General features: G+C 64.5%; 49 protein-coding genes and 1 riboswitch (2 of these 50 running past the window's edge). Of the genes, 24 read left to right on the top strand and 25 right to left on the bottom strand.

What is annotated here, in order from left to right; all coding sequences use genetic code 11:
- Together ACFQU0_RS09020 and ACFQU0_RS09015 are read right to left on the bottom strand one after the other, a co-directional pair.
- Window positions 1–396, bottom strand: the 5' portion of a protein-coding gene (locus ACFQU0_RS09020; protein ID WP_382199925.1) for a DUF3597 domain-containing protein. Its footprint begins 9 nt before the window's first position; 396 of the gene's 405 nt are visible here — the first part of the coding sequence; its start codon is at window positions 394–396; its stop codon lies beyond the left edge, outside the window.
- Between the two features lie 107 nt (window positions 397–503).
- A complete protein-coding gene (locus tag ACFQU0_RS09015; protein ID WP_382199923.1) occupies window positions 504–1,295 on the bottom strand; it encodes an exodeoxyribonuclease III in 792 nt (263 codons plus the stop codon).
- A gap of 10 nt (window positions 1,296–1,305) precedes the next feature.
- Here ACFQU0_RS09015 and pyrE point away from each other — a divergent pair, with 10 nt between their 5' ends.
- Both pyrE and ACFQU0_RS09005 read left to right on the top strand, forming a co-directional pair.
- Window positions 1,306–2,004: an orotate phosphoribosyltransferase gene (gene pyrE / locus ACFQU0_RS09010; protein ID WP_382199921.1), complete on the top strand. Its 699-nt coding sequence runs from the start codon at window positions 1,306–1,308 to the stop codon at window positions 2,002–2,004.
- A 16-nt stretch (window positions 2,005–2,020) separates the two neighbouring features.
- Window positions 2,021–2,674 carry a DUF4124 domain-containing protein gene (locus ACFQU0_RS09005; RefSeq protein ID WP_382199919.1) on the top strand — a complete coding sequence of 218 codons (654 nt, stop codon included), beginning with the start codon at window positions 2,021–2,023 and terminating at the stop codon, window positions 2,672–2,674.
- A 22-nt stretch (window positions 2,675–2,696) separates the two neighbouring features.
- Here ACFQU0_RS09005 and gatB read toward each other — a convergent pair whose 3' ends face one another.
- The 3 genes from gatB to gatC are packed head-to-tail and all read right to left on the bottom strand — an operon-like array spanning window position 2,697 to window position 5,946.
- A complete protein-coding gene (gene gatB, locus ACFQU0_RS09000) occupies window positions 2,697–4,154 on the bottom strand; it encodes an Asp-tRNA(Asn)/Glu-tRNA(Gln) amidotransferase subunit GatB (protein ID WP_382199918.1) in 1,458 nt (485 codons plus the stop codon).
- Entirely contained in the window at window positions 4,151–5,650 is a 1,500-nt protein-coding gene (gatA, locus tag ACFQU0_RS08995; protein ID WP_382199916.1) for an Asp-tRNA(Asn)/Glu-tRNA(Gln) amidotransferase subunit GatA, read from the bottom strand. Before gatA ends, gatB begins: the two co-directional genes overlap by 4 nt.
- A complete protein-coding gene (gene gatC / locus ACFQU0_RS08990) occupies window positions 5,647–5,946 on the bottom strand; it encodes an Asp-tRNA(Asn)/Glu-tRNA(Gln) amidotransferase subunit GatC (RefSeq protein ID WP_382199915.1) in 300 nt (99 codons plus the stop codon). Before gatC ends, gatA begins: the two co-directional genes overlap by 4 nt.
- 253 nt (window positions 5,947–6,199) lie before the next feature.
- Between gatC and ACFQU0_RS08985 the strand changes: the two genes are divergently transcribed.
- From ACFQU0_RS08985 to mrdA, 4 genes are all read left to right on the top strand, one after another.
- The gene (locus ACFQU0_RS08985; protein WP_382199913.1) at window positions 6,200–7,246 is read left to right on the top strand and encodes a rod shape-determining protein; all 1,047 of its coding nucleotides are present in this window, start codon (window positions 6,200–6,202) and stop codon (window positions 7,244–7,246) included.
- Window positions 7,247–7,261: 15 nt separating this feature from the next.
- Entirely contained in the window at window positions 7,262–8,161 is a 900-nt protein-coding gene (gene mreC, locus ACFQU0_RS08980; RefSeq protein ID WP_382199911.1) for a rod shape-determining protein MreC, read from the top strand.
- On the top strand, window positions 8,158–8,688 hold the full coding sequence (gene mreD, locus ACFQU0_RS08975; RefSeq protein ID WP_382199909.1) for a rod shape-determining protein MreD: 531 nt from the start codon (window positions 8,158–8,160) through the stop codon (window positions 8,686–8,688). The genes mreC and mreD overlap by 4 nt, the downstream gene beginning before the upstream one ends.
- Window positions 8,689–8,797: 109 nt before the next feature.
- Window positions 8,798–10,750, top strand: a complete 1,953-nt coding sequence (gene mrdA, locus ACFQU0_RS08970) for a penicillin-binding protein 2 (RefSeq protein WP_382199907.1) — start codon at window positions 8,798–8,800, stop codon at window positions 10,748–10,750.
- Window positions 10,751–10,753: 3 nt separating this feature from the next.
- Here the strand turns inward: mrdA and ACFQU0_RS08965 are convergent, their stop codons facing one another.
- Window positions 10,754–11,749, bottom strand: coding sequence for a LacI family DNA-binding transcriptional regulator (locus tag ACFQU0_RS08965; RefSeq protein WP_382199905.1), 996 nt, complete (start codon window positions 11,747–11,749; stop codon window positions 10,754–10,756).
- Between the two features lie 136 nt (window positions 11,750–11,885).
- On the opposite strand from ACFQU0_RS08965, the gene gudD reads away from it, so the two are divergent.
- The 5 genes from gudD to ACFQU0_RS08940 are packed head-to-tail and all read left to right on the top strand — an operon-like array spanning window position 11,886 to window position 18,568.
- A complete protein-coding gene (gudD, locus tag ACFQU0_RS08960; protein ID WP_382199903.1) occupies window positions 11,886–13,229 on the top strand; it encodes a glucarate dehydratase in 1,344 nt (447 codons plus the stop codon).
- A gap of 37 nt (window positions 13,230–13,266) precedes the next feature.
- Window positions 13,267–14,241 (top strand): TRAP transporter substrate-binding protein, encoded by a 975-nt coding sequence (locus tag ACFQU0_RS08955; RefSeq protein ID WP_382199902.1) that lies wholly within the window; start codon window positions 13,267–13,269, stop codon window positions 14,239–14,241.
- 60 nt (window positions 14,242–14,301) lie between these two features.
- Complete coding sequence (locus tag ACFQU0_RS08950) at window positions 14,302–14,832, top strand: TRAP transporter small permease (RefSeq protein ID WP_382199901.1); 531 nt, start codon at window positions 14,302–14,304, stop codon at window positions 14,830–14,832.
- Window positions 14,829–16,136 carry a TRAP transporter large permease gene (locus ACFQU0_RS08945; RefSeq protein ID WP_382199900.1) on the top strand — a complete coding sequence of 436 codons (1,308 nt, stop codon included), beginning with the start codon at window positions 14,829–14,831 and terminating at the stop codon, window positions 16,134–16,136. The genes ACFQU0_RS08950 and ACFQU0_RS08945 overlap by 4 nt, the downstream gene beginning before the upstream one ends.
- An 11-nt stretch (window positions 16,137–16,147) precedes the next feature.
- Window positions 16,148–18,568 (top strand): glycoside hydrolase family 31 protein, encoded by a 2,421-nt coding sequence (locus ACFQU0_RS08940; protein WP_382199898.1) that lies wholly within the window; start codon window positions 16,148–16,150, stop codon window positions 18,566–18,568.
- 9 nt (window positions 18,569–18,577) lie between these two features.
- Here the strand turns inward: ACFQU0_RS08940 and ACFQU0_RS08935 are convergent, their stop codons facing one another.
- Both ACFQU0_RS08935 and ACFQU0_RS08930 read right to left on the bottom strand, forming a co-directional pair.
- A complete protein-coding gene (locus tag ACFQU0_RS08935; protein WP_382199896.1) occupies window positions 18,578–19,336 on the bottom strand; it encodes a sulfite exporter TauE/SafE family protein in 759 nt (252 codons plus the stop codon).
- A 23-nt stretch (window positions 19,337–19,359) separates the two neighbouring features.
- Entirely contained in the window at window positions 19,360–20,295 is a 936-nt protein-coding gene (locus ACFQU0_RS08930) for a patatin-like phospholipase family protein (protein WP_382199894.1), read from the bottom strand.
- A gap of 62 nt (window positions 20,296–20,357) precedes the next feature.
- Between ACFQU0_RS08930 and ACFQU0_RS08925 the strand changes: the two genes are divergently transcribed.
- Window positions 20,358–21,407 (top strand): extracellular solute-binding protein, encoded by a 1,050-nt coding sequence (locus tag ACFQU0_RS08925; protein ID WP_382199892.1) that lies wholly within the window; start codon window positions 20,358–20,360, stop codon window positions 21,405–21,407.
- Between the two features lie 260 nt (window positions 21,408–21,667).
- Here the strand turns inward: ACFQU0_RS08925 and amt are convergent, their stop codons facing one another.
- The 3 genes from amt to ACFQU0_RS08910 all read right to left on the bottom strand — a co-directional run bounded on the left by amt (window position 21,668) and on the right by ACFQU0_RS08910 (window position 24,302).
- Window positions 21,668–23,203 (bottom strand): ammonium transporter, encoded by a 1,536-nt coding sequence (gene amt, locus ACFQU0_RS08920; protein ID WP_382199891.1) that lies wholly within the window; start codon window positions 23,201–23,203, stop codon window positions 21,668–21,670.
- 35 nt (window positions 23,204–23,238) lie between these two features.
- On the bottom strand, window positions 23,239–23,577 hold the full coding sequence (gene glnK, locus ACFQU0_RS08915; RefSeq protein ID WP_382199889.1) for a P-II family nitrogen regulator: 339 nt from the start codon (window positions 23,575–23,577) through the stop codon (window positions 23,239–23,241).
- 62 nt (window positions 23,578–23,639) lie between these two features.
- Window positions 23,640–24,302, bottom strand: coding sequence for a TorF family putative porin (locus ACFQU0_RS08910; RefSeq protein ID WP_382199887.1), 663 nt, complete (start codon window positions 24,300–24,302; stop codon window positions 23,640–23,642).
- 244 nt (window positions 24,303–24,546) lie between these two features.
- Here ACFQU0_RS08910 and ACFQU0_RS08905 point away from each other — a divergent pair, with 244 nt between their 5' ends.
- Together ACFQU0_RS08905 and ACFQU0_RS08900 are read left to right on the top strand one after the other, a co-directional pair.
- Entirely contained in the window at window positions 24,547–26,103 is a 1,557-nt protein-coding gene (locus ACFQU0_RS08905; protein WP_382199885.1) for a YifB family Mg chelatase-like AAA ATPase, read from the top strand.
- A gap of 129 nt (window positions 26,104–26,232) precedes the next feature.
- Window positions 26,233–28,728 (top strand): GspE/PulE family protein, encoded by a 2,496-nt coding sequence (locus ACFQU0_RS08900; protein WP_382199883.1) that lies wholly within the window; start codon window positions 26,233–26,235, stop codon window positions 28,726–28,728.
- Window positions 28,729–28,847: 119 nt separating this feature from the next.
- Here the strand turns inward: ACFQU0_RS08900 and metH are convergent, their stop codons facing one another.
- The 4 genes from metH to ACFQU0_RS08880 form a co-directional block, all read right to left on the bottom strand.
- Window positions 28,848–31,571, bottom strand: a complete 2,724-nt coding sequence (metH, locus tag ACFQU0_RS08895) for a methionine synthase (RefSeq protein ID WP_382199881.1) — start codon at window positions 31,569–31,571, stop codon at window positions 28,848–28,850.
- A gap of 23 nt (window positions 31,572–31,594) precedes the next feature.
- Window positions 31,595–31,662: riboswitch (S-adenosyl-L-homocysteine riboswitch) on the bottom strand.
- A 184-nt stretch (window positions 31,663–31,846) separates the two neighbouring features.
- Window positions 31,847–32,044 carry a hypothetical protein gene (locus ACFQU0_RS08890; RefSeq protein ID WP_382199997.1) on the bottom strand — a complete coding sequence of 66 codons (198 nt, stop codon included), beginning with the start codon at window positions 32,042–32,044 and terminating at the stop codon, window positions 31,847–31,849.
- Window positions 32,017–32,418 (bottom strand): RNA-directed DNA polymerase (Reverse transcriptase), encoded by a 402-nt coding sequence (locus ACFQU0_RS08885; RefSeq protein WP_382199880.1) that lies wholly within the window; start codon window positions 32,416–32,418, stop codon window positions 32,017–32,019. Before ACFQU0_RS08885 ends, ACFQU0_RS08890 begins: the two co-directional genes overlap by 28 nt.
- A 543-nt stretch (window positions 32,419–32,961) precedes the next feature.
- Window positions 32,962–33,948 carry a porin gene (locus tag ACFQU0_RS08880; RefSeq protein WP_382199878.1) on the bottom strand — a complete coding sequence of 329 codons (987 nt, stop codon included), beginning with the start codon at window positions 33,946–33,948 and terminating at the stop codon, window positions 32,962–32,964.
- Window positions 33,949–34,308: 360 nt separating this feature from the next.
- Between ACFQU0_RS08880 and groES the strand changes: the two genes are divergently transcribed.
- Both groES and groL read left to right on the top strand, forming a co-directional pair.
- On the top strand, window positions 34,309–34,599 hold the full coding sequence (gene groES / locus ACFQU0_RS08875; protein WP_342130091.1) for a co-chaperone GroES: 291 nt from the start codon (window positions 34,309–34,311) through the stop codon (window positions 34,597–34,599).
- Between the two features lie 43 nt (window positions 34,600–34,642).
- A complete protein-coding gene (groL, locus tag ACFQU0_RS08870; protein ID WP_382199875.1) occupies window positions 34,643–36,292 on the top strand; it encodes a chaperonin GroEL in 1,650 nt (549 codons plus the stop codon).
- 185 nt (window positions 36,293–36,477) lie between these two features.
- Here groL and ACFQU0_RS08865 read toward each other — a convergent pair whose 3' ends face one another.
- Together ACFQU0_RS08865 and tal are read right to left on the bottom strand one after the other, a co-directional pair.
- Window positions 36,478–38,016 carry a methyl-accepting chemotaxis protein gene (locus ACFQU0_RS08865; RefSeq protein WP_382199873.1) on the bottom strand — a complete coding sequence of 513 codons (1,539 nt, stop codon included), beginning with the start codon at window positions 38,014–38,016 and terminating at the stop codon, window positions 36,478–36,480.
- Window positions 38,017–38,126: 110 nt separating this feature from the next.
- Window positions 38,127–39,074 carry a transaldolase gene (tal, locus tag ACFQU0_RS08860; RefSeq protein WP_382199872.1) on the bottom strand — a complete coding sequence of 316 codons (948 nt, stop codon included), beginning with the start codon at window positions 39,072–39,074 and terminating at the stop codon, window positions 38,127–38,129.
- Window positions 39,075–39,129: 55 nt separating this feature from the next.
- Here tal and ACFQU0_RS08855 point away from each other — a divergent pair, with 55 nt between their 5' ends.
- Window positions 39,130–39,978, top strand: a complete 849-nt coding sequence (locus ACFQU0_RS08855) for a MurR/RpiR family transcriptional regulator (RefSeq protein ID WP_382199870.1) — start codon at window positions 39,130–39,132, stop codon at window positions 39,976–39,978.
- 2 nt (window positions 39,979–39,980) lie between these two features.
- Here ACFQU0_RS08855 and ACFQU0_RS08850 read toward each other — a convergent pair whose 3' ends face one another.
- Entirely contained in the window at window positions 39,981–41,966 is a 1,986-nt protein-coding gene (locus tag ACFQU0_RS08850; RefSeq protein WP_382199868.1) for an SDR family oxidoreductase, read from the bottom strand.
- Between the two features lie 171 nt (window positions 41,967–42,137).
- Here ACFQU0_RS08850 and ACFQU0_RS08845 point away from each other — a divergent pair, with 171 nt between their 5' ends.
- From ACFQU0_RS08845 to ACFQU0_RS08830, 4 genes are all read left to right on the top strand, one after another.
- Window positions 42,138–42,785, top strand: coding sequence for a phasin family protein (locus tag ACFQU0_RS08845; protein ID WP_382199866.1), 648 nt, complete (start codon window positions 42,138–42,140; stop codon window positions 42,783–42,785).
- 112 nt (window positions 42,786–42,897) lie between these two features.
- Window positions 42,898–44,142, top strand: coding sequence for a patatin-like phospholipase family protein (locus ACFQU0_RS08840; RefSeq protein WP_382199864.1), 1,245 nt, complete (start codon window positions 42,898–42,900; stop codon window positions 44,140–44,142).
- Window positions 44,143–44,147: 5 nt separating this feature from the next.
- Window positions 44,148–44,807 carry a TetR/AcrR family transcriptional regulator gene (locus tag ACFQU0_RS08835; RefSeq protein WP_382199862.1) on the top strand — a complete coding sequence of 220 codons (660 nt, stop codon included), beginning with the start codon at window positions 44,148–44,150 and terminating at the stop codon, window positions 44,805–44,807.
- Window positions 44,808–44,830: 23 nt separating this feature from the next.
- On the top strand, window positions 44,831–45,607 hold the full coding sequence (locus ACFQU0_RS08830) for a tetratricopeptide repeat protein (RefSeq protein ID WP_382199860.1): 777 nt from the start codon (window positions 44,831–44,833) through the stop codon (window positions 45,605–45,607).
- A gap of 9 nt (window positions 45,608–45,616) precedes the next feature.
- On the opposite strand, the gene ACFQU0_RS08825 is transcribed toward ACFQU0_RS08830, so the two are convergent.
- Window positions 45,617–47,125 carry a wax ester/triacylglycerol synthase family O-acyltransferase gene (locus ACFQU0_RS08825; RefSeq protein WP_382199859.1) on the bottom strand — a complete coding sequence of 503 codons (1,509 nt, stop codon included), beginning with the start codon at window positions 47,123–47,125 and terminating at the stop codon, window positions 45,617–45,619.
- Between the two features lie 97 nt (window positions 47,126–47,222).
- On the opposite strand from ACFQU0_RS08825, the gene ACFQU0_RS08820 reads away from it, so the two are divergent.
- Window positions 47,223–47,477: an acyl-CoA-binding protein gene (locus ACFQU0_RS08820; RefSeq protein WP_382199857.1), complete on the top strand. Its 255-nt coding sequence runs from the start codon at window positions 47,223–47,225 to the stop codon at window positions 47,475–47,477.
- Between the two features lie 12 nt (window positions 47,478–47,489).
- Here ACFQU0_RS08820 and ACFQU0_RS08815 read toward each other — a convergent pair whose 3' ends face one another.
- The 4 genes from ACFQU0_RS08815 to ACFQU0_RS08800 are packed head-to-tail and all read right to left on the bottom strand — an operon-like array spanning window position 47,490 to window position 52,181.
- On the bottom strand, window positions 47,490–48,728 hold the full coding sequence (locus tag ACFQU0_RS08815; protein WP_382199855.1) for a CaiB/BaiF CoA transferase family protein: 1,239 nt from the start codon (window positions 48,726–48,728) through the stop codon (window positions 47,490–47,492).
- Window positions 48,725–49,048, bottom strand: coding sequence for a polyhydroxyalkanoic acid system family protein (locus ACFQU0_RS08810; protein ID WP_382199853.1), 324 nt, complete (start codon window positions 49,046–49,048; stop codon window positions 48,725–48,727). The genes ACFQU0_RS08815 and ACFQU0_RS08810 overlap by 4 nt, the downstream gene beginning before the upstream one ends.
- Window positions 49,049–49,057: 9 nt before the next feature.
- A complete protein-coding gene (locus ACFQU0_RS08805; RefSeq protein ID WP_382199851.1) occupies window positions 49,058–50,113 on the bottom strand; it encodes an aminopeptidase in 1,056 nt (351 codons plus the stop codon).
- Window position 50,114: 1 nt separating this feature from the next.
- Complete coding sequence (locus ACFQU0_RS08800) at window positions 50,115–52,181, bottom strand: molybdopterin-containing oxidoreductase family protein (RefSeq protein WP_382199849.1); 2,067 nt, start codon at window positions 52,179–52,181, stop codon at window positions 50,115–50,117.
- Between the two features lie 98 nt (window positions 52,182–52,279).
- Here ACFQU0_RS08800 and ACFQU0_RS08795 point away from each other — a divergent pair, with 98 nt between their 5' ends.
- Together ACFQU0_RS08795 and ACFQU0_RS08790 are read left to right on the top strand one after the other, a co-directional pair.
- Entirely contained in the window at window positions 52,280–53,488 is a 1,209-nt protein-coding gene (locus tag ACFQU0_RS08795; RefSeq protein WP_382199847.1) for a M20 aminoacylase family protein, read from the top strand.
- Between the two features lie 17 nt (window positions 53,489–53,505).
- On the top strand, window positions 53,506–54,603 hold the full coding sequence (locus ACFQU0_RS08790) for a M14 family metallopeptidase (protein ID WP_382199845.1): 1,098 nt from the start codon (window positions 53,506–53,508) through the stop codon (window positions 54,601–54,603).
- On the opposite strand, the gene ACFQU0_RS08785 is transcribed toward ACFQU0_RS08790, so the two are convergent.
- Together ACFQU0_RS08785 and ACFQU0_RS08780 are read right to left on the bottom strand one after the other, a co-directional pair.
- Window positions 54,600–55,364, bottom strand: coding sequence for a type III pantothenate kinase (locus tag ACFQU0_RS08785; protein WP_382199843.1), 765 nt, complete (start codon window positions 55,362–55,364; stop codon window positions 54,600–54,602). The genes ACFQU0_RS08790 and ACFQU0_RS08785 overlap by 4 nt on opposite strands.
- 45 nt (window positions 55,365–55,409) lie before the next feature.
- Window positions 55,410–55,639: the final stretch of an amidase gene (locus tag ACFQU0_RS08780; RefSeq protein ID WP_382199841.1), read on the bottom strand. It continues 1,192 nt past the right edge of the window; only the last 230 of its 1,422 coding nucleotides appear in the window; the start codon falls outside the window, past its right edge; its stop codon occupies window positions 55,410–55,412.

The following is a 55,639-nucleotide window of genomic DNA, read 5'->3' as shown; positions in this document are numbered from 1 at the left end:
CAGCTCGCGCGGCACGTTGCCGCCGTTGGCCGCGATGTGCCCCAGCACGTTCTTGTGCAGCCACATGTTCATCTGCGCCGAGTCGGCCATTTTGTCCACCGGGCAGTGCAGCTCCTCGGCCAGGGCTTTGCGCGCGGCCAGGCTGCTGTCCATGTCCAGCAGCTTGAGCAAATCCACAATGGAAGTGCGCCAGTTGAGCTTTTGTGGATTGGCGGCAGCGCGCTGTTCAAGCTGGGCCACCACGTCCACCATGGCAATGGCGTTGACCACGGGGGCCGCAGGCGCTGCCGCAGTGGGCGCCGCAGCGAGATCGGGCGCGAGTTCCGGCGCTGGCACAGGCACTGCGTTGGCCGAACCGATGCCCAGCTTTTCGAGAATGTTGCTGAAAAAACCCATGATGTGCTCCCAAAAGCGATCAGCTGACGAGGGCTGGCGGGAGTGCCTGTCCCTTCACCGATGACCTGATCACATCCTACGGCATTCAGGTGACAGAACGGCCCGCCTCACAGGCCAAACTCGTAAACGATGGTCAACGGCGCGTGGTCGGAAAACTTCTGCTCTTTGTAGATGTCGGCCTGGCGTGCATAGGCCGCCAAACCGGGCGATGCCAGGTGGTAGTCCAGCCGCCAGCCCACGTTCTTGGCGTAGGCCTGGCCCCGGTTGCTCCACCACGTGTAGCAGGCGTCGGTGGTGTCGGGGTGGAGCTGGCGGTAGACGTCCACCAGACCACCTGCGGTCAGGGTTTGGGTCATCCAGGCGCGCTCTTCCGGCAGGAAGCCGCTGTTTTTCTGGTTGCTTTTCCAGTTCTTGAGGTCTTGTTCCTTGTGGGCGATGTTGAGATCGCCGCACAAGATGAAGTCACGCTGGGCCTTCAGCCCCATCAGGTGCGGGTAGACCACGTCAAGGAAGCGGAACTTGGCGGCCTGCCGGTCTTCGCCCGAGGAACCGCTGGGAAAGTAGGCGCTGATGACACTGCGCTTTTGGCTGGGCGTGTCAAAACGCAGTTCGACGTAGCGGCCCTCGCCGTCGAATTCACCGCCGTCAAAACCCACGATGACATCGCTGGGCTCGTGCCGGCTGTAGACGGCCACACCCGAATAGCCCTTCTTCTCGGCAAAGTGGAAGTGTCCCTTGAGACCAGCCAGCGATTCAAAGCGGCCCGCCACATCCGGCGCTTGCGCCTTGAGCTCCTGCACACAAATACAATCGGGCGCGGTGGCGGCCACCCAGTCTTCCACGCCCTTGGTGGCGGCGGAGCGGATGCCGTTGAGATTGAGGCTGGTGAGTTTGAACAAGGAAAACCCCATGTTGGATTCGGGCACGCAAGACGAACTTGCGCAGGCGTTTGTGCAATTTTCGGTCGAATCGGGCGTGCTGCGCTTTGGCGAATTCAAGACCAAGGCGGGGCGGATGTCGCCTTACTTCTTCAACGCCGGCCTGTTCGACGACGGCGCCAAGCTGGGCCGGCTGGCGGCATTCTATGCAAAGCGCATCGTGGACAGCGGGATCGAATTCGACATGATCTTCGGCCCCGCCTACAAGGGCATTCCGCTGGGCGCAGCGGTGGCCATCGAGCTGGCGCGGCTGGGCCGCAACGTACCGTTTGCCTACAACCGCAAGGAAGCCAAGGACCACGGCGAAGGTGGCACCCTGGTGGGCGCGCCACTCAAAGGCCGGGTGCTGATCGTGGACGATGTGATGAGTGCGGGCACGGCCGCGCGCGAATCCATCGCGCTGATACGCGCGGCAGGTGCCACCGCCAGCGCGGTGGCGATTGCCTTGGACCGCCAGGAAATGGCCACCGAGATCGGTGCCGACGGTGTGCAACGCGACCTGGCCCACAGCGCTGTGCAATACGTGCGCAACACCCTGGGCCTGCAGGTGTGCGCCATTGCCCAATTGACCGACCTGCTGCAGTATCTGGAAACCCGCCAGAACGATCCCGAAGTGGCCCAGCACGGCGCCCGCGTGCGTGCCTACCGGGAACGCTACGGCGTCCAATAAACCCACCACACACACCATGCCCTCACAAGCCCGCGCGTCAGCCCGCTCAATCGCCTGCGCTCTGGCGCTGGCCTGGTGTTATGGGGGGCTGGCGCAAGCAGCCATCTTCACCTGTGTGGATGCCCAAGGAAGGCGCATCACCTCCGACCGCCCCATCGCGGCCTGCATGGACCGCGAACAGCGCGAGTTGTCCCCCAGTGGCAGCGTGCGGCGCGTGATTCCCCCCGAACCCACCGCAGAAGAACGCGCGGCACAGGACGCCAAACGCAAAGCCGACGCCGAGCGCGATGCCCGACTGAATGAGGAAAAACGCCGGGAACGCGCCCTGCTCTCGCGCTACCCCAACGAAGCGGCGCACCAGCGCGAACGGGTCAAGGCCCTGGAATCGGTGGACGCCGTGGAAGCAGCCATCCACCACCGCATCGAAGAACTGGTGAAGCAGCGCGCCAAGCTGAACGAGGAAATGGCCTTTTATGCCAAAGACCCAGCCAAGACGCCCCCGCTGCTCAAGCGCAATTTCAACGACAACGAAAACCTGGTCAGCGCCCAACAAAGCGCCTTGAAGCAGCAAGCCGAAGAACGCCAACGGGTGAGCGAACGGTTTGATGCGGAACTGGAGCAACTGCGCAAGCTCTGGGCGCAGTCTGCTGCGGGGCCAACCACCCGCTGAAGCACAGCGGGCGGCGGGTCCGTCAAAGCCCCAGCTTTTTCTTGATCAGCTCGTTGGCCTGGGCCGGGTTGGCCTTGCCCTTGCTCGCCTTCATGACCTGCCCCACCAGCGCGTTGAAGGCCTTGTCTTTGCCGGCGCGCACCTGGGCCACGTTGTCGGCGTTGGCGGCGATCACGTCTTCGACGATCTTCTCCAGCGCGCCGGCGTCGTTCATCTGCTTGAGACCCTTGGCCTCGATCACGGCGTCCACGGTCGAGGACGCATCGGCCCACAACACGTCCAGCACCTGCTTGCCCGCATTGTTGCTGATGGTGCCATCCGCGATGCGCCCCACCAGGACGGCCAATTGGGCAGCGCTCACGGGCGAGGCAGCGATGTCGCGCTCCTCGGCATTGAGGCGGCGCGAGAACTCGCCCATCAGCCAGTTGCTGACCAGCTTCGCCTGGCCGCTGGCTTTGGCAGCAGCTTCAAAAAACGCGGCCATGGCCGTGCTCTGCGTCAGCATGGTGGCGTCGTACTCGGGCAGGCCGTAGTCGCGCACAAAACGCTCGGCCATGGCGCGCGGCAGCTCGGGCATCTCGGCCTTGACGCGCTCCACCCAGTCGCGGCCAATCACCAGCGGCGGCAGGTCGGGGTCGGGGAAGTAGCGGTAATCGGCCGCGTCTTCCTTGGTACGCATGGCGCGGGTCTCGCCGGTGTCGGGGTCGAACAGCACGGTGGCCTGCTGGATGGCGTGACCGTCCTCGATCTGTTCGATCTGCCAGCGCACCTCGTAGTCGATGGCCTGCTGCATGAACTTGAAGGAATTCAGGTTCTTGATCTCGCGGCGTGTGCCCAGCGGCTGGCCCGGCTTGCGCACCGACACGTTGGCGTCGCAGCGGAAGCTGCCTTCCTGCATGTTGCCGTCGCAGATGCCGATCCAGGTGACGATCTTGTGCAGTTCCTTGGCGTAGGCAACGGCCTCGACGCTGGAGCGGATGTCGGGCTCGGTCACGATCTCCAGCAGCGGCGTGCCGGCGCGGTTGAGGTCGATGCCGCTCTGACCAATGAAGTCCTCGTGCAGCGATTTGCCCGCGTCTTCTTCGAGGTGGGCGCGCACCAGGCGGACGGTCTTTTTCTCCTCGCCCAGGAAAAAACTCACCTCGCCGCCCTGCACCACCGGGATCTCGAACTGGCTGATCTGGTAGCCCTTGGGCAGGTCGGGGTAGAAGTAGTTCTTGCGTGCGAACACGCTCTCTTCGGCGATGTGCGAACCCAGGGCCAGGCCCAGGCGGATGGCGCGTTCGACCGCGCCCTTGTTCATCACCGGCAGCGTGCCGGGCAAGGCCAGGTCCACCGCGCAGGCCTGGGTGTTGGGCTCGGCGCCGAAGGCGGTAGGCGCGCGGCTGAAAATTTTGCTCTGGGTGGAAAGCTGGGCGTGGGTCTCGAAGCCGATCACGACTTCGTAGCCGTGCACCAGCAGGGATGTCGTCTGGCTCATGCGAAGGCCTCGGGGGTGCGGGTGTGCCAATCGGTGGCTTGCTGGAAGGCGTGGGCCACGCCCAGCAGGCGCGACTCGTCGAAGTAGTTGCCCACGAGCTGCAAGCCCACGGGCATGTTGCCTGCACCAAAACCGGCGGGCACGCTCATACCGGGCAGACCGGCCAGGCTGGTGGACAGGGTGTAGATGTCGGCCAGGTAGTTGGCCACCGGGTCGTCGCTCTTCTCGCCAATCTTCCAAGCCACGGTGGGCGCCACCGGACCAGCAATCACGTCGCACTGGCTGAAGGCCTGCTGGAAGTCCTGCGCGATCAGGCGGCGGATCTGCTGGGCCTTGAGGTAGTAGGCGTCGTAGTAGCCGTGGCTCAGCACGTAGGTGCCGATCATGATGCGGCGCTGCACCTCGGGCCCAAAGCCCTCGCTGCGCGACTTCTTGTACATGTCGATCAGGTCGTCGTACTGCGCCGCGCGGTGGCCGAACTTGACGCCGTCGAAACGGCTCAGGTTGGAGCTGGCCTCGGCCGGTGCGATGACGTAATACACAGGGATGGACAGCTCGGTGCGCGGCAGGGCGATGTCCACCAAGGTAGCGCCGAGCTTTTCGTATTCGCTGAGCGCAGCGCGCACAGCGACCAGTACGTCGGGCGCGCAGCCAGCGCCGAAGAACTCCTTGGGCAAGCCAATGCGCAGGCCTTTGAGCGGCTGCGAGGCGGTGGCATCCGCAAGGGGTTTGAGCATGCCGGCACTGTAGTCCTCGGCAGGGCGGTCCAGGCTGGTGGAATCACGGTCAAGGTCTGGGCCAGCCATGGCGGTCAGCAAGGCGGCGCAATCGGCCGCGCTGCGGGCCATGGGGCCGGCCTGGTCCAAGCTGGAGGCGAAGGCCACCATGCCGTAGCGCGAGCAGCGCCCGTAGGTGGGCTTGATGCCGGTGATGCCACAGAAGGCGGCCGGTTGGCGGATGGAGCCGCCGGTGTCGGTGCCGGTGGCGGCGGGTGCCAAGCGCGCGGCCACCACGGCGGCCGAGCCGCCCGAGGAGCCGCCGGGAATGCGCGACACGTCCCAGGGGTTGTGGGCCGGGCCGTAGGCCGAGTTGTCGTTGCCCGAGCCCATGGCGAACTCGTCGCAGTTGAGCTTGCCCAGGGTCACCGCGCCGGCCTCGGCCAGCTGGCGCACCACGGTGGCGTCGAACGGGCTCTGGTAGCCCTCCAGCATCTTGCTGCCGGCGGTGGTGGGGAAATCGCGGGTGACGAAGATGTCCTTGTGGGCCAGCGGAACACCCAGCAGCGGCGTGCGTTCGCCAGCGGCGATGCGGGCATCGGCCGCGCGGGCCTGGGCCAGGGACGCGTCCTCGTTGAAGGCCAAATAGGCGCCCAGGCCGCTGTGCTGTTTGGCGCGCGCCAGCAAATGCTGCGCAGCTTCGACGGACGAGGTTTTTTTGTCTGCGATGGCGGTGGCCAGTTCGGCCACACCCATCTGATGGAGGTCGGGGGCGCTCATTCAATCACCTTGGGCACAAGGAACAGGCCGCGCTCGACGGCGGGGGCGCTTTTCTGGTTGGCTTCGCGTTGGTTGGGTTCGCTGGCGACGTCATCGCGCAGGCGCAGGGCCACGTGGTCGATGACGGCGGTGGGGTGGGCCAATGGCGCCACGCCGGTGGTGTCCACCGCATTCATCTGTTCGACGATGTCAAAAAAACCATTGAGCTGCGTGAGCATGCGCTCACTTTGATCGGGCGACAGCGAAAGCCGCGCCAGATTCGCGATACGCGAAATGTCGTTGAGTTGCAGGGACATGGGCAGAGCCGGCCTGGAAGCCGGATGTAAAAGTGCGTGAAATGGTCGCCAAATGGCGGCCTCCTTCACAGGCGATGCGTTATTATCCAGCGTTTGTCGGCAGAACCCGCCAAGATGTGCGTCAGATCGACACACAACGGCACATCGGGCCCGTTTTGCCCCACAGAACCTTTACGCACTCCCGCCGCACAACCCCTTTCTCCGGGGCGAGGTCCCAGCGAGCCGCCGGCCCGCCCCGACAGGACTATCCAACATGTTCGAAGTTTTCCGTCGGCATTTTTCGACCGACCTGGCCATTGACCTCGGCACGGCCAACACCCTGATTTATGTGCGTCACAAGGGCATCGTGCTGGACGAGCCCTCGGTCGTGTCCATCCGCCACGAAGGCGGCCCTCAGGGCAAAAAATCCATCCAGGCCGTGGGCCACGAGGCCAAGGCCATGCTGGGCAAGGTGCCCGGCAACATCGAGGCCATCCGCCCCATGAAAGACGGCGTGATCGCCGACTTCACGGTGACGGAGCAGATGCTCAAGCAGTTCATCAAGATGGTGCACCCGCGCTCCATGCTCAAGCCGAGCCCGCGCATCATCATCTGCGTGCCCTGCGGCTCCACCCAGGTCGAGCGCCGCGCCATCCGCGAAAGCGCCCTGGGCGCCGGTGCCTCCGAGGTCTACCTGATCGAAGAACCCATGGCCGCGGCCATCGGCGCTGGCCTGCCAGTGTCAGAAGCCTCCGGCTCGATGGTGGTGGACATCGGCGGTGGCACCACGGAAGTGGGCGTCATCTCGCTGGGCGGCATGGTCTACAAGGGCAGCGTGCGCGTGGGTGGCGACCGTTTCGACGAAGCCATCATCGCCTACATCCGCCGCAACTACGGCATGTTGATCGGAGAACCCACGGCCGAAGCCATCAAGAAGAGCATCGGCTCTGCCTTCCCCGGCTCCGAGGTCAAGGAAATGGAAGTCAAGGGCCGCAACCTCGCCGAAGGTGTGCCGCGCAGCTTCACCATCAGCAGCAACGAAATCCTCGAAGCGTTGACCGATCCGCTCAACAACATCGTCAGCGCCGTCAAGACCGCGCTGGAGCAGACCCCGCCCGAGCTGGGCGCCGACATCGCCGAGCGCGGCATGATGCTGACCGGTGGTGGCGCCATGTTGCGCGACCTCGACCGCCTGCTGGCCGAAGAAACCGGCCTGCCGGTGCTGGTGGCCGAAGACCCGCTGACCTGTGTGGTGCGCGGCTGCGGCATGGCGCTGGAGCGCATGGACCGCCTGGGCGGCAGCATCTTCACCAGCGAATAAGCGGGGTCCGAGGCCATGCCCCTGGGCACGCTGGACCGCACGCCACCGCCGTTCTTCAAGCAGGGCCCGTCGGCCCTGTCCAAACTCACCGTGCTCAGCGCGGTGGCCATTGCGCTGATGGTGGTGGACGCCCGATTCAAACTCGCCGAACCGGTGCGCAGCGGGGTCGCGACCGTCATCTACCCGCTGCAATGGCTGGTGATGCAGCCGGTCAAAGGCGCCAGCCTGGTGGCGGGTTACTTCACCAGCCTTCAGGCCGCGCAGAACAAACAGACCGAAGCCACCGAAGCCTTGGCTCGGCAGGCCATGCGGGCGGCGCAGGTGGAACTGCTGGCGCTGGAGAACCAGCGCCTGCGCGAATTGCTGGGCATTCAACAACGGCTGGCCACACCGTCGCAAGGCGCACAGGTGTTGTATGACGCAGGTGATCCCTACACCCGCAAAGTCATGATCGACCGTGGCACCGCCCAAGGCGTGGCGGCCGGTGCGCCGGTGCTGGATGGCCTCGGCGTGCTCGGTCAGGTGACCCGCGTCTACCCCCTGAACGCGGAAGTGACGCTGCTGACCGACCGCTCGCAAGCCATCTCGGTGATCAACACCCGTACCGGCGTGCGCAGCCTGGCCTATGGCATGCCCGGCACCGGGACCAGCGGGCTGGAGCTGCGCTTCATTGCCACCCACACCGACATCGAAGAAGGCGACCTCCTGAGCACCAGCGGGGTGGACGGCGTCTACCCCTCTGGCCTGCCGGTGGCCCGTGTCACCCGTGTGGAGCGTGAAACCAGCGCCGCCTTTGCCCACATCGAAGCCGAACCGGTGGCACACATGGATGCCGCCGTGCATGTGCTGGTGCTGCAACTGCCGCCCACCTCGCCCGAGCCGGGCGCAGCAGCCGCCAAGGGAGGCCGACCATGATCATGCGCCCCGGCCAACCGCTGCTGCTGCCGGCGAACCCACTGTTCATCTGGGGCAGCCTGCTGGCGGCCTTGGGCTTGAACATGATGCTCAACATGGGGGCCGCAGGCCGCGCGGCCTGGGTGCCCGATCTGCTGGCCCTGGCCCTGGTGTTCTGGAACGTGCACCAGCCCCTGCGCATCGGCGTGGGCGTGGCTTTTGCCTTTGGCTTGGCCATGGACGTGCACCTGGGCGCGCTCCTGGGCCAGCACGCCTTGGCCTACACGGCCATGAGCTTTCTGGCCGTCACCATGCACCGGCGGCTGCTGTGGTTCCCGGTGGGCGCGCAGACACTGCAGGTGTTGCCGCTGTTTGCCGCAGCACAGGTGTTGGAGTTGCTGGTGCGGCTGATGGCCGGGCACGGCTTGCCCGGCTGGTCCATCCTGCTGGGGCCCTTGCTGGAAACCCTGCTCTGGCCGCTGGCCAATGTGTTGTTGCTGGCACCCCAGCGACGCGCCCACGACCCCGACGACAACCGCCCGCTATGACGGACAGAGCCCCCACGCTCCGCCGCTGCGCGGGTCGCTGCCCCCCGAGGGGGCTGATTCGCCTTGGGGCGGCCCGGCGGCGAATCACACTCGCCATGGATCTTCGACCATGACCGAGCTGCGCAACGTCGAAGCCGAGCTCTCGCGCTTTCGCTTGCGGGTGCTGGTGGCCGGCTTGTTTGTGCTGCTGGCCTTTGGGCTGCTGGTTTCACGCATGGTGACGTTGCAGGTGCTGCGGCACGACCAGTTGTTGGCCCAGGCCGAGACCAACCGCACGGCGGTGCTGCCCGTGGTGCCCCACCGGGGTCAGATTCTGGACCGCAATGGCGTGGTGCTGGCCACCAACTACTCCGCCTACACACTGGAGATCACGCCCTCGCGGGTGCCCGATCTGGACGCCACGCTGGACGCGCTCGCCCAGGTGGTGGATATCCAGCCCCGTGATCGCAAGCGCTTCCAGCGCCTGCGTGAAGAATCCAAACGTTTCGACTCCCTGCCCATACGCACCCGCCTGACCGACGAGGAGGTGGCGCGCTTCACGGCGCAGCGCTACCGTTTTCCAGGGGTGGAGGTGCAGGCACGGTTGTTCCGCCAATACCCGCTGGGCGACCTGGCCAGCCATGTGGTGGGCTACATCGGCCGCATCAACCAGCGTGAAAAAGAAGCCATGGACGACTGGCCGGAAGAAGACCAGGCCAACTACCGTGGCACTGAATACATTGGCAAGCTGGGCATAGAACAGAGCTACGAACGCCAGTTGCACGGCCAGACCGGTTTTGAGCGTGTGGAGACGTCTGCCGGTGGGCGGGCGGTGCGCTCCTTGGCCAACACCCCGGCGCGGCCCGGGCAAACCGTGATCCTGTCGCTGGACATCAAGCTGCAAAAACTGGTGGAAGACATGTTCGGCCAGCGCCGTGGCGCGCTCGTCGCCATGGACCCGCGCAACGGCGAGGTGCTGGCCTTCGTGAGCAAGCCAACCTTCGATCCCAACCTGTTTGTCGAAGGCATCGACGTCGAGAACTGGCGCCTGCTCAACGAGTCGCTGGACAAACCCCTGCTCAACCGCGCCCTGCGCGGCACCTACCCGCCCGGTTCCACCTACAAACCCTTCATGGCCCTGGCCGCGCTGGAGACCGGCAAGCGCACCACGACCAGCATCACCCACGACCCCGGCTACTGGATGTTTGGCAACCACCGCTTCCGCAGCCACGGGGACCACGGCCTGGGTGCGGTGGACCTGCACCGCAGCATCGTCTCGTCCAGCAACGTGTACTACTACGCGCTGGCCAACGACATGGGTGTGGACATGATCCACGACTTCATGAAGCCCCTGGGCCTGGGGCAAATCACCGGCATCGACCTCAAAGGCGAGGTGCGTGGTGTCTTGCCCAGCCAAGCCTGGAAACGAGGCAACTACAAGAAGCCGGAACAGCAACGCTGGTACGCAGGCGAAACCATCTCGCTGGGCATTGGCCAGGGCTACAACAGCTTCACCATGCTGCAGCTCACACAGGCCATGTCGGTGTTGGCCAACCAGGGTGTCAAACACAAGCCCCGGTTGGCCGTGGCCACCGAAGACCCGGTGCTGCGCACGCGCATCCCGCTTCCAGCCGAGGCGCCCGAGAACCTGAACCACAAACCCGAGCACGTCGCGGCCGTGCTGCGCGCCATGGAAGGGGTGACCACCAACGGCACCTCGACCCGCGTGTTCGCCGGTGCGCCCTACCGCAGCGGTGGCAAAACCGGCACGGCGCAGGCCGTCACCATCGGCCAGAAAGACAAGTACGACGCGCGGCGCATGGAAGAACACCAGCGCGACCACTCGCTGTACCTGGCCTTTGCCCCCTTGGACAAGCCGCAGGTGGCGCTGGCCGTGGTGGTGGAAAACGCGGGTTTTGGCGCCGCACACGCCGCCCCCATGGCGCGCCGTGTGTTCGACTACCTGCTGCTGGGCCACTACCCCAGCGAAGAGGACATGGCGGCCGTGAGCAAAGGCCAGGCCGCCGCGCCGATCGGCAAACCGCGTCTGGCCAGCGACATCAGCCTGGGTCCGCAGCCCTGATGCTCAGGCGCTTGCACGCTCGACCAAGCTGAATCCAATATCGAGAATCGGCTGATCGACCGATCGCCCCTCTACGCGATCGACGATGTACTGCGCCGCCGTCTGACCGATGCGGGTGCCATCGATGCGTACCGTTGTGAGCGCGGGTTGCAAGCTGGCGGCGAAATCCAGATCGCCCAGCCCCACCACCGCGAGTTGGTCCGGCACGGCAAGTCCTCGCGTCTGCGCCTCAATCAGAACCCCGAGCGCCAACATATCTGAGGTGCAGAAAACAGCATCGGTGAGTGGGTGCGCGTCAAGCAAAGCCGCCAGTCCCGCACGTCCCTGCGCTAGCGTGGTGGGCGCGGGGACCAGATGCACGGGAGCCGACACGGCCCAGCCCAACAACTGAGCCATGTGCTTGAACCCTTTCGCACGCCGCTGTGCTCGCTCGTCGTCGCCACACAAAAGCGCCGGCACACGGTAACCCTTGCGATGCAGGTAGGCGCACACCGCTTCACCAATGCGCTCGTTGGAGAAGCCCACCAACATGTCCAGCGGCGAAGCAGTCAAATCCCAGGTCTCGACCACTGGAATGCCCGCAGACAACAAACGGCGGCGGCTGTTCGGTGAACGCAGGATACCGGTCAACACGATACCGTCGGGCCGCCGACGCAGAACGGCGTGCAGGAGTTCATCTTCGCCGTCGGGGCCGTAGCCTCCTTGGCCAATCATGAGCTGATAGCCGCGCTCGGCCAATGCCTGATTGAGCGCGCGCACCATCTCTTGAAACACCGGGCCGGTCAGGGTGGGCAACACGGCCGCCACCAGCCGCGCCCGCGCCGATCGCAGGCTGCCGGCGGTGGCATTGGGCACAAAACCGGTGTGCCGCACGACCTCCAGCACCCGCTCACGCATCGCTTGTGACACCCGATCGGGTTGGTTGATGGCCCGCGAAACCGTCATGGACGACACGCCGGCCAACCGCGCAATGTCATGAATAGTTAAGGCTTGCACCATGAGATAACGATATCACAGGCAGCTTGGCTTTGCCTCCATGAAATCTTTGACTTTTGATAGCGAACTTTCGGGTTATTACCTAGATTTCAATGGGGCATTTTTCGTTAATCTCTCAAATTGTTATCGATAACAAATTATGGGAACTTCCTCCAACTCAAACACCCCGACGGTCTCGTCCATGCGCATCATCCCGGTCGCCGGCCGGGACGGCATGCTGCTCAACCTCTCGGGCGCCCATGCGCCCTTTTTCACCCGCAACATCGTCATCGTCACCGACAACGCCGGGCACACCGGTCTGGGCGAGGTGCCCGGTGGCGAGAAGATCCGCCAGACGCTGGAGGACGCGCGGGCCGTGGTCGAAGGCCGGTCCATCGGTGCGCTGCAAGCCATCCTCAACGACATGCGCGTGCGCTTCGCCGACCGTGACAGCGGTGGCCGTGGCCTGCAGACCTTCGACCTGCGTACCACCATCCACGCCGTCACGGCCGTGGAGTCGGCCCTGCTGGACCTGATGGGCCAGCACCTGGGCGTGCCGGTGGCGGCCTTGTTGGGCGAGGGCCAGCAACGCGACGCGGTGTTGATGCTGGGCTACCTGTTCTTCGTGGGCGACCGCCTGAAAACGGACCTCCCCTACGCGAGCGAGCCCGACAACGCGGACGACTGGTGCCGCCTGCGCCACGAAACCGCGATGACCCCCGAGGCCATCGTGCGCCTGGCCGAGGCGGCGCAAAAACGCTACGGCTTCCAGGACTTCAAGCTCAAGGGCGGGGTGCTCGCGGGTGACGCCGAGGTCGAGGCCGTGACCGCTCTGCGCGCGCGTTTCCCCGAAGCCCGCGTCACCCTGGACCCCAATGGCGGCTGGCTGTTGAAAGACGCCATCCGGCTGGGCCAGAAGATGCGCGGCGTGGTGGCCTACGCTGAAGACCCGTGCGGCGCCGAAGACGGCTTCAGTGGTCGCGAGGTGATGGCCGAATTCCGCCGCGCCACCGGCCTGCCCACGGCCACCAACATGGTGGCCACCGACTGGCGCCAGATGGCCCATTCGCTGGCGCTGCAAAGTGTGGACATCCCGCTGGCCGACCCCCATTTTTGGACCATGGCGGGCAGCGTGCGCGTGGCGCAATCCTGCCGCGACTGGGGCCTGACCTGGGGCTCACACTCCAACAACCACTTCGACGTTTCGCTGGCCATGTTCACCCACGTGGGCGCGGCCGCGCCGGGCAAGGTCACGGCCATCGACACCCACTGGATCTGGCAGGACGGCCAGCGCCTGACCAAAGACCCGCTGAAGATCGAAGGTGGCTACGTAAAGGTGCCGAAGAGGCCCGGCCTGGGCATAGAGATCGACATGGCCGAGGTCGCGAAGGCCCACCAGCTCTACCAACAACATGGCCTGGGCGCGCGCGACGACGCCATGGCCATGCAGTACCTGATCCCGGGCTGGACGTTCGACCACAAACGGCCTTGCCTGGTGCGCTGAACCGATTTTTCACACGTCATCACAAGGAGGAGACCCCATGACACACACCACCCTGCGCCAACTGGCCTTGGCCGCTGCCGCTGCCCTCGTTTGCCATACTGCCAATGCTGCCGAGACATTGCGCCTGGCCCACGGCCTCAACGACACACACCCAGTACACAAGGCCATGGAGCGTTTTGCCGAACTGGCCAAACAAAAAACCAAGGGCGAGGTCGAGATCAAAATTTTCCCCAACGGTACCCTGGGTGGAGAACGTGAAACCCTGGAGCAGGTGCAGAACGGCGTGCTGGAGATGACCAAGGCCAGTGCCTCGCCGCTCGAAACCTTCGCGCCTGAGTACAAAGTCTTCAACCTGCCTTTCGTGTTCCGCGACAAAACACACTTCTTCAAAGTGTTGGACGGTCAAGTGGGTGCGAACATCCTGGCCTCCTCGCGTGCGCGTGGCTTCATCGGGCTGGCGTTCTATGACTCGGGTGCGCGCAGCTTCTACGCCAAGAAGCCCATCACCAGTCCTGACGACCTCAAGGGCATGAAAATCCGCGTGCAACAAAGCCCCACCACCATCAAGATGATTCAGGCCTTGGGCGCATCGCCCACGCCCATGCCCTGGGGGGAGGTCTACCCGGCCTTGCAGGCGGGCGTGGTGGACGGTGCGGAAAACAATGTGACGGCGCTGACCAGCGGCCGTCACGGTGAAGTCAGCAAGTTCTTCTCCGTCACGGAGCACCAGATGGTGCCGGACGTGCTGGTGATCTCCACCGCCAAGTGGGACTCGCTCAAGAAGCCGGTGCAGGACGCGCTGCGTGAAGCGGCCCAAGAGTCCTTTGTCTACCAGCGCCAGCTGTGGGCCGATGCCGAAAAAGCCGAGACCACAGCCGCAGAAAAGATGGGGGTGAAGTTCAACACCCCGTCCAAGGCCGCCTTTGTGACCAAGGTTCAACCCATGATGGACGCCGAGCGCAAGAACGCCAAGATTGCCGGACTGCTGGACCAGATCGAGGCCACCCGCTGACCTGACCACGAGACCCGCCGGTGGCCCTGCGGGTCTCTCGCCGCCACAGGAGAAAATCCCATGCTCAACACCTTGCGCACAGGCGTGGACCGACTGCTACAAGCCGCCCTCGTCTTGTGTTTCGCTGTTCTGTCATTTTGTGTGCTGTGGCAGGTCTTCACCCGCTACGTGCTCAACGACCCATCGACATTCACCGAAGAGGTGTCGCGTTTTGCTGTCATCTGGCTCAGCCTACTGGGCACTGCCTATGCCTGCGGGAAGCTTGAGCACATGGCCTATGACATGTGGGCAGCCAAGCTCAGCGGCCCTGCACTGCTGCGCCACATGCAGATGGTGGCCTTGATCGTGCTGCTGTTTGTCGTCGCCGTTTTCGTCTACGGCGGCGGTAAGCTGGTACTGCGTGCACATGAGGTCGAACAACTGTCGGCCACACTGGAGGTGCCCATGTCGTGGGTCTACGCCTGCATCCCACTGTCGGGCCTGTGCATGACTTTCTACCAGCTCGCCATCCTGATCGCCCCCGAGCGTTTCAAGGCTCCCGATGAGGTGAAGGACGCACTCGACCACGCCGAAAAGGAGATCGCCGCATGACCATAGCACTGCTTATTTTGGGCGTCGTCTTCACCGTTTTGCTGCTGATCGGCGTACCGGTCAGCTTCTGCATTGGCATCGGCACCCTGATCGCACTGTTGACGGTGACGCCCACCATTGACACGGCGCTGATCGTCTCGGCGCAGCGCATCGCCTCCAGTCTGGACAATTTCACCTTGGTCGCCATTCCATTGTTCATCCTGGCCGGCAGCCTCATGAACACCGGCGGGATCGCCCACCGACTGATTGACCTGGCCAAAGCGCTGGTGGGCTGGCTGCCTGGTTCGCTGGCCCACATCTCAGTAGTGGCCAATGCGCTGTTTGGCGCGATCTCCGGCTCCGCCGTGGCCAGCGCGGCCACCGTGGGCGCCACGCTGTCGCCATTGCAACGCAAGGCAGGCTACAACATGCCCATCTGCGCTGCAGCCAACGTGGCAGCCTCGCCCTGCGGCTTGTTGATCCCGCCTTCTGGCGCGCTCATCGTCTATTCATTGATTTCAGGCGGTACGCCCATCGATGTGTTGTTTGTGGCAGGTTATATCCCCGGCCTGATGATGGGCGGTGCCGTCATGTTGTGGCTGGCCGTGTTGGCCGCTCGGGGCGACTTGCCGCGCGACGTGCGTCGCTACGGGCTGGGGGAATCGGTGCAAATTTTTCTGCGCGCCCTGCCGGCACTGGCCATGATTTTTATCGTCATGGGTGGCATCGTCGGGGGCATTTTCACCGCCACCGAGGCCGCTGGGGTGGCCGCGTTCTACACCCTGCTGCTGAGCCTGGCCTACCGCAGCCTGAGTTTGGGCAACCTGCTCAAGGGCATGCTCAACGCCGCCGTGGGCACCGCCGTGGTGATGCTGATGGTGGGGGTGTCAATGACCATGTCGTGGCTACTGGCCAGCACCGGCTCGGTGCAGGCTCTGGGCAACGCCATCATTGAGTTGTCGTCCAACCCTTGGGTGTTGCTGTTGCTGCTCAACGTGTTGCTGTTGCTGTTGGGCACCTTCCTGGACATCACACCCGGCCTGCTGATCTTCACCCCCATTTTTCTGCCGGTGGCAGTCAAACTGGGCATCTCGCCGGTGCACTTCGGCATCATCATCACGTTCAACCTGTGCATAGGCTTGGCCACCCCACCAGTGGGCAGCACCTTGTTTGTGGCCGCACGCACCGCCAAGGTGCCGCTGGCCGCACTCACGCGGCCCCTGCTGCCCATGTTTGCTTTCCTCATCCTGGCCCTTGGGCTGGTCACTTTTATCCCCGCCTTGTCGCTCTGGCTGCCTGAACTGCTGCTGGGCAAAACCGGCTGAAATCATCCCTCATGCGGCTCGACCAACCTCCCGTCTTCTCGCTCCACGCCCACCACGGCAACCACCTCAAACTCAGCAGCCCCGAAGGCCACACAGCCCACGTCTTTGTGCTCGAAGACGACATCGTGAGGTTGATGGTGCTGCCGGGTGGTCACGTGCACATGCCACGCACCTGGGCCGTCGCGCCGGGGCTGACCGATCTCCCGCCTGAAGGCCGTGACCGTTTCGACCTCAGCGGCTTCGCGCTGCCCCGCTTTGAACTGGAACAGGCAGATGGCGAGCTGAGCGTCTGTACCCGACAGGTGCGCCTGCGTATCCGCCTGGCTGGCCTTCACTGCAGTTGGGACACCCGTTGCGACGATGGCTCATGGCAAACCGTGTTGCGTGATCGTGCCACCCAGGCCTACAACTTCGGCTGGTGGGACCAGCGTGTGTACCACTACGTGCAGCGCGAGCCAGGTGAGCGGTACTACGGCCTGGGCGAGCGTGCGGGCGAAGCCAACCGCGCAGGCCAGCGCTACCGCATGTGCAACCTCGACCCCATGGGCTACAGCGCACGCCACACGGACCCACTCTACAAGCACATTCCCTTCTATATCACCCGCAGCCAAGGCGAGGCCTGCGCCAGCCACGGCCTGTTCTACGACACACTGGCCGAATGTGTGTTCGACATGGGACGTGAGATGGACAACTACCACGGCCCCTACCGGCACTTCGTCGCCGAACACGGTGACCTGGATCTGTACTTCATTGCAGGTGCGCAGCCAGCCGATATCACGCGCCGCTACACCTGGCTGACCGGGCGGCCCGCCTTTGCGCCGCGTCATGCCCTGGGGTACTCGGGCTCCACCATGGGCTACACCGACGCGCCGGATGCGCACGCGCGCATGGACGACTTCCTGCAGCGCTGCGCCGAACACGACATCCCCTGCGACTCCTTCCACCTGTCCTCAGGCTACACCTCGATTGGGAAAAAGCGCTACGTCTTCCATTGGAACCGCGAAAAGTTTCCCGACCCCGCAGGCTTCGTGCAGCGCTGGCGCGATCACGGCGTGCAGCTGTGCGCCAACATCAAACCGGCGTTGCTGCGGGACCATCCGCGTTTTGCCGAAGCGTCCCAGGCCGGGCTGCTGGTGCAGGACCCGGACGGCCAGCCCACGGCCACACAGTTCTGGGACGACTCCGGCGCATACCTGGACTTCACCCAGCCCGCCACCATCACCTGGTGGAAGGCCTGCGTGACAGAAAGCCTGCTGGAGATGGGCGTAGCCGCCACTTGGAACGACAACAACGAGTACGAAATCTGGAGCGCCCAGGCACGCATCCATGGCTTCGGTCAGCCTCGCGCCGCACGCGAGGCGCGGCCCTTGCAAACGCTGCTGATGATGCAGGCCTCGCATTCGGCGCAGGCGGCGTTTTCGCCGGATGAGCGGCCATGGCTGGTGTCGCGCTCGGGCATGCCAGGCATGCAGCGCTATGTGCAGACTTGGTCGGGCGACAACCGCACCTCTTGGGAAACACTGCGCTACAACATACGCATGGGTCTGGGCCTGGCGATATCAGGCATCTCCCACACCGGACACGATGTCGGGGGGTTTTCCGGCCCAGCGCCCGATCCGGAGCTGTGGCTGCGATGGGTGCAGTTCGGCATATTCATGCCGCGTTTTTCTATCCACTCATGGAACGATGACGGCAGCGTCAACGAACCCTGGATGTACCCACAAACCACACCGGCAGTGCGTGGGCTGATGCAGTTTCGCTGCCGCCTGATGCCCTACCTCTACCACCTGCTGTGGCGCTACCACAGCGCCTATGAGCCAATGATCCGGCCAACCTGGCACGATTTTCCAGCCGACGCGCAATGCGACGAAGAGAACGATGACATGCTGTTGGGGCCAGACCTGCTGGTAGCAGCCGTGGTGGAGCCGGGACAGCGCGAGCGCCGCGTCTGGCTGCCGGGCCAAGGCGGCTGGTACGACTGGCGCAGCGGCGCGCTCCACACCGCCGGTCAGTGGATCACTTTGGCCGCCCCACTCGATGGACCCCCGCCTTTGTTGGCACGGGAGGGCTGCGCGATTCCACTCAACACGGCACAAGCGGGCTTTCGCCGCACCGAGGACGAGCGTGGTTTCCGAGTCTTTCCGTTTCAGCACATCGGTGATTTCGAATCATTCTGCTTCGAAGACGATGGCCTTAGCAACGCTGCTCTTGCTGGGCAACACGGTCACTGGCGGGTGCGGGTCAGCAGCCAAACACAATGCCTGCGCATCGAGGTCCATCGCCTTGGCCCACTGCCCCCCACACAACACACGCTGTCCCTGTGGCTACCGCCGGACGAAAACCGCCCCGTTGAACTGGTAGGGGCATGCCTGCAGAGCGAGCAACACGACACCGACCAGTGGCGCCGTTTGGACATCCGCGTTGTCCAATGATTGAAGCAATCAGCGCAGGTAGGCGTCAAACCCGGTCTTGAGGATGAGTGCGCTGACCACCACAATGAACACGCCGCGCACAAAACCCGCGCCGTGTTTGAGCGCCAGGCGTGTGCCGAGCACGCTGCCCAGCACATTGGCCACCGCCATCACCAACGCAAAGTGCCACCACACGTGGCCCTTCCACGCAAACAACATCAGGGCCGAGGCGTTGCTGGCGGTGTTGAGCAGTTTGGCCGATGCGCTGGCGTTCAAAAAGTCGTAGCCCAGCCAGCGCACAAACAGGAAGACGAAGAAGCTACCGGTGCCGGGGCCAAAAAAGCCGTCGTAGAAGCCGATGACCAGCCCCAGCGTGCTGGCCGCCAGGGCCTCGCGGGCACCCACAAAACGCGGCGTGTGGTGGCGCCCCAGTTCTTTTTTGAGCAGGGTGTAGATCAGCACCAGCACCAAAATCGCGGGCAGCACCTTGCGCAGGAACTCGGGCGATATGACCGTGACTGTCCAGGCCCCGGCAAGCGAGCCGGCAAAACACACGGCCACCGCGGGCAGCAAGGCGCGCCAGCGCAGGTCCACCCGGTTGGCGTATTGCCAGGTGGCCGCTGCGGTGCCCCACACCGAAGCGCCTTTGTTGGTACCAAACAGCGTGGCCGGATGAGCCGCAGGAAAGGTGGCGAACAGCGCTGGCACCAGCACCAGGCCGCCGCCTCCCACAATCGAATCCACAAAACCAGCCAGACCCGAGGCCAGCGTCACCACAATCCATTCCATGGGAAGGATTGTCGCACCCACTGTCACAGGGGCACGCGGCGCTCCAGCAGGGCCTTGAGGCGCGGCAAGGCGGCCGTCATGGCGGCACGCCCCGCTTCAATGGAACGCTGGCGCGACGCAAAGTCGGCGCTGCCGACGCCGGCCAGCGCGGGCCGAACCACCAGATCGGCGCTGCCCAGCTCCAGCCGGTTGATGCTCTGGCCCATGATGGCAAAGGTCTGCAGCAGCATGCGGAAGGTGTCGTTGGTGGGATTGCCCTCGGGCGCGCTGGAAATGTCCACCGCGATCACCAGCTCGGCCCCCATCTGACGCGCCTGGCGCACCGGCACGGGTGCCACCAGGCCACCGTCCACGTACTCGCGGCCACTGATGTCCACCGGCACGAACACCCCGGGCACGGCGCTGGAAGCGCGCACCGCCGTGCCGGTGTCGCCACGCCGGAAGACCACACCTTCGCCGCGCTGCAGTTCGGTGGCCACCACGCCCACGGGCAGCACCATCTGCTCCAGCAGCTTGCCTCCCACCTGCTGGTTCACGTAGCGCGCCAGCGCGTCGCCACGCAACATGCCACGGCTGAACAAGGGCAAGGTCCAGTCGGTGATGGCCGCCTCCTCCATCGACAAAGCGGCCCGCTCCAATTCCGCGCCGTTTTTACCACTGGCGTACAAGACCGCCACCAGGCTGCCCGCCGAGGTGCCGGCCACCATCGCAGGGCGAATGCCGTTGCGCTCCAGCACCTGGATGACCCCAATGTGCGCAAACCCACGTGCCGCGCCGCCTCCCAGGGCCAGGCCCACGCGCAGCGGCCGCGTGGGCGCAGGTTGCGTCACAGGCGCCGGTGTGGGCTCAGGTGGGGTGGGCGGCTGCGGCGGCGTGGTGCACGCCGCCAGCACCACCAGCCCCAGCAGCCCCAGCAGCATGCCCATACGCCACAGCCCATCCCGAACATTGATCTTCATTAAGAATGATTCGCGTTAGTGTTAATATGCCGCTGATTTTATCTGTCCACAGGAAAGTGATCATGCGTCTGAATGTCCGCCCCACCCTCGTGTTTGCTGCTGCGCTTGTGGCCCTGTCTGCGCCGGTGCTGGCGCAAGACAAAGTGCTCAACCTGTACTCGGCGCGTCATTACCAGACCGACGAGACGATGTACGAAGCCTTCACCAAGGCCACCGGCATCAAGATCAACCGCGTGGATGGCGATGACGCCGGCATTGTGAACCGACTCAAGGCCGAGGGCGCGTCTTCGCCGGCCGATGTGGTGCTGCTGGTGGATGCCGCCCGCATGGCGTCGGCCGACAGCCAGGGGCTGTTCCAGCCCATCCAGTCCAAAGTGCTGGACGACGCCATTCCCGCCCACCTGCGCGCTGCGCGCACGGCCGACGGCGTGACCTGGACCGGCTTCTCGACACGCGCCCGTGTGGTCGTTTACGACCCGCTGCGGGTCAAGGCCGCCGACGTGGCCACCTACGAGCAACTGGCCGACCCCAAGCTCAAGGGCCTGGTCTGCACCCGCGCCGGTTCGCACCCGTACAACCTGTCGCTGTTTGCCACCGTGGTCGAGCGTCTAGGCGACGCCCAGGGCGAAGCCTGGCTCAAGGGTTTGGTGGCCAACATGGCGCGCGACCCCAAAGGTGGCGACACCGACCAGGTCAAGGCCGTGGCCTCGGGTGAATGTGGGGTTGCAGTGACCAACTCCTACTACGTGGCGCGCCTGATCAAGTCCAGCAAACCCGAAGACCGCGCGGTGATGGAAAAAGTGCGCGTGGTCTTCCCCAACCAGGGCACCTCGGGCACCCACGTCAACATTGCAGGCGCTGCGGTGGCCAAACACGCCAAGAACCGCGCCAACGCCATCGCGTTCATGGAGTACCTGGCCAGCCCGTCGGCACAGGCCTACTTTGCCGACGGCAACAACGAGTTTCCAGTGGCCAAAGGCGTCAAGTCGGACAACCCCGCCATCAAGGCCATGGGCGGCGAGAACTTCAAAGGCGACAACGTTTCGCTCACCGTGGTGGCCAAGAACCTGCCCAAGGTGCAACAGATGCTGGATCGGGTCGGCTACAAGTAAAGACCACCCCGTTGCTTGCCCGCTTCGCGTGGCCGCATCCCCCTCAAGGGGCGACACCAGCCGTCCGGCAAAGCCGGCCCGGCGGTGTCCCCCGGCAATATCCTCCACAAAAAAAACCGGCCCATGCCGGTTTTTTTGTGGGTAAAACCAAGACGACAGAAAAAGACCCGACCGCTTGCGCTGGTCGGGCCAAACATCTTTTGGAGATGATCTCTCTGACGGCTCAGTGACGGCAGGCCCTCGCGGGCCCGCCGTGTGGTTCAACGGTTGTAGGCGGTTTCGCCGTGCGAGCGGATGTCCAGACCTTCGCGCTCGTCTTCCTCGCTGACACGCAGACCAATCACCATGTCAACGATCTTGTAGGCCACGAAGGACACCACGCCCGACCACACGATGGTGATCAGCACGCCCTTGAGCTGGATCCAGACTTGCGAAGCGATGGAGTAGTCGGCAGCAGTCACCATGGTGGCGGTGACCCAGTCGGCCACGAAGCCAGGGCCACCCAGTGCGGGGCTGTTGAACACGCCCGTCAGCAAGGCACCCACAATGCCGCCCACGCCGTGCACACCGAACACGTCCAGCGTGTCGTCGGCACCCAGCATGCGCTTGAGACCAGTCACACCCCACAGGCAGGCGAAGCCAGCGATGAAGCCGATCACCAGCGCGCCACCGATGCCCACGTTGCCGGCAGCCGGCGTGATGGCCACGAGGCCGGCCACGGCACCAGAGGCGGCACCCAGCATCGACGCCTTGCCCTTGTGCATGGCTTCACCCACGCACCAGGCCAGCACGGCGGCAGCGGTGGCGGCAAAGGTGTTGATGAAGGCCAGGGCGGCAAAGCCGTTGGCTTCCAGGGCGGAGCCGGCGTTGAAGCCAAACCAGCCCACCCACAGCAGCGAGGCGCCCACCATGGTCAGCGTCAGGCTGTGCGGGGCCATGGCTTCCTTGCCGTAGCCGATGCGCTTGCCCACCATGTAGGCACCCACCAGGCCGGCCACAGCGGCGTTGATGTGCACCACGGTGCCGCCGGCGAAGTCCAGCGCGCCGTGTTGCCAGATCAGGCCGGCCTTGCCGGTCATCTCGGCGGCCACTTCGGCCGAGCTGTAGGCGTCCGGGCCCATCCAGAACCACACCATGTGGGCAATCGGCAGGTAGCTGAAGGTGAACCAAATCACCATGAACAACAGCACGGCCGAGAACTTGATGCGCTCGGCAAAGGCGCCCACGATCAGCGCGCAGGTGATGCCGGCGAACGTGGCCTGGAAGGCCGCGAAGCTGATCTCAGGAATCACCACGCCCTTGCTGAAGGTCGCCGCGTTGGCAAATGTGCCCGCCGCGTTGTCCCAGATGCCGTTCATGAACAGCCGGTCAAAACCACCGATGAAGGCGTTGCCCTCGGTGAACGCGAGGCTGTAGCCATACACGAACCACAGCACCGAGATCAACGAGAAAGTGACCATGACTTGCATGAGCACCGACAGCATGTTCTTGCTGCGGACCAGGCCGCCGTAGAACAAGGCCAGGCCAGGCACCGTCATCAGGATGACGAGCAAGGTGGCGACCATCATCCAGGCGGTGTCACCCTTGTTGGGGACGGGCGCCGGAGCCGCTTCGGCGGCAGCGGGTGCCGCAGCGGCAGGCGCAGCGGCCGGTGCGGCGTCTGCGGCTGGCGCCGCCGGGGCGGCCGCAGCAGCAGGCGCCTCGGTGGCGGCAGGCGCAGCGGTCTGGGCCATGGCGGTGAACCCGCCGAAGGTCAGACTCAGGCCCAGGAACAGGCCAGTGATCAGTTTTTTCATGGGATGACTCTTTCTTCTGCGATGGGTTGCCGCTGTCAGAGCGCTTCTTTGCCGGTCTCGCCGGTGCGGATGCGCACGACCTGGTCCAGGCTGTAGACGAAGATCTTGCCGTCGCCGATCTTGCCGGTGCGCGCCGCACCTTCGATGGCTTCGATGACGCGATCGACCAGTTCGTCGGCAACCGCCGCTTCGATCTTGACCTTGGGCAGGAAGTCGACAACGTACTCGGCGCCGCGGTACAGCTCGGTGTGCCCTTTTTGACGGCCAAAGCCTTTGACTTCGGTGACGGTGATGCCCTGCACGCCGATGCCCGAAAGTGCTTCGCGCACTTCGTCCAGCTTGAAGGGTTTGATGATGGCGGTGACCAGTTTCATGGGGTTCCTCTCGATCGCGTTTCGGTCCGGCCCACCCCTGGCGGCGGTGGGTCGGCGGGTTATCACATGGCCTTGGCGAAGGTCACGACCAGGCGGTTCTTGTTGATGTCGCCGTAAGTGGCTTTTTTGTTGGCACCCACCAAAGCGCCCTTGACCGAGTAGCCGTCGCCCAGGTCGTAGCCCAGGCCAACGCTGTAGTCGGTGTAGTCGGTGCCGTTCTTGAAATCGGTGAAGCCGACACCCACGCTGGCGGTCAGGCCTTTGGCCACTTCCATCGAGTAGCTCAGGCTCAGGTAGCCGGCCTTGCTGCCACCGAAGTACATGTCGGACACGGTGCGGTAGTACTTGGCGCCAAAGCCGGCAAAGCTGACGCCAGCATAGATTTCATTGGTGTTGGCCATACCTGCACCGGGGTACATGTAACGCAGGAAACCGACGTCGTAACCCACACCAGCCACTTCGCCCTTGTAGCCACCGTAGATGTCGGTCTCCAGGCTGTTGCCCGGCAGCCAGTTGACGTTGGAGTTCCAGATACCCACATAGGCACCGCTGCTGTGCGCGTAGTCAAAACCGCCTTGCAGGGCGGGCTTGTTGGCGGTCTGGTCCTGGCCACGGAACTTGTAGCTGCTGTTGATCGACACGTTGGCCGACAGCTGGGCAGAGGCCAGCATGGGCGCAGCAGCCAGCGCAACGATGGCCAAGGACTTGAATGCAGAAATTTTCATGGAGGACTCCGGTGGTTGATGGAAGACGGGGCCTCTTAAGCAGGGACTGTGCCAAGCAATGTCAATTCGGTGCCCAAGCCCATGCCAGAGGCCTGTCCGCACGGTAGGATGCGCCCACATCTGCGCCAAAATGCGCCCGCCCCAGCGCTTACGCGCTTGGCGGCCAGCGTTTTCGCACCAACAACGTGCATTTCTGGGCCGGTACGCGCCGCCAGGGCAATGCACCAAATCAGGGAGTGGCGCCATGGGCTTGTCTTTGGTGCACAGCCGGGCCTTGGTGGGCCTGGACGCACGGCCGGTGCGTGTGGAGGTTCACCTGGCCAATGGCCTGCCCAGCTTCACGCTGGTGGGTTTGGCCGAAACCGAGGTGAAGGAGGCGCGCGAGCGTGTGCGCTCTGCCCTGCTCAACGCCGGGCTGGACTTCCCCTCCAACAAGAAGATCACCGTCAACCTCGCCCCCGCCGATCTGCCCAAGGACTCGGGCCGCTTTGACCTGCCGATCGCGCTGGGCCTGCTGGCCGCCAGCGGCCAGATCCAAACCGAGCGTCTGAACGGCTGGGAGTTTGCGGGTGAGTTGTCGCTGGGCGGCGAACTGCGGCCGGTCCGGGGCGCGCTGGCCATGGGCCTGGCCACCGGGGACCCACTCGGTGCCAGCCCCAACCGCTTGGTGCTCCCGCCCGGCAGCGCCGAAGAGGCGGCCATGGTGCCCAGCGCACAGGTCTACCGCGCACACCACCTGCTGGACGTGGTGCGCCAATTTCTGCCCGACGCTTCGCTGGAGTCCATCGCCAACGGCCCGGACGACGGCGCGGGTTGGTGCCGTGTGCGCAACGAGGCACCCACAGTGGGTCACCGCAGTGGCCGGCCCGACTTCGCGGATGTCAAGGGGCAGCCCCAAGCACGGCGGGCGCTGGAGATCGCTGCGGCAGGTGGACACAGCTTGCTGCTGGTGGGCCCACCGGGCAGTGGCAAGTCCATGCTGGCCCAGCGTTTCGCCGATCTGTTGCCCCCCATGACCGAGGCAGAAGCGCTGGAGGCCGCCGCAGTCGCGTCGCTGGCAGGGCGTTTCCAGCGTGAGACCTGGGGACAGCGCCCCGTGGCCGCCCCCCACCACACCGCCAGCGCCGTGGCGCTGGTGGGAGGCGGATCGCCACCACGCCCCGGCGAAATCTCCCTGGCGCACCAGGGTGTGCTGTTTCTCGATGAATTGCCCGAGTTCCCCCGCGCGGCCCTGGAAGCGCTGCGCGAACCCCTGGAAACCGGCCGGGTGCGCATCTCCAGGGCGGCGCATCAGACGGAGTTTCCTGCACGCTTCGTGCTCGTGGCGGCCATGAACCCGTGCCCGTGTGGCTACCTCGGCCATCCCCAACGCGCCTGCCGCTGCACGCCCGACCAGATTCACCGCTACCAGGGTCGCGTCAGCGGGCCACTGCTCGACCGCATCGACATGCACATCGAAGTGCCCGCCTTGCCCCCTGACGCCTTGCTGGCCCCCCAACAGGGGGAGACCACCGCCGAGGTGGGCACCCGGGTTCAGGCCGCTCGGGCGCTGGCACTGGCCAGACAGGGGCGCCCCAACCAGGCCCTGGACGGGGAGGCATTGGACACCCACGCCCAAGCCACACCCGAAGGCATGGCGCTGTTGCAGAAAATCGCCACCCGCCTGGCGTGGTCGGGGCGCAGCACCCACCGCACGCTGCGCGTTGCCCGCACCATCGCCGATCTGGCCGGCAGCCCACAGGTGGAGCCCGCACACATGGCCGAGGCGGCCCAGTACCGGCGGGCGTTGCGCAACCCGTAAATATGTGAGCACTTGTGACAATCACACCCTGGGTGGTGCCGATTCGCGCTTACCATAGGCGCCACCCGCCTGCCCACAGGGCTGTTCTGCTGTAGGGATGGCGACCTCACCCCATTGCACGCCATGTCCATGAGCCCGTCCGCAGCGCAAGAACCCACCCGCACCTCCACCGCACCGGCGGCATTTTTCTGGCCCACCCCACCCTATGCGAGCTACCGCGACGACACCGGTGCGGTGTCGGGCTGGCCTTGTTCGGTTGAAGGGGCCAACGGACAGACCCGCAATTGCCTGCTGATGACGGTGATCCCGGCCAACCGCGCGGCCTTGATCCAGGTGCCGCCCGCGCAAGTGAACATGCCACTGCGGTTTGCCATGTTCCGGCGCATCGTCTTGAAAACACCGCTGGCACCCAGCGGCCCAGCGGTGGACGCCGACGGTTTTGCCCAAAGCGAATTGCTGGACTACCGTCAGCGCCTGCACTACCGCGTGCATCTGGCGGATGGCAGCTCGGTCGAGGGCGAAACCGTGGGCCACGTGGAGAACGCCACCGGCCTGTTTCTGTTCCACCCGCTGGACGACCGCGACACGGTGGAACGGGTTTTTTACCCCCGCGAAGCCTACCGGGAGGTGCAGCTGGGCGAGTCCATTGGCCAGGTGCTGGTGGACAGCCAAGCGGTGACCAAGGAACAGGTGGAGCGTGCGGCCGCCGAACAGGAGAACCTGCGCAACCGCAAGCTGGGTGACTACCTGGTGATCAAGGAAATCGTCCAGCCCGAACAGCTGCTGCAGGCGCTGGACCAGCAGTCCAAGATGCCCATGGTGCGCATCGGCGAAGCCTTGACCGCGCTGGGACTGATTTCGGATGACCAACTCAAGGACGCGCTCGACAAGCAGAAAACCGAACGCACCGTGCCATTGGGGGAACTGCTGGTCAAAAGCGGGCTGCTGTCGCGTCAGGACCTGCAAACCGCGCTGGCGCGCAAGATGGGCTTCCCGCTGGTGGACGTGGCGGGCTTTCCCATCGAGGCCGATGCGCTGCGCAAGGTGCCGTTTGCCATGGCCAAGCGGCTCAAGGTGCTGCCGCTGCTGTGCCGCGACGGGGTGCTCATCGTCGCCGCCGAAGACCCATCCAAACGGGCGACCATTGAAGAGTTGGAGTTCACCACCCAGAACAAGGTGGTGGCGGCGCTGGCGGGCATTTCGCAGCTGGCGCAGGCCTTGCCTGCGGCCTACGGCAAGTTTGGGCTGGATGCGTCGAAAGTGCTGTCCATGCCTGGGCGCAACGACGAACAGGAGCCGGCCACGGCCGACAAGCTGCTGGAGTCGCTGGAACAACAGTCCGGTTTCGCCGAACTGGACAACGAGCCGCTGATCGAACAGTCGGACAACTCGCTGGTGCGCCTGATCAACACCATGATCATCGACGCCTGCAACCAACGCGCGTCCGACATCCACGTCGAAACCTACCCGACCAAACGCAAGGTGCGCATCCGCTTCCGCAAGGACGGGCATCTGGCCCCCTACATGGAGCTGCCCCACACCTACCGCGCGGCCCTGGTGGCGCGCATCAAAATCATGTGCGACCTCGACATCTCCGAGCGCCGCAAACCGCAGGACGGCAAGATCGAGTTCGCCAAGTTCTCCAGCCAGTACCCGGTGGAACTGCGTGTGGCCACCGTGCCCACCCAGGGCGGGGCCGAAGACGTCGTGATGCGCATCCTGGCCTCAGCCAAACCCCTGCCCATGCCCGACCTAGGCCTGAGCGCGCCCAACCTGGCACAGCTCAAGGACGCCGTGGAACGCCCCTACGGCATGGTGTTGTGTGTCGGCCCCACGGGTTCGGGCAAAACCACCACGCTGCACGCGGTGTTGCAGCACCTCAACACCCCGCGCCGCAAAATCTGGACGGCGGAAGACCCCATCGAAATCACCAATCCCGACCTGCGGCAGGTGCAGGTCAATCCCAAAATCGACTGGACGTTTGCGAAGGCACTGCGCTCTTTCCTGCGCGCCGACCCCGACATCATCATGGTGGGCGAGATCCGCGACCAGGAAACCGCCCAGGTGGCCATCGAAGCCTCGCTGACCGGCCACTTGGTGCTCAGCACGCTGCACACCAACAGCGCGCCTGAAACCATCCTGCGCCTGCTCGACATGGGCATGGACCCGTTCAACTTCTCCGACTCACTGCTGGCGGTGGTGGCGCAACGCCTGGTGCGTCAGTTCTGCAACGAATGCCGCAAAACAGAGGTGGCCAGCACCGAACAGGTGGACGAGTTGGTGCGCGACTACCTGCGCGCATTCCCCGACGACCTGCGCCCCAGCGCCGAGGCCGTGAAAGCCGAGTGGCTGGCACAACATGGTCGCAACGGGCAACTGCAGCATTTCCACGCGCATGGCTGCAGCCACTGTGACAACACCGGCTTCAAAGGCCGAATGGGGGTGCATGAGCTGATGGTCAACGGCCCCGAATTGCGCCGACTGATCCAATCCCATGAACGGCCGGAAGTGCTGCAGTTTGAAGCCATGCGCCACAGCCACTTCCGCACACTGCGCCAGGACGGCATCGAAAAGGTGCTGGCCGGGTTCACCAGCATCGACGAAGTGCGCGCCAACTGCAATTGACCCACCGCGCCGCGCCCAAGGGCGCGTCACCCCCCAGGGGGCGACACCAGCCGTTCGGCAAAGCCGGCCCGGCGGTGTCCCCGGGTCAAGGCCCTGCGCCCCGGATTTGGGTGGATCGCTCAGAGGTTGGGGGCCAGCAAACGCTGCAGTTCGCGCTCGTCGGTGTGTTTGCGTGCCGAGAGGTCACGCACCTGATCATCACCAATGCGGCCGACGTTGAAGTAGGTGCTTTGTGGGTGTGCGAGGTAAAAGCCGCTGACGCTGGCCGCCGGCGTCATGGCCAGGCTGTCGGTCAGGCCCATGCCAATGTCGTCGCACTGCAGCAGATCGAACATGTCGCGTTTCACGCTGTGGTCGGGGCAGGCAGGGTAGCCTGGCGCAGGACGGATACCCTGGTATTTCTCCCCGATCAGGTCTTCGTTGCTCAACGCTTCGTCCGACGCGTAGCCCCACAAATCGGTTCGCACCCGCTGGTGCAAACATTCGGCAAACGCCTCGGCCAGGCGGTCGGCCAAGGCCTTGAACAGGATGGCCGAATAGTCGTCGTGGTCGTCCAGAAAGATTTTTTCGCGCTTTTCGCTGCCCAAACCCGCCGTCACCGCAAACACGCCCACGTAGTCAGGCGCCACGCCTTTGGGCGCCACAAAGTCCGCCAGGCAACGGCTCGGACGCATCACGCCGTCGATCACCTGTTTTTCGGTCTGCTGACGCAAGCCGTGCCAAGTCATGGCCACCTGACTGCGGCTCTCGTCGGTGTAGAGCTCAATGTCGTCGTCGTTGACCGTGTTGGCCGGGTACAGACCCACCACGGCGTTGGCGCTCAACCATCGGCCCTCAATGAGCCTTTGCAGCATGCGCTTGCCGTCGCTGAACACGCGCTGCGCCTCGGCCCCCACCACCTCGTCCTTGAGGATGGCCGGGAAAGGGCCGGCCAAATCCCAGGTCTGGAAGAAGGGGCTCCAATCGATGAAGCGCGCCAACTCGGCCAGGTCGAAGTTCTTGAACACCCGGCGGCCGATGAATTTGGGCGCCACCGGCCGGTACGCGGACCAGTCGATGGGCGTCTTGTTGGCCCTTGCCTGACTCAGTGGCCACAGCGGCACCTGTTTCTTGTTGGCGTGCTGTTGGCGCACCTTGTCGTAGTCGGCGTTGAGATCGGCAATGAACTGGCTGGCCTGCTCACTCAACAGACCTTGCGCCACGCCCACGCTGCGCGAGGCATCGGGCACGTACACCACCGGGCCTTCGTAGTGGGGTGCAATCTTGACCGCGGTGTGGACACGGCTGGTGGTGGCGCCACCGATGAGCAGCGGTATTTTGCGCAGGCGGAAGTGGTCGTCTTTCTGCATCTCACCGGCCACGTACTGCATTTCCTCCAGGCTGGGGGTGATCAGGCCGGACAGGCCCACGATGTCGGCATCCTCGACCTTGGCGCGCGCAAGGATCTCGTGGCACGGCACCATCACGCCCATGTTCACCACCTCGAAGTTGTTGCACTGAAGCACCACGGTGACGATGTTTTTCCCGATGTCGTGCACGTCGCCCTTGACGGTCGCAATCACGATCTTGCCCTTGGGCTTGGCGTCGCCTCCGGCGGCCACCAGCAGGCGCTTTTCTTCTTCGATGTAGGGCAGCAGGTGGGCCACGGCCTGCTTCATCACGCGCGCGCTTTTGACCACCTGAGGCAGGAACATCTTGCCCTGGCCAAACAGGTCGCCGACCACGTTCATGCCGTCCATGAGCGGCCCTTCGATCACGTGCAGCGGCCTGCCGCCATCCGCGCGGATGGCCTGCCACATTTCTTCGGTGTCTTCGGTGATGAACTCATTCAAGCCATGCACCAGTGCGTGGCTCAAACGCTCGCGCACCGGCAAGGCACGCCAGGCGTTCTTCGTGCTGTCGTCGCGTGCAGCGCCTTTGGCGCTTTCGGCGATTTCCACCAGACGCTCGCCGGCGTCCGGGCGCCGGTTCAGCACCACGTCTTCCACGCGCTCGCGCAACGTGGGCTCCAGCTCATCGTACACACCGATCATGCCAGCGTTGACGATGCCCATGTCCATGCCGGCCTGGATGGCGTGGTAGAGGAACACGGTGTGGATGGCCTCGCGCACCGGGTCGTTGCCACGGAAGCTGAACGAGACGTTGGAGACACCGCCCGACACCTTGGCGCCCGGCAGGTGCTGTTTGATCCAGCGCGTGGCATTGATGAAGTCCACCGCGTAGTTATTGTGCTCTTCAATGCCCGTGGCAATGGCGAAGATGTTGGGGTCGAAGATGATGTCCTCCGGCGGGAAGTCCACCTCGTCCACCAGGATGCGGTAGGCGCGTTCGCAAATCTCGATCTTGCGCGCAAAGGTGTCGGCCTGCCCGGTTTCGTCAAAGGCCATCACCACGGCCGCTGCACCGTAGCGGCGCACCAGGGTGGCCTGCCGTTTGAACTCGGCCACCCCCTCCTTCATGCTGATGGAGTTGACGATGCCCTTGCCCTGGATGCAGCGCAAACCCGCCTCGATGACGCTCCACTTGGACGAATCGATCATCACCGGCACGCGGGCGATGTCGGGTTCGGTGGCCATCAGGTTGAGAAAACGCACCATGGCGGCCTCGCTGTCGAGCATGGCCTCGTCCATGTTCACATCGATAACCTGGGCGCCGTTTTCCACCTGTTGACGCGCCACGGCCAGCGCCTGCTCGTACTCGCCGTTGAGAATCAACCGCGCAAAGGCTTTGGAGCCGGTCACGTTGGTGCGCTCGCCGATGTTGACGAACAAGCTGCCTTCGCCCACGACCAGGGGCTCCAGGCCAGACAACAACATGGGAGGAACATTCGCAAAATCGGGCATGGACTCACCTGAAGAAAACACAGTACAGGTGAGCGTCGTTGTCATCCAAGCCTGACACCCGGCACCGGGTGCTGCAACGCTCCTTGGTCAAGCGCGTATTTTAAAGTCGATGGGGCCACAAAAGCGCCACCAAAGCGCTGCCAAGGCAACGGGTGAACATCAAATCGGCATAGGGGGCCTCCCTCATAGGAGGCGCACCTGCCACACCACCCGGCATGCGGGTCCGCCCCGGGCGGTTCGAGAGCTTGAGGTCATGACAGCCTTGGTGCTCCCAGTCAATCGAAGTACGCAATGGTGAGCACCGTTTTGAGCAATCGGTCACTGTTGCGCAACCAGCGGCGGCTGCTCACTGCCACTTGCCGCGCCACGTATTCTTTCGCACCCAGTGCTTTGAGTGCCCGGTAGGTGGTCTTCGCCCCCTTCCAGTGCTTGAGCTGGATCGCCCTCAAGCGGTGGCGCAACCACTCGTCCAGCTCTCGCGAGACCCTCGACGTTTGCGCCAGTCCGAAGTACGCCTTCCTGCCAAGCAGGTACCCAGCTCACGCTGGCTCCCATCGGGTTTGGGTATCAACACCTTGCGTACCGGAATGGGCCGGTAGCTGCCTGCCAGAAGCGCTTGGCGGATGTCGGGCCAGCTCGTGCGGATCAGCTGGGCGGTCTGCTCGATGTCGAGCCCGTCCACCCCAGCAGCTCCCTTGTTGGCCTTTACTTTTCTCCACGCGGCCAGCAGGTTCTGCCTCGTCAGCGCCGCCTCCAGCAGGCCAAGGCCCGCCATCGGCTTTGCCGACCCTGTGCCCTGGTGTTCAGCGAGCGGGCCGCTGGCTTCGTCGCTGATGAGATCACGCATGGCTTCACCGTGCGCTACGCTCACCCGCCCAGGTTGCTCCAGCATCTGACGCATGGCCTTTGACATCTCCCTGTCCTCAAGCACTCACTCTCGTTTGGTCCTTCGCCCTTGCCTTGTGACCTCATCGGCCCCGGCGCCTGCTACTACGACCTTTGCTGACTTCTCGCTCCGGCACAGCCGTCGCCCTTTCAGGCACAAGGCGAGATCTCCCCAGGTAAGAACGCACACCTTCATCGCACAGCCGCCGCATCTACGCCACCTCGCCTTGGTCACAAGAGCTTTGCGGTTGTTTACCCGCTTGCCCTGCTTGGCAGCGCCTTCTATGCGGTTCTTGTTCATCGGCTCGCGATTTACGCTTCACGCTTCCTTCCCACGCTCGGTCGCCCTCACGCAGCTGCGCTTCACTTTGCTCACTGTGACCAGCTCGCAGCGGGACTTGCACCCGCGGGTGTGCGCCCAGCATGGGCGCACAAACACAAAGCCCGCTGTGTTTCCACAGCGGGCTTTTCATCTCATCCAAGCTGGCTTACGCCAGCGTATAGATTAGAAGGTGTGGCGAATGGACAGGTCGAAGTTGGCCTTGGTGCTCTTGGCCTTGCCATAAGTACCGATCACGGCAGTGCGCTTGCTCAGGTTGTATTGAGCGCCCAAGCCCAGCTTGTTGGACTTGACCTTGGGGCCAGCAGCCAGTGCTTGGGTCTCAGAGCGGATGTAACCAGCGCTGAACACCGTAGCGCCCATGGGCACATTCACGCCGAATTGCAGGGCGGTGTACTTGTTAGCGGTGTTGGCAGCGGAACCGCCTTCGACGTTGTGGTAAGCCACCTTCAGATCGGCAACGCCGAAGTTGTAGCCGGCACCAATCACGTATGCGTCATCGTCGTAACGGTTTTGCATCAGACCGCCCATCACGGTCAGAGGACCGGCAGCGTACACAGCATTGGCGCTGAACAGCGCCTTGGTGCCGGCAGCAGCGCCGCCCAGCTGAGCTGCGGTTTGGTCTTTGAAGCCGTAGGTGACGCCAACGGTCAGGCCACCGAAGGAAGGCGAGTTGTAGTGAATGCCTTCCGAACGGCCCAGGTCAGCGAGGTCGGGACCGGTCGACACGTTGCCAGCGCCCGCAGCGACGGAAGCCGAACGCACGGTGCCCCAGGGGTCAGCCCAGTTGTTCACGTCGTTGTAGGCTTCAATTTCGCGGCCAAAACGGATGTTGCCGAAACCACCGCTCAGACCCACGGTCGAAGCGCCTTGGAAGGTACGGCGACCAGCGTTGGTGCCGTCGTTGTTACCGTTGGTGGGGTTGAAGCGCTGTTGCAACACGAAGTTGGCCTTCAGACCGCCGCCCAGATCTTCAGTACCGCTGAACACCAGGTTGTTCAGGCCGTTGCCAGCTTGGTTCAGCGTGGTGGTGCCTGCTGCGCCGTTGCGCACAATGCCCACATCCAACGAACCAGACAGGGTCACGGAAGACTGGGCGAAGGCGGCGCCGGTGGCGGCCACGGCGGCCAGAGCAATCAGAGTCTTTTTCATTGAGAGATTCTCCAAGGTTGAAAAAAGAGGCCGTGGGCATCAGCCCCAAGCCAACCTCCGTTTTGGGAAGTTGCTCTTATTGCACCAGAACCTGCCCGGTGACGCAAAACTTTCCCGGCTTTTGGGCACCGGGATGTTGTTTGAGTGCAACGACAAACAGGCACGAGTCACTCGCATCCGTTTCGTCGTTCATTTTCATCACCTTGAAGGTTGGCACTTGAAAAATCGACGGTACAACCTAAAATCAGCACTCGTTGGACTTGAGTGCTAACATCGCACCATCCCACTGGCACTGCCCCGGCAGCACACCGGTGTGGACTCCAGCTTTTACCCACTGTTGTTACACATTCAGGAGATTCCATGAAACTGCGTCCTCTCGCCGACCGCGTGATCGTCAAGCGTCTCGAACAAGAAACCAAGACCGCTTCGGGCATCGTGATCCCCGATAACGCCGCCGAGAAACCTGATCAAGGTGAAGTGCTGGCCGTCGGCCCGGGCAAGACCAACGACAAGGGCGAAACCAAGGCGCTGTCCGTGAAGGTCGGCGACCGCGTCCTGTTCGGCAAGTACAGCGGCCAGACCGTCAAGGTCGACGGCGACGAGCTGCTGGTCATGAAAGAAGACGACCTGTTCGCAGTCGTCGAGAAGTAATTCCCGCCCCACCTATCTCTCTATTTATCTAGGAGTCTGACAAATGGCAGCAAAAGACGTGATTTTTGGCGGCGAAGCCCGTGCCCGCATGGTTGAGGGTGTGAACATCCTGGCCAACGCTGTGAAAGTGACCTTGGGCCCCAAGGGCCGCAACGTGGTGCTGGAGCGCTCCTTCGGCGCCCCCACCGTGACCAAGGACGGTGTGTCCGTGGCCAAGGAAATCGAGCTGAAGGACAAGCTGCAGAACATGGGCGCCCAGATGGTCAAGGAAGTGGCTTCCAAGACTTCGGACAACGCAGGTGACGGCACCACCACCGCCACCGTGCTGGCCCAAGCCATCGTGCGCGAAGGCATGAAGTACGTGGCCGCCGGCATGAACCCGATGGATCTGAAGCGCGGCATCGACAAGGCTGTGGAAGCCCTGATCGCCGAGCTGAAGAAGGCCTCCAAGCCCACCACCACCTCCAAGGAAATCGCTCAAGTTGGCTCCATCTCCGCCAACAGCGACGCTTCCATCGGCGAAATCATCGCCAACGCGATGGACAAGGTCGGCAAGGAAGGCGTGATCACCGTGGAAGACGGCAAGTCGCTGCAAAACGAGCTGGATGTTGTTGAAGGCATGCAGTTCGACCGTGGCTACCTGTCGCCCTACTTCATCAACAACCCCGAAAAGCAAGCCGCGCTGCTGGACAATCCGTTCGTCCTGCTGTTCGACAAGAAGATCAGCAACATCCGTGACCTGCTGCCCACGCTGGAGCAAGTCGCCAAGGCCGGCCGCCCGCTGCTGATCATTGCCGAAGACGTCGAAGGCGAAGCCCTCGCCACCCTGGTGGTCAACACCATCCGTGGCATCCTGAAGGTCGTGGCAGTGAAGGCACCTGGCTTCGGCGACCGCCGCAAGGCCATGCTGGAAGACATCGCCATCCTGACGGGCGGCAAGGTCATCGCTGAAGAAGTGGGCCTGACCCTGGAAAAGGTCACCCTGGCCGACCTGGGCCAAGCCAAGCGCATCGAAGTGGGCAAGGAAAACACCACCATCATCGACGGCGCTGGCGCCGCCGCTGACATCGAAGCCCGCGTGAAGCAAGTGCGTATCCAGATCGAAGAAGCCACCAGCGACTACGACCGCGAGAAGCTGCAAGAGCGCGTGGCCAAACTGGCCGGCGGTGTGGCCGTGATCAAGGTGGGCGCCGCCACCGAAGTCGAGATGAAGGAAAAGAAGGCCCGCGTGGAAGACGCCCTGCACGCCACCCGCGCTGCGGTGGAAGAGGGCATTGTGGCCGGTGGTGGCGTGGCCCTGCTGCGCGCACGCCAAGCTGCTGGCGCCATCAAGGGTGACAACGCCGACCAGGACGCCGGCATCAAGCTGGTGCTGAAGGCCATCGAAGCCCCCCTGCGCGAAATCGTGGCCAACGCCGGTGGCGAGCCCTCGGTGGTGGTCAACGCCATCCTGGCTGGCAAGGGCAACTACGGCTTCAACGCCGCCAACGACACCTACGGCGACATGATCGAAATGGGCATTCTGGACCCGACCAAGGTGACCCGCACCGCGCTGCAGAACGCCGCTTCGGTGTCCAGCCTGATGCTGACCACCGAGTGCATGGTGGCCGAGTCGCCCAAGGACGACGCACCTGCCGGCGGCATGGGCGGCGGTATGGGTGGTATGGGCGACATGGGCGGCATGGGCATGTAAGTGCACCTAGTCTGAGGGCGCATGGCGGCGTTGCAGCCGCTTGCCGTGGCGATGCCACTGTCAGCGCGTCTGCGCCTTGCCCTGCACCCTCATGCTGCGTCGGCGTACATCACTGCACTCTGACGAACCCCAAAACAAAAAACCCCGCGAGGCAACTCGCGGGGTTTTTTGTTGGGGCGCCTTGTTCAAGCGGTCTGGTGACCGAGCTTGAACACACCAATGGCCTCCGCCAAGCCCGCAGCCTGTTGCTTGAGGCTTTCCGCTGCCGCCGCGCTCTCCTCCACCAAGGCGGCGTTCTGCTGGGTCATCTGGTCGAGCTGGCTGACCGCGACGTTGACCTGATCAATGCCTTCGGCCTGCTCGCGGGCCGCGTTGCTGATCTCACCGATGATGGTCTGCACATTGGCCACGTTCTGCACGATGGCACCCATCGCCGCGCCCGCGTCGTGCACTAGGCGGCTGCCGTCGTCCACCTTGCCCACGCTGTCGCCAATCAGGCGCTTGATTTCTTTGGCCGCTTCGGCCGAGCGCCCGGCCAGTGAGCGAACCTCAGAGGCCACCACCGCAAAACCCCGCCCCTGTTCGCCCGCGCGCGCGGCTTCAACCGCCGCATTCAGCGCCAGGATGTTGGTCTGGAAGGCGATGCCGTCGATCACGCCGATGATGTCCGAGATGCGCCGGGACGATGCGTTGATTTCGTCCATGGTCGTGACCATGCGCTGCATCACGTCGCCCCCTTGCTCGGCAGCGCCCGAAGCCGCCACCACCACCGACTGCGCCTGCTGCGCCGCATCGGCCGACTGGCGCACGGTGCTGGTGATTTCTTCCATGCTGGCGGCCGTTTCCTCCAGGTTGCTGGCCGCCTGCTCGGTGCGTTGGCTCAGGTCTTGGTTGCCACTGGCGATTTGCGCGCTCGCCGTGCCGATGCTGTCGATGGACGCGCGCACATGCCCGATCACCCGCACCAGCGAGTCGCTCATGGTGGCCAGGGCACGCATCATGTCGCCCACTTCGTCCCGCCCTCGCGCCAACACCGGCGTGCTCAGGTCGCCTGCCGCCACGCGGTTGGCCACCGCCACCGCCTCGTTGATGGGCGCCACCACCGAGCGGCTGATGATCACGGAAAGCGCCATGCCCACCCCGGTGAGCGCCAACATCAACACCAGGCTGATCCAGGTGGCGCGCTCGCCCGCTCGCGTGGCTGCGGCCTGTTGCTCGTGTGCGTCTTTCGATATCTGTTCAGACAGTTCCCGCACCAGACGTGGCGGATCGCGATCCACCCCTTGCACCGCTTTGTCACCCACCGCCGAATCAAAGTTAGCGGCCTGAAACGCGGCGTAGCCCTGCATGTAGCGGCTGGCCATGGTTTTGTGCGCCGCCAGGAACTGCCGGGCCAGCTCGCGGGCTTCGCCGTCAGGCAAAGTGTCCACCAGTTCGGTGGTGCGTTTGGCCACGGCAAATTCAATCTTGCCAAATGCCGACCAGTAGCGTTCCCGCTGCTGGGGGTCGCCGCCCCGCAGCAAGGTGTTTTTCCACTCCTGCACCTGGGTTTTGAACTGGCTGTCGATCTCGCGCGCGATGCGCTCGCGCTCCAGCGAAGCAGCCACCTCGGTGTTGAAGCGCGCCAGCGCGCCGTTGAGCGCGTAAACGCCGCCCAGCCCCGCCAGCAGCATCAGCAACAAAATGGCACCAAAGGCCAGGGGAAGTTTGAGCTTGAGCTTCATGGCTTGCGTCCTAGAACATGTGGCCACGGCCGGCCACACCTCAGACGCTACCCCACCCCGCTCAAAAGGTAAAGTTTGTTAAATGTTTGCGGTGAATCCGCCACAAAACATCAGAGGCTTTGGATCAAGGCGTCCAGCTTGCGCGCATCGGCGCAAAAGGCGCGTATGCCTTCGGCCAGTTTTTCGGTGGCCATGGCGTCCTCGTTGAGCGCAAAGCGGAAGCCCGCTTCGTCATAAGACACCGGCTCCAGCGGCAGTTCGCGCGCGGCGGTGGCATCCAGCACACGGGGCAACGGCGCGTTGTTGGCGGCCAACTCGGCCAGCAACTCGGGGCTGATGGTCAGAAGGTCACAACCTGCAAGTGCCTGGATCTGGCCCATGTTGCGGAAACTGGCGCCCATCACCTCGGTGGGAATGCCAAAACGTTTGTAGTACTCGAAAATGCCACGCACCGAACGCACACCGGGGTCGTTCACGCCAGACTGGGCGGCCTCGTCCCAGGCAGCGCCGGCCGACTTCTTGTACCAGTCGTAGATGCGGCCCACAAAGGGCGAGATCAGCTGCACCCGGGCCTGACCACAAGCCACGGCCTGCGCGAATGAAAACAGCAACGTGAGGTTGGTGCGTATGCCCTGGCGCTCCAGCGCAGCGGCGGCCTGTATGCCCTCCCAGGTGGCGGCCACCTTGATCAGCACCCGCTCTTTGGCCACCCCCTCGGCCTGGTACAGCGCGATCAGGCGTTGCGCGCGGGCCACGGTGGCGTCGGTGTCGAAACTCAGACGCGCGTCCACCTCGGTGGACACGCGGCCGGGCACCAGCGCCAATATCTCGCAGCCAAAACGCACCAGCAGCCGGTCCACCAACTCATCCAGAGCAGCACCTGAATGGGCGGCCACCGTCTGCGCCAACAGGGGTGCGTAGTCGGCTTTTTGCACCGCTTTCAGAATGAGGGACGGGTTGGTGGTCGCGTCTTGCGGCCGAAAGCTGCCCATCTGCTTGAAGTCGCCGGTGTCGGCCACCACGGTGGTGTGTTGCTTGAGTGCGTCGAGCTGGTTCATGGACGGGGATTATCGAATGAAATAAAGTTACGGTTTTGCCCGTCCATCGCACACCATGCTCGATCGCATCAAGGCCTCCCTGCCCTCCCTGGCGCCCGCTGAACAGCGCGTGGCCCAACTGGTGCTGAGCGACCCACGCCGCTTTGCCCAGTTGCCCGTGTCGGAGTTAGCAGCACGTGCCGAGGTCAGCAAACCCACTGTCATCCGCTTTTGCCGCAGCATGGGCTACGACGGCCTGAGCGATTTCAAGCTCAAACTGGTGGGCACGGTGAGCGAAGGCGTGCCCTTCATCCACCGCAGCGTGGACGTGGACGACAAAACCGGCGACGTGCTGGTCAAGGTGATCGACAACACCGTGGCCGCGTTTCTGAAGTACCGCAACGACGCATCCACCCACGCCGTCGAAAAAGCGGCCGACGCCCTGCTGGCCGCCTACCGCAAGGGCAAACGCATTGAGTTTTTTGGTGTGGGCAATTCAGGGGTGGTGGCGCAGGACGCGCAGCACAAGTTTTTCCGACTGGGCGTGCACACCGTGGCCCACAGCGACGGCCACATGCAGGTGATGAGCGCATCGCTGCTGGGGCCGGGCGACTGCGTGGTGGTGATCTCCAACTCAGGCCGCACACGCGACCTGATGGACGCCACCGACATCGCGCGCAAACACGGTGCCACCACCATCGTCATCACCGCAAGCGGCTCGCCCCTGGCCGCCGCCGGTCACATCCACCTGGCGGCCGACCACCCCGAAGGCTACGACCGCTACAGCCCCATGGTCTCGCGCCTGTTGCACCTGCTCATCATCGACGTGCTGGCCACCACGCTGGCGCTGCGCATCGGCGGCGCCAAGCTGCAACCGCTGCTCAGCGAGATGAAAAACAACCTGCGCAGCAAACGCTATACCTGACCTTAAAAGTGAATTCCCTGCATCATCTGCTGCAGGGCCGCAGCCTCCGGTGAAAGCTGCGGCTTGCCGCTCTTGTCGCCCTTGGCGGCGCTGGAGTCGGGGAACATGCGGAAGCTGGTGTTCATCACGATCTGAGCGATCCGTGGCACAAAGGCGTGCAGCACCTGACCCGTGATGCCCATGCGGGTGGCGATGCGCACCGGCTTGAAAATGCAGGCCTGGGCGATCAGGTCGGCCGCTTCTTCCGGCGCCAAGGTGGGCACGTTTTTGTAGATCTGCGTCGGCGCGATCATGGGCGTACGCACCAGCGGCATGTTGATGGTCGTGAACGAAATGCCCTGGTCGGCAAACTCACTGCTGGCGCAGCGCGTCCAGGCGTCGAGCGCGGCCTTGCTGGCCACGTAGGCGCTGAAACGGGGCGCGTTGGTCAGCACGCCAATGGAGCTGATGTTGACCACGTGCCCTTTGCGCTTGGCCACCATGCCGGGCAGCAAACCCATGGTCACGCGCAGACAGCCAAAGTAGTTGAGCTGCATGGTGCGCTCATAGTCATGGAAGCGGTCGTAGCTGCTTTCAATGGCACGGCGGATGGAGCGACCGGCGTTGTTGATTAGGAAATCCACGCCGCCGTGTTTTTCGATCAACAGTTGCACAAAGCGGTCGCAGTCGGCCATGTCAGCGATGTCGGCGGGGTAGGCCACGAACTGGTAGCCCTTGCCGCGTGCTTCCGCACAGGCCTCATCCAGCTTGTCCTGGTCGCGCCCACAAATGATGGTGGTGGCACCGGCCTCGGCAAACTTGTGCGCTGCTGCCAACCCGATGCCGGACGAGCCACCAGTGATGAGCACCACCTTGCCGCCCACCGTGCCCTTGAGGCTGCGGTCGATCTGCAGGTCCGGATCGAGGTGGCGCTCCCAGTAGTCCCACAGGCGCCAGGCGTAGTCCTTGAGGTTGGGGCAGGTCACGCCGCTGCCCTTGAGCGCGGCCGTGGTTTCGCGGCAATCAAAACGTGTGGGGTAGTTGACGAAGGTCAGCATGTCCTCGGGCAGGCCCAGGTCGGACATGACCGCGTTGCGGATGCGGCGCACCGGCGCCAGCGCCATGAGGCCTTTTTTCACGCTCTTGGGGATGAAGCCCAGCAACGCCGCGTTGACGAACAAATTCATGCGCGGCGCATGCGCGGCGCGGCTGAAGATGTCGAGCACGTCGCCCACGCGGTAGCCCACCGGGTCCACCAGGTGGAAACAGCGCCCGGCCACGTCCTTCTGGTGGCTGATGACGTTGAGGGCATCGACCACGAAGTCCACCGGCACGATATTGATGCGCCCACCTTCCAGCCCCACGCTGGGCATCCACGGCGGCAAAATCTGGCGCATGCGCTGGATCAGCTTGAAGAAGTAATACGGCCCGTCGATCTTGTCCATTTCGCCCGTGGTGCTGTCGCCCACCACCATGGCCGGGCGGTACACCGTCCATGCGCCCTTGCACTCCTGGCGCACGATTTTTTCGCTCTCGTGTTTGGTCATGAAGTAGGGGTGGTCGAGGTTCTCGGCCTCCTCGAACATGTCCTCGCGGAACACGCCCTCGTACAAGCCGGCCGCCGCAATGGACGACACATGGTGGAAGTGCCCGGCATCGATGGCCTTGGCCAACTCCACCGTGTGGCGCGTGCCGTCCACGTTCACCGCCACCTGGCTGTCCTCATCGGCGCTCAGGTCGTACACCGCCGCCAGATGGAAGAAGTGGTCCACCTGGCCCTTGAGTTTTTTGATGTCCTCGGCCGACACGCCCAGTTTGCGCGCCTTCAAATCACCCACCACCGGCACAGCGCGTGCCGCACTCACGCCCCAGTGGCTGCGCAATTCGGCCACTTTGCCCAGGCTCTCCTGGCGGATCAGGAAAGACACGGTGCTGCCCTTGCGCTCCAGCAGTTTCTTGACCAGGCGTTTGCCAATGAATCCTGTGGCTCCGGTGACGAAATAGTGCATGAGAAGTCTCCAATGAAGCGGGCATTGTCAACCGCCCGCGATACAGATGAATTCAGCACAAACCCGAGCCACGATTGGAGTCGCCGCCCCAGGGTTTTAGTTGCCCTTCCCTACACAATGGCTGCGCGGCTTCGTACAGTGCAGCCACTTACCCCCACCGGAGAACACAGCATGGTCAAGAAGCTTCAGAAAATCAGCGCCCAGAAAAAGGGCGGCACCGACGCCGCGCGTGGCCCCCTGGCCGGCGCCATCAAAGACTCGGCTCAGCAGATTTGGTTGGCCGGCCTGGGCGCTTTCTCCAAGGCCCAGGAAGAAGGCGGCAAGGTCTTCGACACCCTGGTGAAGGAGGGGCTGAGCATCCAGCGCAAAACCCAGTCGGTGGCCGAAGAGCGCATCAACGAAGCCACCAGCCGCATGAGCGACATGGCCAACGGCATCTCCTCCAAGGCCGTGGGCCAGTGGGACAAGCTGGAAAACATCTTTGAAGAGCGCGTGGCCAAGGCCCTGAACAAGCTGGGCGTGCCATCGGCCAAGGACGTGGACGCGCTGATCGCCCGCATCGACGAACTCAACCGCCACGTGCAACAGCTCAGCGGCAAGGGCAAGGCACCCACCAAAGCGAGCACCCAAGCCGCAGCCAAGGCTGCGCCGGCCAAAAAAGCTGCGGCCAAATCCGTGGTGAAGGCAACCGCCAAACCCGCTGCCAAAGCGGCCACCAAGCCAGCCCCCAAGGCCGCTGCCAAAGCCCCCGCACGCAAGGCCGCTGCCCGCAAGAGCGCAGCGCCGGCCCCTGCACCGGCTGCCGACGCCACCGCCTGATCGGGCGCGTGCAGCGTGACACACAAGGGGCGTTGAACGCCCCTTTTTTGCGCCCGCTTCACTTGCTGCAATGCAGCAAGTGAAGCCCTACCAGCGATCTACACTTGACCCTATGAGCCGTTCCGCACCGACCGCGCCACAACGCCCCCACAAGCGCCCCTCCAAGCCACCCCGCGTGGCGCTGGCGCTGGCCGGCGGGGGGCCACTGGGAGCGACCTTCGAGATCGGGGCCTTGTGCGCGCTGGCCGATGCACTGGAAGGGCTCGACCTCACCGGGTGCGATCACTACGTGGGCGTGTCGGCCGGTGGTTTTGTGGCGGCGGCTTTGGCCAACGGCATCACGCCCCGTGCGTTGTGCGCTGCCTTCATCGAAGGGCAAGGCGAGGACGCACAAGGCTTCAATCCCAACGACCTCATGCAACCGGCCTACGCCGAAATGGCGCGCCGCGTGGCGTCCCTCCCGGGCCTGCTGCTGGGGGCATCGTGGGACCTGGTGCAGGGCAAGCCCTTGAGCCGCGCCCTGGAGCGCCTGGGCCCGGCCCTGCCCACCGGCCTGCTTGACAACGAAGCGGTGCACCGCCAACTGCAACACCTGTTTGAGCAACCGGGCCGCAGCAACGACTTCCGCCAGCTGCACACCCGCCTGACGCTGGTGGCCACCCACCTCAACAGTGGCCAGGCCACGCCCTTTGGCCGCCCAGGCTGGGACCACGTGCCCATATCGCGCGCGGTGCAGGCCAGCGCAGCGCTGCCCGGTCTGTTCCCACCGGTGGCCATTGACGGTGAACACTACGTCGATGGCGCACTCAAAAAAACCGTGCACGCGACGGTGGCGCTGGACGAAGGCATGGACCTGCTGATCTGCCTGAACCCCCTGGTGCCTTTCGACGCCTCACGCCCCCAGCGGCGGCTGAGCCCGCGCATTCCCTCGCTGGTCGAAGGCGGGTTGCCGGCCGTGATGAGCCAGACCTTCCGCGCCCTGATCCACTCGCGCATGGCGCTGGGCTTCAAGCACTACGAGCGGCTCTACCCCCACACCGACATCCTGCTCATCGAGCCCGAGCCGCACGACGCTGAACTGTTCTTTGCCAACACCTTCAGCTACCACCAGCGCCGCGAGATGGCCGAACACGTTTACCAGCAAACCCTGCAATGGCTGCGCCAGCGCCGGGCCAGCCTTCGACCGCAACTGGCTCGCCATGGCATCAGCTTGCGCGATGCGGTGCTCGACGATCCGCAGCGCCACCTGCTGGCGCCGGCGCACCCACGCCACCGCTTGGGCCAGGCCCTGGCGCGCCTGCAGGACACGGTGGACGAACTGCAGCACACCCTGCGCCAGCGCGAAGCCCTGGCCTGAACCCCATGGTCAAAAAAGCACCACGCCGCACCGCCGAACGCATTCTGGAGGTGACGCTGGACCTGTTCAACCGCTTCGGTGAACCCAACGTCTCCACCACCCTGATTTCTTCGGAGCTGGGCATCAGCCCGGGCAACCTGTACTACCACTACCCCGCCAAGGACGAGCTGATCAACTCCTTGTTCGACCGGTTCGACAAGTCACTCAACGAGCTGCTCAACGCAGCCGACGACGTGCGCAACGTGGAGGATGCCTGGTTCTTCATGCACACCTTGTTCGAACGCATCTGGCAGTACCGTTTTTTGTACCGCGACCTCAACGACCTCTTGAGCAAAAACCACCGGCTGGAAACCCGCTTCCAGGCCGTGCTCAAAAACAAGTCGCGTGCGGTGCGAGCCCTGCTGGCCGGCATGGTGCGTGGCGGCGCGGTGCACATCGACGGACGCGAGATCACCCCCACCGCCCACAGCATGGTGGTGGTGCTGACGTACTGGCTCAGCTACGAATACGTGCGCGACCCGCGCCATGCGCTGGAGCCGGGCAATGCAGAGCAGGCCCTGCTGCGCGGTGCGCACCACACGCTGCACCTGCTGGCACCGTACCTGGAACCCGGCCAGCGCACCCACCTGTTGGGCTTGGCGGGCGCCTACGACAACGACTTCTGACACGACCCACGAGGAGACCAGCCATGGCCAAATGGACCGCCTTCCCCCACACCGGCGACTACAGCTGGGACACCACCAGCGTGAAAAAGCAGTGGGCACGACTGCACCGGGGCGACTGCGAACCCCTGCCCAAAGACGCCACCGTGCTGGCCGCCTGGGTGCTGTTCCACAACGGCGAGTTCCAGAAAGCCGCCGAAGCCGGGGCCAAAGCCGGTGGCGCGGGCATCACCGTGGCCAACAAGGCCACCGCCATTTACGCCAACTACCTCGAAGCCAAGGAAAAAACCAAACTTGACCTGTTCATGCAGATCGCCGAGCAGGCCGAAGCCCAGCAGGCCACTGAACCGAACAACCCCAACGCCTGGTATTGGCAGGCCTACGCCCTGGGCCGCTACAGCCAGGGCATCAGCGTGGCCAAGGCACTGGCCCAAGGCCTGGGCGGCAAGGTCAAGGCCGCACTGGAGCGGGCCATCGCGCTGGAGCCCAAACACGCCGACGCCCACATCGGCCTGGGCACCTTCCATGCCGAGGTGATCGACAAGGTGGGCAGCCTGATCGGCGGCATGACCTACGGGGCCAAGAAGGACACGGGGCTCAAACTGTTCCAGGCCGCCATCAAGCTCAACCCCACCTCGGCCATCGCGATGGTGGAATACGCCAACGGCCTGGTGATGCTGGAGGGCGACAAGAAGATGAAGGAAGCGACGAAGCTGTACGAACAGGCCGCCGCCTGCGAGCCGCTGGACGCCATGGAGCGACTGGACGTGGACATGGCTCGCGAGGAGCTGGATGACGAGTGAGCCAGAGACTCAGCCCTCCAGTCCCCAAGGCAACATCAGCGAGAGCGTGAGCAGCTTCTGAAACTCGGGCTCGAAGCGGTCGATGATTTGCTGCGGGTCGGGGCACAGGCCGGCGTCGGTGATGAGGCCAAACTGCACGCCACCGCCGTAACTCAGGATGGACACGCCCACGCCGATGTCGCCAGAAGCTGGCACCCAGAACATGTTTTGCTCCAACGTGGCGCCACACAGCTGGAGCTTTTGCACCGGGCCGGGCACGTTGGTCATCACCGCAGTGGTCTTGCGGTGGAACAGCGCCAGCAGCAGGTCCTGCACCGGCTTGGCCAGTGTGCCGGCGATGGACAACACGCCATAAACCAACAAGGGCTGGGTGCTGCCCTTGAGGCCGTTCATCCGGCGCTTGACCTCGTACAAGCGCTCCACCGGGTTGGACAGGCCCAGTGGCAGCACCAGCGGCACCAGACCAAAACGGTTGCCCAGTTGCCAGGCCTGGTCCAGCGGGCGCAGGTTGACCGGCACCATGGCGCGGATCTCCTTTCCCGCCGTTTCCTCGCCGCGGTCTTGCAGATAGGCACCCAAAGCACCAGCCACACAGGTCAACAGCACGTCGTTGACCGAACAGCCAAGCGCCTTGCCGATGGCCTTGACGTGGTCCAGCGGCACCGGCTCACACCACGCAACGCGTTTGACCGGGCTGGCCAGGCCCTTGAGCCCCGTGGGCGAGTCATCGGGCATGAGCACCAGCTCGGCCAGATCGCTCAGCACCTGGCCGCCCAGGCGCGCCAGATCGGCCGATTGCCCGATGGTTTCGAGCAAGCCCTCCTGCGGGCGCGACAGCAAATCCAGCGACCGGGCGGCACCATCGCCCGCCATGTTCAGCGCCTTCACGGTGGCCCCGGTCAATGGCTTGAGCACGTTGCCCGCCAACCAGGTTTCCAGGCTGGTCAATGGGTCGTCGGTCGGTCCCGTCGATGCGCGCTTGCGGCGCTCGGGGGGCGGCAGGCCACCATCGAACAGGCTCATCATCACCGAGATCAGCGCGATGCCATCGCCTATGCAGTGGTGTATGCGGGCGATCATGGCCGAGCCACCGTCGTAGGTTTCAATCAACTCGAAGTCCCACAGCGGGTGGCGCCTGTCCAGCGGCCGCATGGCCAGCTCGGCCACACGCGCCTGCAGCGCCGCGCGTTCGCTCTGGCCGCGCCGGCGTTTAAGCTGGCCGCGCCGCACATGGTGGTGGATGTCGAAGTCGCGGTCGCGCACCCAGGTGGCGCCGGCCGCATCTTCCACCACCCGCTGCAAAAAGCGCGGGTATTTGGACAGCCGCGTCAACAAACGCTCGCACAGCGCGTCAAAGTCCACACCGGGCCTGAACACCCACACACCCACGATCATCATGAGGTTGGCAGGCGAGTCCATGCGCAGCCAGGCGGTGTCCACCTTGCTCATGCGTTCACCGCGCAAGCCCAGCGTGCCGGTCACGGCGCGGGCGACACTTTTTTGAAGACGGGTGGCCATCGGTGCGTTCTGGTGTGAAAGCTCTATTGTGTGCGGTGCCTGCCCCGTAAGATACCGCCCGCCACTACCCACAAACCCGAACCCCCGGAGACCTTTCATGTCCGATCTCAAAGCCACGTTCGAAGCCGCCGTCGCCAACTCCAAGAGCCTCAGCGAGCGCCCGGACAACAACACGCTGCTGCAGATCTACGCCCTGTACAAGCAGGCCACCGCTGGCGACATCACCGAGAAAAAACCCGGCTTCGGCGACATGGTGGGGCGGGCCAAGTGGGACGCCTGGAACAAACTCAAAGGCACCAGCAACGACGCCGCCATGCAGCAGTACGTTGACCTGATCAAGTCGCTGAGCTGAAGCGTTCACGCATCAGGCCACCACACCGCGCTCGCGCAGCGCGGCGATCTGCGCGTCGGTGAGGCCCACCTCGCGCAACACGGCCTCGGTGTCCTGGCCCAAGGCGGGCGCATTGCGCCGGTGGCTGCCAGGCGAAGCACTCAGGCGGGGCACAAAACCGGGCACCAGCACATCGCTGCCATCGTCCATGCGCACCGACTGCAACATGCCACGCGCGGCGTAGTGCGGGTCGGCCGCGATGTCGGCCACGGTGTAGATTTTTCCCGACGGCACCTCGGCGGCCTCCAGTGCGCGCAACACCTCATCGGCTGTGAGGCGCGACGCCCACGCGCCAATCGCCGCGTCGATTTCGCCCACACGCGCCACGCGCCCGGGGTTGTTCTGCAAATCGGGGGCGGCGCCCAAATCATCGCGTCCGATGCAAGCCATCAAACGCCGGAAGATGCTGTCGCCGTTGCCGGCAATCAACACATGGCAACCATCGGCGCAGGTGTAGGCGTTGCTGGGCGCGATGCCGGGCAAGGCGCTGCCGGCCGGGCCACGCACGGCACCAAAGGCGCTGTACTCGGGCAGCAGGCTTTCCATGCAGTTGAACACGGCCTCGAACAGCGCCACATCCACCACCTGACCCTGGCCTTTGGGGTGCTGGGGAGAGACGGTGGCGTGGCGGTGCTGCAAGGCCAGCAAGATGCCGATGACACCGTGCAGCGAAGCCAATGTGTCGCCAATGCTCACACCCACGCGCACGGGCACACGGCCGGGTTCGCCGCTGAGATGGCGCAAGCCCCCCATGGCCTCGGCCACCACACCAAATCCGGGACGGTCGCGGTAGGGGCCGGTCTGGCCGTAGCCGCTCACGCGCAGCATGATCAGCGCCGGGTTCAGTGCCAGCAACACGTCGGGGCCCAGGCCCCAGTCCTCCATGGCGCCGGGGCGGAAGTTCTCGATCAGCACATCGGCCTCTGCGGCGAGCTTGCGCACAATGTCCTGCGCCTCGGGCTGGCGCAGGTCCAGCGCCACCGAGCGCTTGTTGCGCGACTGCACCTGCCACCAGACCGAGGTGCCGTTTTTCACCAAGCGCCAGCCGCGCAACGGGTCGCCCCCACCCTGACCGTTTTTGGGCGGTGGCTCGATCTTCACCACATCGGCACCAAAATCCGCCAGGGTTTTGGCGGCAAACGGGCCCGCGATCAACTGGCCCAACTCCACCACCTTGAGGCCTTGCAGCGGGCCTGGTTTCACATCCGTCATGTTTTTTTCTTCTTTGCGGCCGGCTTGGTGGGCGCGGCCAGCAGTTGGTCGAGGTTCTTCACGATCTCGGCCTCGATCTTGTCCTTGAAGGCGCCGAGCAGAAAACCCAGCTGGGCATCGAGCTCAAAGCTGGCCTTGTTCACCCGCAGCGTGCCGGTGACGCCGGAGCGTTTGAAACACACCTCATCCTCGACATCGCCCTCTTCGTAGGTGCACGCCATGCCGAACTCGTTTTCTGCCTGTTCGGCCCAGGCCCAGGCCACCTTGCGGGCCTTGGCCAAGCCCAGGGTGTGGTCGCGGTGGATGTGAAGGTTGGCCATGGGAAGTCCTCAAAATCGTTGGGCAAGCAGGGCGCTGCGGCGTTCGTCCTTGGGCAGGCGGGCCAGCGCGCGCACCGCATCATAAAACCGCGCAAAGTCGCGGCCCTCGCGCTCGAACAGGCCCTCAAAAGCCGGCACCAGTTCGTCGTAAGCGGCCTGTGCCGCAAACAGGGCGTTGTTGGCCTGGAGGGCCCAGGCGTCGTAGCCAGCAAAGCCGTTCCAATGCACCTTCAAAGCGTCGTAGCCGCTGCGAAAACCCGCCATGGCCGCGTGTTTGGCGGTCAGGCGCTGGGTGCGGTCGGGCAGCGCGTAGGCCGCGCGCAGGGCGTCACGGGTCTGCCGCGCCAGGGCACGGAACTGCTGGCGGCGTTCGTCAAAACGCGCGTAGTCGGTCCGCGCGGCTTCGCTGGCCGTGGCCTGCCAGCGCGCGCCGCCCAGGCGCTCCACCGCAGTGGCAAAGGACTCGTTGAACACCGTGTCGTCGCGCACGTAGACCACCTGGTGCGCCAACTCGTGGAAGATCAGCCGCGCCAGTTCGCCTTCGGGGTAACCGATGAAGGTGCTCAGCAACGGGTCACCGCCCATCCAGTTGGTCCAGCCCAGCGTGGAGTAGGCCGGTACCGGGTAGACGCCCACCTCCAGCGCCGGCTCGGCTTGGCGCACGGTGTCGGCAAAGGCGCGCGCCTCGGCTTCGTCGAAATAGCCCCTGTAGCCCACGCAGCCCAAGGCCAGAAAACACCACTGCTTGAGCTGCAGCGCGTCGTCGGGCGCGGCCACGACGTTCCACACCGCAGCGCGGCGCTTGAGGTCGGCGTAGCGGGTGTAGCTGGCGTTGTCAGGCAAACCCAACTCGGTGACGGCAAAGCGGCGCAGCTGCTGCGCCTGCCGCAGTTTCAAGCGCAGGGCATCGCTGGCCTGGGTGTCGGCCAACCAGTCGTCCACCGGCCGCGCGGCCCGCACCATGTGCAGGTGACCACTGACCGACTGCCAATAATAGGCCGGGTCCAGTGTGGCGCTGCAGCCGCTCAACAGCAGCACGCACAACGCCCAACACAGCCTTCGCATGTCAAACCAACTCGACTTGCACGTGGCAGTCGTAAAACGTGGGCGCACGGCCGATGTCGGTCAGGCGCTGGCTGGTGAGCTGGTTGACGTTGGTGCCACGCAGGCCGAACTTGCGCCACCAGATGCCCAAACCATTGACCACACCGGGTCGGGCGCGCTCGCTCACGCGGGCGGCACAGTGGTAGTCGCCGCGTTCGTTGAACACCTTCACCGTGCTGCCGTCCGAGATGCCGCGTGCGGCGGCGTCTTGCGGGTGGATTTCCAGCACCGGCTCGCCTTCGATGTCGCGCAGACTTTTGACGTTGACGAAGGTGGAATTGAGGAAGTTGCGCGCGGGCGGGGAGATCATGGCCAACGGGTAGTCGGCGTGGGCACCGCCCGGTTCGAAGTTGGGCAGGTGGTCGGGCAAGCCGTCTTGCCCCATGCGCGCCAGCGCTTCGCTGAAAAAGGTGCACTTGCCAGAGGGCGTGGGAAAGCCCCCCTCGGCAAAAGGCGCGTCGGGGACCGGCAACGACACAAAGCCCTGCGCAAGCAAGGTGTTGAAGTCCACCTCGCGGCCAAAGGCCTGGCGGCACATGGCTTCGTCGCTGTCCTGGAAACAGGCCTCGCCAAAACCCAAACGCTGCGCGAGGTCGCGGAAGATCTGGCTGTTGGGCCGGGCCTGTCCCTGCGGCGCGATGGCGGGGCGGTTGAGCAACACGTCGGTGTGGCCGTAGGTGCTGTGGATGTCCCAATGCTCCAGCTGGGTGGTGGCGGGCAGCAGGTAGTCAGCGTGGTCGGCCGTGTCGGTCTGGAAGTGCTCGATCACCACCGTGAACAGGTCATCGCGTGCAAAGCCCTGCACGACCTTGGCCGACTCGGGCGCCACCGCCACCGGGTTGCTGTTGTAGACGATAAGCGCCTCGATGCGGGGCCCGAACTCGCGCGAACTGGGACGCAGCAGGTCGTCGCCGATGGTGCTCATGTTGATGGTGCGCGGGCGCCGTCCTGCCAGCAAGTCGGGCCGCTGCAAGGCGGCGCGCTGGATGGGAAACTGGCTGGAGCTGCTGAGCAAGAGGCCCCCCGCGCGGTGGCGCCAGGCGCCCACCAGCGCGGGCAGGCAGGCCACTGCGCGCACCGCGTTGCCACCACCACGCACGCGTTGCATCCCGTAGTTCAGGCGGATGGCCACCGGTTCGCCACGGCGCGCGGTCTCGCCGTAGTCGCGCGCCAGTTGGCGTATCTGCTCTACCGGCACACCACACACGGCGGCGGCGCGTTCGGGTGGCCATTCCAACGCCCTGGCACGCAAGGCGTCCCAGCCCTCCGTGTGGCGGGCGATGTAATCGTGGTCCAGCCAATCGTGGGTGATCAGCTCGTGCATCAGCGCCAGGGCCAGCGCGGCGTCGGTGCCCGGCAGCAGTGCGATGTGCTCGTGGCATTTCTCGGCGGTTTCGGTCTTGCGCGGGTCGATGCAGACCAGGCGCGCGCCGTTGCGTTTGGCCTGTTGGGCCAGGCGCCAGAAATGCAGGTTGCTGCCAATCGAGTTGCTGCCCCAGATCAGGATCAGCCGGCTTTCGGCAAAAAACTGCACCTTCATGCCCACCTTGCCGCCGTAGGTGTGGGTGAGCGCCTCGGCCCCGGCGCTGGCGCAAATGGTGCGGTCCAGCAGCGAGGCGCCCAGGCGGTGGAAGAAGCGCGCCGCCATGCCGTCGCCCTGGACCAGGCCCATGGTGCCGGCGTAGCTGTAGGGCAGGATGGCTTCGGGGTTTTTGCTGGCGATGATTTGCAGCCGGGTGGCGATGGCGTTGAGCGCCTCGTCCCAGCCCACACGCACAAAGCGACCGCCACCCTTGGGCCCCACACGCTTCATGGGATACAGCAGGCGCTCGGGGTGGTAGCTGCGTTCGGTGTACTTGGACACCTTGGCACACAACACCCCGTCGGTCATGGCGTGCTGCGGGTTGCCCGCCACCTTGACCGCGACGCCGTTTTCCACCGTGGTGAGCAGTGCGCAAGTGTCGGGGCAATCGTGCGGGCAGGCGCCACGCACCACCACCGGGGCGGCAGGGGACAGTGAGGTACTCATGCGCCACATTGTGCCGTGGGGACATTGGGAACGCCACGGCTGCGCCTTGCCACTGACACTGCTACGATGTTTCTTTACACCTCAACGACCTTGAGCCCATGAAACTCATCGACAGCATCGTGACCCAGGCCGCCGGCATTGCCGCCGTGCGACGCGAAATCCACGCCCACCCCGAACTGTGTTTCCAGGAAGTGCGCACCGCCGACCTGGTGGCCGCCAAGCTGACCGAATGGGGCATCCCCATCCATCGGGGCCTGGGCACCACAGGTGTGGTGGGCATCATCAAAGGACGTGACGGAGGCGCCTGTGGCCGCGCCGTGGGCTTGCGCGCCGACATGGACGCCCTGCCCATGCAGGAGTTCAACACCTTCGCACACGCCAGCAAACATGCCGGCAAGATGCACGCTTGTGGCCACGACGGCCACACCGCCATGCTGCTGGCAGCCGCCCAACACTTTGCCAAACACCGCGACTTCGACGGCACCGTCTACCTGATCTTCCAACCAGCGGAAGAAGGCGGCGGCGGCGCGCGCGAGATGATCAAGGAAGGCCTGTTCGAGCAGTTCCCCATGCAAGCCGTTTTTGGCATGCACAATTGGCCGGGTGCGGCCGTGGGCACGTTTGCCGTCAGCCCCGGCCCGGTGATGGCCTCCAGCAACGAGTTCAAAATCACCATCCGCGGCAAAGGCAGCCACGCCGCCCTGCCTCACAACGGCATCGACCCGGTGCCGGTGGCCTGCCAGATGGTGCAGGCCTTCCAGACCATCATCAGCCGCAACAAGAAGCCGGTGGACGCGGGCGTGATCTCCGTCACCATGATCCACGCCGGCGAGGCCACCAACGTGGTGCCCGACAGCTGCGAGCTGCAAGGCACGGTGCGCACCTTCACGCTGGAAGTGCTCGACCTGATCGAAAAGCGCATGGAAGAGATTGCCCGCCACACCTGCGCGGCGTTTGATGCCACCTGCGAATTTGAGTTTGTGCGCAACTACCCGCCCACCGTCAACAGCGCGGCCGAGGCCAACTTTGCCCGCCAGGTGATGGCCGGCATCGTGGGCGAGGCCAACGTGCAAGTACAGGAACCCACCATGGGCGCCGAAGACTTTGCCTACATGCTGCAAGCCAAACCCGGCGCCTATTGCTTCATCGCCAACGGCGACGGTGCCCACCGCGAGATGGGTCACGGCGGCGGCCCCTGCACCCTGCACAACCCCAGCTACGACTTCAACGACGACCTGATCCCGCTGGGCGCCACCTATTGGGTGGAGTTGGTCACACAGTGGCTGGCCAAGCCCACCCAAGCCTGAGCACACAAGGAATCCCCATGATCGATGTGAACGCGGCCTTCTCGGCCCGGTACGCGCAGGCGCGTGTCAAGTTCCTGGAAGGTGCGGCCGCTGCTGGCATGGCCATCCGCTCGTTTGAGCACCCACTGAAAGGCCGCGACGGCGAAACCCTGGCCATGGACGTGGCCCTGGACGGCCCGGCCGACGCGCAGAGCCTGCTCATCGTCAGCAGCGCCTGCCACGGTGTGGAAGGCTACTGCGGCTCGGGTGTGCAGGTGTTTGCCACGCACGATGCCGAGTGGCGCGCCAAGGCCGGTGCCGCTGGTGTGGCCGTCCTCTACATCCACGCGCTCAACCCCCACGGCTTTTCGCACGTGCGCCGCGTGACCAACGAAAACGTGGACCTGAACCGCAACTTCCAGGACTTCTCGCAGCCGCTGCCCGTCAACGCCGCCTATGCCGAGATCCACGACCTGCTGTTGCCCGCCCAATGGCCGCCCACGGCCGAAAACACCGCAGCCATCGGCAACTACATCGCAAGCAACGGGCAGTTGAAGTTCCAGGCCGCAGTCTCACAAGGCCAACACCAGTTTGCCGACGGCCTGTTCTTCGGTGGCACCGCACCCACCTGGAGCAACACCACGTTGCGCGAGGTGCTGCGCACCTACGGTCGGCAAGCCAAGCGCCTTGCCTGGATCGACCTGCACACCGGCCTGGGCCCAAGTGGTTTGGGCGAGCGGATTTTTGCCTGCAAGGACGACAAAGCCGCGTTCGAACGCGCCAAGGCCTGGTGGGACCCCAAGGGCGAGACCCGCATCACCTCCATCTACGACGGCTCGTCCACCTCCGCCTTCCTGACCGGCCTGATGTGGATGGCCGCCTACCAAGAGTGTCCGCGGGCCGAATACACCGGCATCGCCATGGAGTACGGCACCCTGCCCTTCAACGAGGTGAGCCAGGCCCTGCGCGCCGACCACTGGTTGCACAAGCACCCGGAAGCGCCAGCGGAGCAACACGCCGCCATCAAACAACAACTGATGGACGCCTTCTACACCGACACCGACGCCTGGCGCGGCCGAATCATCAGCCAGGCGCGGCAGGCCATGTTCCAGGCGGTGGATGGGTTGTCGGGCTAACCAAAGCGCCTTGACGCAATTTCCAGCAGCCCGTCAAAAATCAGGCTTTCAACCAGTTCGCAATGCACCGACATGCTCGGTGCCATCTTCCAGCCGGCGCCACCCGTCATGAAAACCACCGGCTCCTCGCCAGTGTGACGCTTGAGGTTTTCCACCATGCGCTGCACCGCACCGGCGATGGCGAAGGTGCCACCGCTGGTGAGCGCGTCGCTGGTGTTGGTGGGGAAGTCGCGCACCTCGCCGGTGGGCACATGCAGGCCGGCCGTGCCCGATTCGAGCGCGCGCAGCATGATGCCGTGGCCCGGCAGGATGATGCCGCCCAGAAAGCGGCCGCTGGCATCGATGGCCTCCACCGTGACCGCCGTGCCCACCATCACCACCACACAAGGTTTGTGCCGGCCGCTGGCGCGCAGGTGCTGCAAGGCGCCGATCATGGCGATCCAGCGGTCGGAACCCAGGCGCGCGGGGTGGTCGTAGCCGTTGGTGAGGCCGGCTTCGGCGTTGCCCGACACCACCCACTGCGGCGTCGTGTCCCACAGCTCCATCTGCTCCTCGACCCGGCGTTTCACCGCGTCCCCCGCCACCACACACCCCAGCATGCGGTGTGGCACGGGCAAAGCGGCCCAATCGCCCTCGGCCAGGGTTTCGATGTTCTCGAGGAATTGCGCACCGTGCGCCAGCACGCGGGCGCCCAACTGCGGGCTTTCATACATCGCCCACTTCAGGCGCGTGTTGCCGACGTCCAGTGCCAGAAAAGTCATGCGCGCATTATGACCAAGCCGTGACGGGGGTTTTCCCGGCCCGGCTCAGGCGGTCAACACGGGCCGAGGAATGGGGTGCACACGCTCGTAGGCGCGCGCTGCGCGCAGCACCTGCGCATCGCCAAACATGGGCCCCACCATCTGCAACCCGATGGGCAAACCGTCGCGCGTGAGGCCACAGGGGATGGTGCAGGCCGGTTGCTGCGTGAGATTGAAGGGGTAGGAAAACGGCGTCCAGCCCAACATGGCTTCGGGGTCCATGGGCGTGTGGCCGG

The organism is Hydrogenophaga defluvii (genome assembly GCF_042665235.1).
Lineage (GTDB): Bacteria > Pseudomonadota > Gammaproteobacteria > Burkholderiales > Burkholderiaceae_C > Hydrogenophaga > Hydrogenophaga defluvii_A.
The sequence above is the reverse complement of the archived record's forward strand: the minus strand, read 5'-3'. Positions and strand labels throughout refer to the sequence as shown.

Coding starts and splice junctions, on each gene's coding strand:
- pyrE (WP_382199921.1), top strand. CDS start 1,306: ATGTTGGATTCGGGCACGCAAGACGAACTTGCGCAGGCGTTTGTGCAA.
- ACFQU0_RS09005 (WP_382199919.1), top strand. CDS start 2,021: ATGCCCTCACAAGCCCGCGCGTCAGCCCGCTCAATCGCCTGCGCTCTG.
- gatB (WP_382199918.1), bottom strand. CDS start 4,154: ATGAGCCAGACGACATCCCTGCTGGTGCACGGCTACGAAGTCGTGATC.
- gatA (WP_382199916.1), bottom strand. CDS start 5,650: ATGAGCGCCCCCGACCTCCATCAGATGGGTGTGGCCGAACTGGCCACC.
- gatC (WP_382199915.1), bottom strand. CDS start 5,946: ATGTCCCTGCAACTCAACGACATTTCGCGTATCGCGAATCTGGCGCGG.
- ACFQU0_RS08985 (WP_382199913.1), top strand. CDS start 6,200: ATGTTCGAAGTTTTCCGTCGGCATTTTTCGACCGACCTGGCCATTGAC.
- mreC (WP_382199911.1), top strand. CDS start 7,262: ATGCCCCTGGGCACGCTGGACCGCACGCCACCGCCGTTCTTCAAGCAG.
- mreD (WP_382199909.1), top strand. CDS start 8,158: ATGATCATGCGCCCCGGCCAACCGCTGCTGCTGCCGGCGAACCCACTG.
- mrdA (WP_382199907.1), top strand. CDS start 8,798: ATGACCGAGCTGCGCAACGTCGAAGCCGAGCTCTCGCGCTTTCGCTTG.
- ACFQU0_RS08965 (WP_382199905.1), bottom strand. CDS start 11,749: ATGGTGCAAGCCTTAACTATTCATGACATTGCGCGGTTGGCCGGCGTG.
- gudD (WP_382199903.1), top strand. CDS start 11,886: ATGGGAACTTCCTCCAACTCAAACACCCCGACGGTCTCGTCCATGCGC.
- ACFQU0_RS08955 (WP_382199902.1), top strand. CDS start 13,267: ATGACACACACCACCCTGCGCCAACTGGCCTTGGCCGCTGCCGCTGCC.
- ACFQU0_RS08950 (WP_382199901.1), top strand. CDS start 14,302: ATGCTCAACACCTTGCGCACAGGCGTGGACCGACTGCTACAAGCCGCC.
- ACFQU0_RS08945 (WP_382199900.1), top strand. CDS start 14,829: ATGACCATAGCACTGCTTATTTTGGGCGTCGTCTTCACCGTTTTGCTG.
- ACFQU0_RS08940 (WP_382199898.1), top strand. CDS start 16,148: ATGCGGCTCGACCAACCTCCCGTCTTCTCGCTCCACGCCCACCACGGC.
- ACFQU0_RS08935 (WP_382199896.1), bottom strand. CDS start 19,336: ATGGAATGGATTGTGGTGACGCTGGCCTCGGGTCTGGCTGGTTTTGTG.
- ACFQU0_RS08930 (WP_382199894.1), bottom strand. CDS start 20,295: ATGAAGATCAATGTTCGGGATGGGCTGTGGCGTATGGGCATGCTGCTG.
- ACFQU0_RS08925 (WP_382199892.1), top strand. CDS start 20,358: ATGCGTCTGAATGTCCGCCCCACCCTCGTGTTTGCTGCTGCGCTTGTG.
- amt (WP_382199891.1), bottom strand. CDS start 23,203: ATGAAAAAACTGATCACTGGCCTGTTCCTGGGCCTGAGTCTGACCTTC.
- glnK (WP_382199889.1), bottom strand. CDS start 23,577: ATGAAACTGGTCACCGCCATCATCAAACCCTTCAAGCTGGACGAAGTG.
- ACFQU0_RS08910 (WP_382199887.1), bottom strand. CDS start 24,302: ATGAAAATTTCTGCATTCAAGTCCTTGGCCATCGTTGCGCTGGCTGCT.
- ACFQU0_RS08905 (WP_382199885.1), top strand. CDS start 24,547: ATGGGCTTGTCTTTGGTGCACAGCCGGGCCTTGGTGGGCCTGGACGCA.
- ACFQU0_RS08900 (WP_382199883.1), top strand. CDS start 26,233: ATGAGCCCGTCCGCAGCGCAAGAACCCACCCGCACCTCCACCGCACCG.
- metH (WP_382199881.1), bottom strand. CDS start 31,571: ATGCCCGATTTTGCGAATGTTCCTCCCATGTTGTTGTCTGGCCTGGAG.
- ACFQU0_RS08885 (WP_382199880.1), bottom strand. CDS start 32,418: ATGCGTGATCTCATCAGCGACGAAGCCAGCGGCCCGCTCGCTGAACAC.
- ACFQU0_RS08880 (WP_382199878.1), bottom strand. CDS start 33,948: ATGAAAAAGACTCTGATTGCTCTGGCCGCCGTGGCCGCCACCGGCGCC.
- groES (WP_342130091.1), top strand. CDS start 34,309: ATGAAACTGCGTCCTCTCGCCGACCGCGTGATCGTCAAGCGTCTCGAA.
- groL (WP_382199875.1), top strand. CDS start 34,643: ATGGCAGCAAAAGACGTGATTTTTGGCGGCGAAGCCCGTGCCCGCATG.
- ACFQU0_RS08865 (WP_382199873.1), bottom strand. CDS start 38,016: ATGAAGCTCAAGCTCAAACTTCCCCTGGCCTTTGGTGCCATTTTGTTG.
- tal (WP_382199872.1), bottom strand. CDS start 39,074: ATGAACCAGCTCGACGCACTCAAGCAACACACCACCGTGGTGGCCGAC.
- ACFQU0_RS08855 (WP_382199870.1), top strand. CDS start 39,130: ATGCTCGATCGCATCAAGGCCTCCCTGCCCTCCCTGGCGCCCGCTGAA.
- ACFQU0_RS08850 (WP_382199868.1), bottom strand. CDS start 41,966: ATGCACTATTTCGTCACCGGAGCCACAGGATTCATTGGCAAACGCCTG.
- ACFQU0_RS08845 (WP_382199866.1), top strand. CDS start 42,138: ATGGTCAAGAAGCTTCAGAAAATCAGCGCCCAGAAAAAGGGCGGCACC.
- ACFQU0_RS08840 (WP_382199864.1), top strand. CDS start 42,898: ATGAGCCGTTCCGCACCGACCGCGCCACAACGCCCCCACAAGCGCCCC.
- ACFQU0_RS08835 (WP_382199862.1), top strand. CDS start 44,148: ATGGTCAAAAAAGCACCACGCCGCACCGCCGAACGCATTCTGGAGGTG.
- ACFQU0_RS08830 (WP_382199860.1), top strand. CDS start 44,831: ATGGCCAAATGGACCGCCTTCCCCCACACCGGCGACTACAGCTGGGAC.
- ACFQU0_RS08825 (WP_382199859.1), bottom strand. CDS start 47,125: ATGGCCACCCGTCTTCAAAAAAGTGTCGCCCGCGCCGTGACCGGCACG.
- ACFQU0_RS08820 (WP_382199857.1), top strand. CDS start 47,223: ATGTCCGATCTCAAAGCCACGTTCGAAGCCGCCGTCGCCAACTCCAAG.
- ACFQU0_RS08815 (WP_382199855.1), bottom strand. CDS start 48,728: ATGACGGATGTGAAACCAGGCCCGCTGCAAGGCCTCAAGGTGGTGGAG.
- ACFQU0_RS08810 (WP_382199853.1), bottom strand. CDS start 49,048: ATGGCCAACCTTCACATCCACCGCGACCACACCCTGGGCTTGGCCAAG.
- ACFQU0_RS08805 (WP_382199851.1), bottom strand. CDS start 50,113: ATGCGAAGGCTGTGTTGGGCGTTGTGCGTGCTGCTGTTGAGCGGCTGC.
- ACFQU0_RS08800 (WP_382199849.1), bottom strand. CDS start 52,181: ATGAGTACCTCACTGTCCCCTGCCGCCCCGGTGGTGGTGCGTGGCGCC.
- ACFQU0_RS08795 (WP_382199847.1), top strand. CDS start 52,280: ATGAAACTCATCGACAGCATCGTGACCCAGGCCGCCGGCATTGCCGCC.
- ACFQU0_RS08790 (WP_382199845.1), top strand. CDS start 53,506: ATGATCGATGTGAACGCGGCCTTCTCGGCCCGGTACGCGCAGGCGCGT.
- ACFQU0_RS08785 (WP_382199843.1), bottom strand. CDS start 55,364: ATGACTTTTCTGGCACTGGACGTCGGCAACACGCGCCTGAAGTGGGCG.